The organism is Paraplanobispora takensis (genome assembly GCF_016863195.1).
In the GTDB taxonomy this organism is placed as follows: Bacteria; Actinomycetota; Actinomycetes; order Streptosporangiales; family Streptosporangiaceae; genus Planobispora; species Planobispora takensis.
The window spans coordinates 1-57,331 of record NZ_BOOK01000029.1; the positions used below are offsets into that span (position 1 = coordinate 1).

Annotated in this window: 51 protein-coding genes (1 of these 51 cut by a window edge); 32 read left to right on the forward strand and 19 right to left on the reverse strand. The window is 72.4% G+C overall.

The window, feature by feature from the left end:
• Positions 1–274: 274 nt before the first annotated feature.
• From Pta02_RS18895 to Pta02_RS18910, 4 genes are all read left to right on the forward strand, one after another.
• Positions 275–1,237: an ABC transporter substrate-binding protein gene (locus Pta02_RS18895; RefSeq protein WP_203876186.1), complete on the forward strand. Its 963-nt coding sequence runs from the start codon at positions 275–277 to the stop codon at positions 1,235–1,237.
• 270 nt (positions 1,238–1,507) lie between these two features.
• On the forward strand, positions 1,508–2,473 hold the full coding sequence (locus Pta02_RS18900; protein WP_203876350.1) for a FecCD family ABC transporter permease: 966 nt from the start codon (positions 1,508–1,510) through the stop codon (positions 2,471–2,473).
• A 27-nt stretch (positions 2,474–2,500) separates the two neighbouring features.
• On the forward strand, positions 2,501–3,274 hold the full coding sequence (locus Pta02_RS18905; protein WP_203876187.1) for an ABC transporter ATP-binding protein: 774 nt from the start codon (positions 2,501–2,503) through the stop codon (positions 3,272–3,274).
• Positions 3,271–3,975, forward strand: a complete 705-nt coding sequence (locus tag Pta02_RS18910; protein ID WP_203876188.1) for an adenosylcobinamide amidohydrolase — start codon at positions 3,271–3,273, stop codon at positions 3,973–3,975. The genes Pta02_RS18905 and Pta02_RS18910 overlap by 4 nt, the downstream gene beginning before the upstream one ends.
• Here the strand turns inward: Pta02_RS18910 and Pta02_RS18915 are convergent.
• Complete coding sequence (locus tag Pta02_RS18915) at positions 3,939–4,517, reverse strand: CGNR zinc finger domain-containing protein (RefSeq protein ID WP_203876189.1); 579 nt, start codon at positions 4,515–4,517, stop codon at positions 3,939–3,941. The genes Pta02_RS18910 and Pta02_RS18915 overlap by 37 nt on opposite strands.
• A 45-nt stretch (positions 4,518–4,562) precedes the next feature.
• Between Pta02_RS18915 and Pta02_RS18920 the strand changes: the two genes are divergently transcribed.
• On the forward strand, positions 4,563–5,249 hold the full coding sequence (locus Pta02_RS18920; RefSeq protein WP_203876190.1) for a maleylpyruvate isomerase family mycothiol-dependent enzyme: 687 nt from the start codon (positions 4,563–4,565) through the stop codon (positions 5,247–5,249).
• Positions 5,250–5,318: 69 nt separating this feature from the next.
• On the opposite strand, the gene Pta02_RS18925 is transcribed toward Pta02_RS18920, so the two are convergent.
• Positions 5,319–7,058, reverse strand: coding sequence for a hydantoinase B/oxoprolinase family protein (locus tag Pta02_RS18925; RefSeq protein ID WP_203876191.1), 1,740 nt, complete (start codon positions 7,056–7,058; stop codon positions 5,319–5,321).
• Positions 7,051–9,084: a hydantoinase/oxoprolinase family protein gene (locus Pta02_RS18930; protein WP_203876192.1), complete on the reverse strand. Its 2,034-nt coding sequence runs from the start codon at positions 9,082–9,084 to the stop codon at positions 7,051–7,053. Before Pta02_RS18930 ends, Pta02_RS18925 begins: the two co-directional genes overlap by 8 nt.
• A gap of 180 nt (positions 9,085–9,264) precedes the next feature.
• On the opposite strand from Pta02_RS18930, the gene Pta02_RS18935 reads away from it, so the two are divergent.
• From Pta02_RS18935 to Pta02_RS18955, 5 genes are all read left to right on the forward strand, one after another.
• Positions 9,265–10,968: a zinc ribbon domain-containing protein gene (locus Pta02_RS18935; protein ID WP_239130900.1), complete on the forward strand. Its 1,704-nt coding sequence runs from the start codon at positions 9,265–9,267 to the stop codon at positions 10,966–10,968.
• Positions 10,968–12,677 (forward strand): serine/threonine-protein kinase, encoded by a 1,710-nt coding sequence (locus Pta02_RS18940; RefSeq protein ID WP_203876194.1) that lies wholly within the window; start codon positions 10,968–10,970, stop codon positions 12,675–12,677. The genes Pta02_RS18935 and Pta02_RS18940 overlap by 1 nt, the downstream gene beginning before the upstream one ends.
• A 175-nt stretch (positions 12,678–12,852) precedes the next feature.
• The gene (locus Pta02_RS18945) at positions 12,853–13,974 is read left to right on the forward strand and encodes a sensor histidine kinase (protein WP_203876195.1); all 1,122 of its coding nucleotides are present in this window, start codon (positions 12,853–12,855) and stop codon (positions 13,972–13,974) included.
• Positions 13,971–14,636: a response regulator gene (locus Pta02_RS18950; RefSeq protein ID WP_203876196.1), complete on the forward strand. Its 666-nt coding sequence runs from the start codon at positions 13,971–13,973 to the stop codon at positions 14,634–14,636. Before Pta02_RS18945 ends, Pta02_RS18950 begins: the two co-directional genes overlap by 4 nt.
• 482 nt (positions 14,637–15,118) lie before the next feature.
• Entirely contained in the window at positions 15,119–16,552 is a 1,434-nt protein-coding gene (locus Pta02_RS18955; RefSeq protein ID WP_203876197.1) for a DHA2 family efflux MFS transporter permease subunit, read from the forward strand.
• 33 nt (positions 16,553–16,585) lie between these two features.
• Here Pta02_RS18955 and Pta02_RS18960 read toward each other — a convergent pair whose 3' ends face one another.
• The gene (locus Pta02_RS18960) at positions 16,586–17,275 is read right to left on the reverse strand and encodes a hypothetical protein (protein WP_203876198.1); all 690 of its coding nucleotides are present in this window, start codon (positions 17,273–17,275) and stop codon (positions 16,586–16,588) included.
• Between the two features lie 212 nt (positions 17,276–17,487).
• On the opposite strand from Pta02_RS18960, the gene gdhA reads away from it, so the two are divergent.
• Complete coding sequence (gene gdhA, locus Pta02_RS18965) at positions 17,488–18,831, forward strand: NADP-specific glutamate dehydrogenase (RefSeq protein ID WP_203876199.1); 1,344 nt, start codon at positions 17,488–17,490, stop codon at positions 18,829–18,831.
• 37 nt (positions 18,832–18,868) lie between these two features.
• Here gdhA and Pta02_RS18970 read toward each other — a convergent pair whose 3' ends face one another.
• The 4 genes from Pta02_RS18970 to abc-f form a co-directional block, all read right to left on the reverse strand.
• A complete protein-coding gene (locus Pta02_RS18970; RefSeq protein WP_239130902.1) occupies positions 18,869–19,816 on the reverse strand; it encodes a phosphotransferase in 948 nt (315 codons plus the stop codon).
• Positions 19,817–19,889: 73 nt separating this feature from the next.
• Positions 19,890–20,252, reverse strand: a complete 363-nt coding sequence (locus Pta02_RS18975) for a DUF2267 domain-containing protein (protein WP_203876200.1) — start codon at positions 20,250–20,252, stop codon at positions 19,890–19,892.
• Positions 20,253–20,342: 90 nt separating this feature from the next.
• On the reverse strand, positions 20,343–21,227 hold the full coding sequence (locus Pta02_RS18980) for a Vgb family protein (protein WP_239130912.1): 885 nt from the start codon (positions 21,225–21,227) through the stop codon (positions 20,343–20,345).
• Positions 21,224–22,882 carry a ribosomal protection-like ABC-F family protein gene (abc-f, locus tag Pta02_RS18985; protein WP_373872401.1) on the reverse strand — a complete coding sequence of 553 codons (1,659 nt, stop codon included), beginning with the start codon at positions 22,880–22,882 and terminating at the stop codon, positions 21,224–21,226. Before abc-f ends, Pta02_RS18980 begins: the two co-directional genes overlap by 4 nt.
• A 143-nt stretch (positions 22,883–23,025) precedes the next feature.
• Here abc-f and Pta02_RS18990 point away from each other — a divergent pair, with 143 nt between their 5' ends.
• From Pta02_RS18990 to trpS, 7 genes are all read left to right on the forward strand, one after another.
• A complete protein-coding gene (locus Pta02_RS18990) occupies positions 23,026–23,640 on the forward strand; it encodes a TetR/AcrR family transcriptional regulator (protein ID WP_203876201.1) in 615 nt (204 codons plus the stop codon).
• 84 nt (positions 23,641–23,724) lie between these two features.
• Positions 23,725–24,111, forward strand: coding sequence for a hypothetical protein (locus Pta02_RS18995; protein ID WP_203876202.1), 387 nt, complete (start codon positions 23,725–23,727; stop codon positions 24,109–24,111).
• A gap of 436 nt (positions 24,112–24,547) precedes the next feature.
• Positions 24,548–24,811, forward strand: coding sequence for a hypothetical protein (locus Pta02_RS19000; protein WP_203876203.1), 264 nt, complete (start codon positions 24,548–24,550; stop codon positions 24,809–24,811).
• 344 nt (positions 24,812–25,155) lie between these two features.
• The gene (locus Pta02_RS41290; protein ID WP_239130914.1) at positions 25,156–27,429 is read left to right on the forward strand and encodes a DUF6421 family protein; all 2,274 of its coding nucleotides are present in this window, start codon (positions 25,156–25,158) and stop codon (positions 27,427–27,429) included.
• A complete protein-coding gene (locus Pta02_RS19015; protein ID WP_203876204.1) occupies positions 27,426–28,064 on the forward strand; it encodes an SDR family NAD(P)-dependent oxidoreductase in 639 nt (212 codons plus the stop codon). Before Pta02_RS41290 ends, Pta02_RS19015 begins: the two co-directional genes overlap by 4 nt.
• A 20-nt stretch (positions 28,065–28,084) precedes the next feature.
• Positions 28,085–29,179, forward strand: a complete 1,095-nt coding sequence (locus Pta02_RS19020) for a threonine aldolase family protein (protein ID WP_203876354.1) — start codon at positions 28,085–28,087, stop codon at positions 29,177–29,179.
• Between the two features lie 155 nt (positions 29,180–29,334).
• Positions 29,335–30,348 (forward strand): tryptophan--tRNA ligase, encoded by a 1,014-nt coding sequence (gene trpS / locus Pta02_RS19025; protein ID WP_203876205.1) that lies wholly within the window; start codon positions 29,335–29,337, stop codon positions 30,346–30,348.
• A gap of 61 nt (positions 30,349–30,409) precedes the next feature.
• Here trpS and Pta02_RS19030 read toward each other — a convergent pair whose 3' ends face one another.
• Positions 30,410–30,706 (reverse strand): DUF3467 domain-containing protein, encoded by a 297-nt coding sequence (locus Pta02_RS19030; protein ID WP_203876206.1) that lies wholly within the window; start codon positions 30,704–30,706, stop codon positions 30,410–30,412.
• Positions 30,707–30,778: 72 nt separating this feature from the next.
• Positions 30,779–31,396 carry a DUF305 domain-containing protein gene (locus Pta02_RS19035; protein ID WP_239130918.1) on the reverse strand — a complete coding sequence of 206 codons (618 nt, stop codon included), beginning with the start codon at positions 31,394–31,396 and terminating at the stop codon, positions 30,779–30,781.
• A 166-nt stretch (positions 31,397–31,562) separates the two neighbouring features.
• Here Pta02_RS19035 and Pta02_RS19040 point away from each other — a divergent pair, with 166 nt between their 5' ends.
• Entirely contained in the window at positions 31,563–32,246 is a 684-nt protein-coding gene (locus tag Pta02_RS19040) for a thioredoxin-like domain-containing protein (protein WP_203876208.1), read from the forward strand.
• A 134-nt stretch (positions 32,247–32,380) separates the two neighbouring features.
• Here the strand turns inward: Pta02_RS19040 and ald are convergent, their stop codons facing one another.
• Positions 32,381–33,496 carry an alanine dehydrogenase gene (gene ald / locus Pta02_RS19045; RefSeq protein ID WP_203876209.1) on the reverse strand — a complete coding sequence of 372 codons (1,116 nt, stop codon included), beginning with the start codon at positions 33,494–33,496 and terminating at the stop codon, positions 32,381–32,383.
• Between the two features lie 486 nt (positions 33,497–33,982).
• Between ald and Pta02_RS19050 the strand changes: the two genes are divergently transcribed.
• A complete protein-coding gene (locus Pta02_RS19050) occupies positions 33,983–34,930 on the forward strand; it encodes an excalibur calcium-binding domain-containing protein (protein ID WP_203876210.1) in 948 nt (315 codons plus the stop codon).
• 33 nt (positions 34,931–34,963) lie between these two features.
• On the opposite strand, the gene Pta02_RS19055 is transcribed toward Pta02_RS19050, so the two are convergent.
• Entirely contained in the window at positions 34,964–36,343 is a 1,380-nt protein-coding gene (locus Pta02_RS19055; protein ID WP_239130920.1) for an NCS2 family permease, read from the reverse strand.
• A 35-nt stretch (positions 36,344–36,378) separates the two neighbouring features.
• The gene (locus tag Pta02_RS19060) at positions 36,379–38,598 is read right to left on the reverse strand and encodes a molybdopterin cofactor-binding domain-containing protein (protein WP_203876212.1); all 2,220 of its coding nucleotides are present in this window, start codon (positions 38,596–38,598) and stop codon (positions 36,379–36,381) included.
• 1,432 nt (positions 38,599–40,030) lie between these two features.
• Between Pta02_RS19060 and Pta02_RS19065 the strand changes: the two genes are divergently transcribed.
• The 4 genes from Pta02_RS19065 to Pta02_RS19080 all read left to right on the forward strand — a co-directional run bounded on the left by Pta02_RS19065 (position 40,031) and on the right by Pta02_RS19080 (position 44,649).
• Positions 40,031–41,305: a helix-turn-helix domain-containing protein gene (locus tag Pta02_RS19065; protein WP_239130980.1), complete on the forward strand. Its 1,275-nt coding sequence runs from the start codon at positions 40,031–40,033 to the stop codon at positions 41,303–41,305.
• 65 nt (positions 41,306–41,370) lie between these two features.
• A complete protein-coding gene (locus tag Pta02_RS19070; RefSeq protein ID WP_203876214.1) occupies positions 41,371–41,976 on the forward strand; it encodes a copper resistance CopC family protein in 606 nt (201 codons plus the stop codon).
• The gene (locus Pta02_RS19075; RefSeq protein WP_239130922.1) at positions 41,973–44,051 is read left to right on the forward strand and encodes a bifunctional copper resistance protein CopD/cytochrome c oxidase assembly protein; all 2,079 of its coding nucleotides are present in this window, start codon (positions 41,973–41,975) and stop codon (positions 44,049–44,051) included. The genes Pta02_RS19070 and Pta02_RS19075 overlap by 4 nt, the downstream gene beginning before the upstream one ends.
• 181 nt (positions 44,052–44,232) lie before the next feature.
• Positions 44,233–44,649 (forward strand): sensor histidine kinase, encoded by a 417-nt coding sequence (locus Pta02_RS19080; RefSeq protein WP_203876215.1) that lies wholly within the window; start codon positions 44,233–44,235, stop codon positions 44,647–44,649.
• Here Pta02_RS19080 and map read toward each other — a convergent pair.
• A complete protein-coding gene (map, locus tag Pta02_RS19085) occupies positions 44,646–45,494 on the reverse strand; it encodes a type I methionyl aminopeptidase (RefSeq protein WP_203876216.1) in 849 nt (282 codons plus the stop codon). The genes Pta02_RS19080 and map overlap by 4 nt on opposite strands.
• A gap of 44 nt (positions 45,495–45,538) precedes the next feature.
• On the opposite strand from map, the gene Pta02_RS19090 reads away from it, so the two are divergent.
• Positions 45,539–45,718 (forward strand): hypothetical protein, encoded by a 180-nt coding sequence (locus Pta02_RS19090; RefSeq protein WP_203876217.1) that lies wholly within the window; start codon positions 45,539–45,541, stop codon positions 45,716–45,718.
• A 55-nt stretch (positions 45,719–45,773) separates the two neighbouring features.
• On the opposite strand, the gene Pta02_RS19095 is transcribed toward Pta02_RS19090, so the two are convergent.
• Together Pta02_RS19095 and Pta02_RS19100 are read right to left on the reverse strand one after the other, a co-directional pair.
• On the reverse strand, positions 45,774–46,433 hold the full coding sequence (locus Pta02_RS19095; protein WP_203876218.1) for a cyclase family protein: 660 nt from the start codon (positions 46,431–46,433) through the stop codon (positions 45,774–45,776).
• Positions 46,430–46,699, reverse strand: a complete 270-nt coding sequence (locus Pta02_RS19100; RefSeq protein ID WP_203876219.1) for a CBU_0592 family membrane protein — start codon at positions 46,697–46,699, stop codon at positions 46,430–46,432. The genes Pta02_RS19095 and Pta02_RS19100 overlap by 4 nt, the downstream gene beginning before the upstream one ends.
• A gap of 103 nt (positions 46,700–46,802) precedes the next feature.
• Between Pta02_RS19100 and Pta02_RS19105 the strand changes: the two genes are divergently transcribed.
• Positions 46,803–47,750 (forward strand): LysR family transcriptional regulator, encoded by a 948-nt coding sequence (locus Pta02_RS19105; RefSeq protein ID WP_203876220.1) that lies wholly within the window; start codon positions 46,803–46,805, stop codon positions 47,748–47,750.
• A 114-nt stretch (positions 47,751–47,864) separates the two neighbouring features.
• Here Pta02_RS19105 and Pta02_RS19110 read toward each other — a convergent pair whose 3' ends face one another.
• On the reverse strand, positions 47,865–48,443 hold the full coding sequence (locus tag Pta02_RS19110) for a hypothetical protein (RefSeq protein WP_203876221.1): 579 nt from the start codon (positions 48,441–48,443) through the stop codon (positions 47,865–47,867).
• A gap of 143 nt (positions 48,444–48,586) precedes the next feature.
• On the opposite strand from Pta02_RS19110, the gene npdG reads away from it, so the two are divergent.
• Positions 48,587–49,258 (forward strand): NADPH-dependent F420 reductase, encoded by a 672-nt coding sequence (gene npdG / locus Pta02_RS19115; protein WP_203876222.1) that lies wholly within the window; start codon positions 48,587–48,589, stop codon positions 49,256–49,258.
• 41 nt (positions 49,259–49,299) lie between these two features.
• On the opposite strand, the gene Pta02_RS19120 is transcribed toward npdG, so the two are convergent.
• Entirely contained in the window at positions 49,300–50,733 is a 1,434-nt protein-coding gene (locus Pta02_RS19120) for an aminotransferase-like domain-containing protein (protein ID WP_203876223.1), read from the reverse strand.
• Between the two features lie 62 nt (positions 50,734–50,795).
• Between Pta02_RS19120 and Pta02_RS19125 the strand changes: the two genes are divergently transcribed.
• Together Pta02_RS19125 and Pta02_RS19130 are read left to right on the forward strand one after the other, a co-directional pair.
• A complete protein-coding gene (locus tag Pta02_RS19125) occupies positions 50,796–51,968 on the forward strand; it encodes a trans-sulfuration enzyme family protein (RefSeq protein WP_203876224.1) in 1,173 nt (390 codons plus the stop codon).
• A gap of 99 nt (positions 51,969–52,067) precedes the next feature.
• Positions 52,068–52,988, forward strand: coding sequence for a threonine/serine dehydratase (locus tag Pta02_RS19130; RefSeq protein WP_203876225.1), 921 nt, complete (start codon positions 52,068–52,070; stop codon positions 52,986–52,988).
• Between the two features lie 158 nt (positions 52,989–53,146).
• On the opposite strand, the gene panB is transcribed toward Pta02_RS19130, so the two are convergent.
• Complete coding sequence (gene panB, locus Pta02_RS19135) at positions 53,147–53,992, reverse strand: 3-methyl-2-oxobutanoate hydroxymethyltransferase (RefSeq protein ID WP_203876226.1); 846 nt, start codon at positions 53,990–53,992, stop codon at positions 53,147–53,149.
• A 186-nt stretch (positions 53,993–54,178) separates the two neighbouring features.
• On the opposite strand from panB, the gene Pta02_RS19140 reads away from it, so the two are divergent.
• From Pta02_RS19140 to Pta02_RS19150, 3 genes are all read left to right on the forward strand, one after another.
• Positions 54,179–55,360 carry an MFS transporter gene (locus Pta02_RS19140; protein WP_239130924.1) on the forward strand — a complete coding sequence of 394 codons (1,182 nt, stop codon included), beginning with the start codon at positions 54,179–54,181 and terminating at the stop codon, positions 55,358–55,360.
• A 148-nt stretch (positions 55,361–55,508) separates the two neighbouring features.
• A complete protein-coding gene (locus Pta02_RS19145) occupies positions 55,509–57,071 on the forward strand; it encodes an MFS transporter (RefSeq protein WP_203876228.1) in 1,563 nt (520 codons plus the stop codon).
• Between the two features lie 7 nt (positions 57,072–57,078).
• On the forward strand, positions 57,079–57,331 hold the beginning of the coding sequence (locus Pta02_RS19150) for a TetR/AcrR family transcriptional regulator (RefSeq protein WP_203876229.1). Its footprint extends 383 nt past the window's final position; the window shows 253 of its 636 coding nt (coding positions 1–253); the start codon lies at positions 57,079–57,081; its stop codon lies beyond the right edge, outside the window.

Genomic DNA, 57,331 nt, shown 5'->3' on the forward strand with positions numbered 1-57,331 from the left:
GGGGGACGGGCCCCGCCGTGTCAGCAGCGGGGAGAGCCCCCGCCGTGTCGGTGAGCCCTGCACATCCGGGCCGAGGGGACGATTGATATCGTCTGTCCGAAGCGCGACGCGCAGCGAAGTCCGGTGCGAGCCCGGCGCTGTCCCGCAACTGTCATGGCCCCGGAGGCCGAGCCAGGTCGACTGCCGCCGCGCCGACGTCGTCGACCCTCGTGGAAAAGGGTGATCCGTCCTGATTCCCACGGGTCCTCGGTTCCCGCAGATGAAAGGACCTTCCGTGAGGCCCGTACGTACCGCCTTCGCGGGCGCGCTCCTCGGTGCGCTGGCCCTGGCCGGATGCGGTCAGAGTTCCACCACCGCTCCGCAGGACGCCGCCTCCGCGTCGGTCTCCGCCTCCGCCTCGGCTTCGGCTGCCGAGGGATTCCCCGTCACCGTGGAGGGGGGCAACGGCTCGGTCACCATCGCCAAGAGGCCCGAGCGGATCGTCTCCCTGTCGCCCACCGCCACCGAGACCCTGTTCGCCGTCGACGCCGGAGCCCAGGTCGTCGCGGTCGACGATCAGTCCAACCACCCGGCGGAGGCCCCCAAGACCGACCTGTCCGGCTTCAAGCCGAACGCCGAGGCGATCATCGCGCAGAAGCCCGACCTGGTCGTGCTGGCCAACGACGTCGACGGCATCGTGGCCAAGCTGCAGAAGGTCGACGTCCCGGTGCTGCTGGAGCCCGCGGCCACCAAGCTCGAGGAGGCCTACGACCAGGTCACCGACCTCGGTGCGGCCACCGGCAACAGCGCCAAGGCCCAGGAGGTCGTGGCCGGGATGAAGCAGAAGATCGAGCAGGCCGTGGCCGCCGCGCCCAAGGACAAGAAGCTCACCTACTATCACGAGCTGGACACCACGCCCTACTCGGTGACCTCCACCACCTTCGTCGGCCAGGTCTACGCCCTGTTCGGCCTGACCAACATCGCCGACAAGGCCCCGGACCTGGCCGGCGGCTATCCCAAGCTCTCCGCCGAGTTCGTCGCCCAGGCCGACCCCGACCTCATCTTCCTGGCCGACACCAAGTGCTGCGGCCAGTCCCGCGACGTCATCGCCAAGCGTCCCGGCTGGTCCAAGCTCTCCGCCGTCGGGAACGACCGCGTCATCGCCCTCGACGACGACATCGCCTCCCGCTGGGGGCCCCGCATCGCGGACCTCGCCCAGCAGGTCGGCGACGCCGTCCAGAAGGCCGCGTCCGAATAAGTGACCGATCCATCCGGCCCCCCCGTTCCGCCCGGCGGCGGGACGGGGGACGGCTCCGTCTCCGGGTGCCCTCCCTCCGAGAACGGGGGCGCGGCGCGCACGCCCGGCCCCGCCACCGATGACGGGGGTACGGCGCGCCCGCCCGGCCCGGCCCCCGAGGGCGCCGGTGCGGCGGGGCGGGGCGCGGAGGGTTCCGGCGCCCCGGTACGGCGGACGACCGGGCTGCGGCTGCCGGCCCTGCTCGTGGCGGTGGGCGTGCTGCTGGCGAGCATGGTGGCCGGGGTGCTGGCCGGGGCGGCGGACATCGCGCCCGGGAGAGTGGTCCTGCAACTGCTCGACTGGCTGCCCCTCGTCTCCGCGGACTCCGGGCTCGCCCCCGTCGAGCAGGGGCTGCTGCTGGAGCTGCGGCTGCCCCGGGTCGTGCTCGGGGCGATCGTCGGCGGCCTGCTGGCCATCGCCGGGGCCGCCTACCAGGGGGTGTTCCGCAACCCGCTGGCCGACCCCTACCTGCTCGGCGCCGCCGCCGGGGCCGGGCTCACCACCACCGTCGTCATCGTGCTGCTCAAGGGTGACACCGAGTCCCTTTCCGTCCCCGCCGCCGCCTTCGCCGGGGCCGTGGGCGGCGTCCTGCTCGCCTACGCCCTGGGCAACGTCGCGGGCCGGGGCGGCGGGACCGCCACGCTGGTCCTCGCCGGGGTCGCCGTGACCTCCTTCCTCACCGCGGTGCAGACGTTCGTCCAGCAGCTCGGTGTGGAGGACCTCCAGCGCATCTACGGCTGGATCCTCGGCACCGTCGACGGCGGCTGGAGCCGGATCACGCTGGTGATCCCCTACGCCGTGGTCTCGGTGGCGGCCCTGCTGCTGCACGGGCGGTTGCTCGACGTGCTGTCGGTCGGCGACGACGAGGCCGTCAGCCTCGGCCTCCACGCCGCCCGCGTCCGGCTCGTCGTCCTGCTGGCCGCCTCCCTGGCCACCGCCGCGGCCGTCGCGGTCAGCGGGCTGATCGGCTTCGTCGGCATCGTCGTCCCGCACGTGGTCCGCCGCCTGGCCGGGGGCTCCTACCGCGTCGTGCTCCCGCTGTCGTTGCTGGGCGGGGCGGCCTTCCTGGTCGTCGGCGACGTGCTCGCCCGGACCGTGCTCGCCCCGGCGGAGCTGCCCATCGGGGTGGTCACCGCGTTCGTCGGCGCCCCGTTCTTCGTCGCCGTCCTGCGCGTGACGAAGCGGGTGGAGACATGAGCCGTACGGCAGCCGCGGAGTGACTCCATGAGCGACATCAGAGCGCACGGCCTCTCGGTCGTCCTGGACTCTCGGACCGTGCTGTCCGGCGTCGGCCTGCAGGTGCGCGGCGGCGACTGGCTGGCCGTGATCGGGGCCAACGGCGCGGGCAAGTCCACGCTGCTGAAGGCGGTGGCCGGGGTGCTGCCGTACTCCGGCGAGGTGCTCATCGACGGCACGCCCGTCCGGCGGCTCAAGCCCCGAGAGCGGGCCCGGCTGCTCGCCTACGCCCCCCAGGCCCCGGCGCTGCCGGCCGACATGACCGTGTTCGACTACGCCCTGCTCGGCCGCACGCCGTACATCCCCTATCTGGGCCGCGAGAGCCGCCACGACCGCGAGGTGACGGCGTCGGTGCTGGAGCGGCTGGACCTGGGGCCCTTCGCCTCCCGCAGGCTCGGCCGTCTGTCGGGCGGCGAGCGCCAGCGGGTCGTGCTGGCCAGGGCGCTGGTCCAGCAGGCCCCCGTCCTGCTGCTGGACGAGCCCACCACCGCCCTCGACCTCGGGCACCAGCAGCAGGTCCTGGAACTGGTCGACCGGCTCCGGCTGGCCGACGGGCTGACCGTGGTCACGACCCTGCACGACCTGAGCGTGGCCGGGCAGTACGCCGACTCGATGATGCTGGTCTCCGAGGGCCGGGTGGCCGCCTCCGGCACCCCGGCGGAGGTCCTCACCGGGAAACTGATCGACGAGCACTTCGGCGCCCGCGTCCGGATCGCGACCGGCCCGGACGGCAGGCCCGAGGTCCATCTGGAGCGCCCATGAGCCCGATCCCCCCGACGGAGGCCGGCGGGCCGGGCCGTCTGGCGCTGGGCCACCGCACGGAGGACGGCGTACGGCTGGCCTCGCTGCTGTGGGAGCTCGGCCCCGGCTGGCGGGCGGTCTCCTCGGCGATGCTCGGCGGCGGCATCGGCCCGGCGCAGTGGGTGCTCAACGCGCAGGTGCCCGGCGGCTACGCGCGGATGGACCCGGTGGAGCACCTGCTGGAGATGGCCCCGCCCGGACCCGGGGTCGGCATGCTCACCGCCGCCTCGGTCGGCCGCTTCACCCGCGCGGCCGACGGCGGAGCGCACGCCGTGGCCACCGTCGGCCTGCGCGTGCCCACCTGGGCCGCCGCCCCCGAGGGCGCGCCCGACCCCGAGCTGGCACCCGTGTACTTGCCGGGCACGATCAACATCATCGCCGCCGTCCCGGTCGCGATGAGCGACGCCGCCCTGGTCAACGCCGTGATGACGGTGACCGAGGCCAAGACGCAGGCGCTGATCGAGGAGGGCTTCCCCTGCACCGGCACCGCCTCCGACGCGGTCTGCGTGCTGGCCCGCGCCGACGGGCCCGAGGAGCTCTTCGGCGGTCCCCGCTCCGTCTGGGGCGCCCGCCTGGCCCGCGCCGTCCACCGGGCCGTACGGCGGGGCGCCCGCGACTGGGCGGGTCACGACTCCTCGCGGGCGGCGCGGCGGGCCCGGTAGGCGGCCATCTTGGCGCGTGCGCCGCAGCCGTCCATCGAGCACCAGCGGCGGCGACCGGACCGGCTGGTGTCCAGGAACAGCCGGGTGCACGGGTGCAGGTCGCATTCGCGCACGCGCCCGGCCAGCGGTCCGCCGAGCAGGTCGACGGCGTCGCGGGCGATCCCGGCCAGCAGCGTCTGCGCGGTCGCCTCGCCCGGGACCCGCCGGAGCCGGTTGCCGGGGCCGGCCTCCAGGCGTTCGGCCGGCGCGGGCCGGGCGGCCCAGTCGTTCACGACGGCCAGCGGCTCCGGCGGGATCTCCCGCTCCAGGCGGCAGGCGGTGAACAGCTCGTACATCGCCTCCCTGAGATCGCGGGCCTGACGCAGCTCGGGCCCGCCCGCCGCCGGGGCGGGGGAGCCAGGGGCGGTCAGGCCCGCCTCGGTGAACCATCGGGCCAGGTCGGCGGGGGTCTCCAGCCGCTCGACGGGTCCGCTGCCACGTCTGCCCACGGTGGCGATGAAGTCCAGACAGAGCCGCCCGCTGTGGAACCGGAAGGTGCTCACCCTGTTGAAGTTACCGGATTAGCCGGTAACCTGCTCCTCATGACAATGAACGATCTTGTAACCCGCGTCCTCGACGGGCAGCGCCGCCTGGAGAACCTGATCGCCGACCTCGCCGACGAGGACGTCCGGGCGCCCTCCGCGCTGCCGGACTGGTCGCGCGGCCACGTGATCACCCATCTGGAGCAGAACACCGCCGCCTTCACCCGCCAGGCGGAGTACGCCCGGCGCGGCGAGCTGATCGACGTCTACGACGGCGGGGCCGCCGGGCGCGCCGCCGCCATCGAGCGCGAGGCCGGCCGCGGGGCGCAGGAGCTCCGTACGGCCCTGGCCCGGGCGCACGCCGCCCTCGCGGAGGCCTGGGCGCGGGCCGGTGAGGACGACTGGAAGCGGCCCGTGCGCTACCGCGACACCACTCTCTTCGACACCGTCCACGCCCGCTGGCGCGAGGTCGAGATCCACATGGTCGACCTGGACCTGGGGTACCGGCCGTCGGACTGGTCGCTCGACTTCTGCGACCACGTCGCGGACTTCCTGGGCGCCCGCGTCCCCGAGGGCACGCACCTGACGCTGGTCGCCGACGACGCCGAGCGCCGGTGGAGCGTCGGCGACGGCGACCCGGTCGTCCTGCGCGGGAACGCGGGCGACCTGGCCGCCTGGCTGGCCGGGCGGGCCCCCGCCAAGCCGGTCACCGTCGAGACCGGCTCCCTGCCCGAGCTCGGCCCCTGGCCGTGACGACCCGGGCAGCCGTCACGCGCGGTCCACGGCTGTGATCGCCCGTGTGGTCCGCGGTCCCGGCTGCGATCACCGGGTGACCGTTCCGTCCTCCCGCACGGTGACGCCGTAGTCGCGTGCCGCGCCTTCGGCGGTGACCTTCCCGGCGCGCAGGTCGGCCGCCACCTCCTGCGGGGGGCGGTCGTACGGCGAGCCGATGCCCCCGCCGCCCGTGGTCTCGACCACGAACGCCTCCCCGGCGCGGAACAGCGCGTTGTTGACCTTGGAGTCGAGCCGTTCCAGCGTGCCGTCCGCGCGCCGGCGGTGGAAGCCGCCGAGCCGTCCGGCCAGGCCGCCGGAGCGGCCGGGCGGGGCGTTGCGCAGGCGGTCGCCGCGGGTGGTCACGTGCGCGTCGGCCAGGAAGCGGATCACCGTCCGGGAGCCGAGGCCGCCGCGGTGGCGGCCGGGACCGCCGGAGTCCGGGATGGTCTCCACCGACTCCACGACCAGCGGGCAGCGGGTCTCGACCGGCTCGGCCTGCGGGACCGAGTTGCGCCCGATGCCGAAGTGCACGCCCGTCGCGTCCGGCCCGTCCTTGCCGTGCCGGGCCCCGACCCCGCCGAAGTCGTAGGACAGGTGGATCCAGTACGGCGCGCGCGCCGCCGCGATGGAGAACGGCTGCAGGATGCCGCTGGCGGCGATGGCGCGCTCGGGGGCCGCGTCCGACAGCGCCTGGAAGATCGCCTCCATCGCCGCGTAGATCGGTACGAACCGGCCGCCGCACGGGTAGGGGGATCGGGCGTCGAGCAGCGAGCCGGGCGGGAGCCGTACCTCGATCGCCCGCAGGCAGCCGTCGTTCATCGCGATCGTCGGGTCGAGGAAGCAGCGGACCGCGAAGACCGCGGCGGCCAGCGACTGCGAGGCCGAGGAGTTGATCGCCGCCGGGACCTGCGGGTCCGTCCCGGTGAAGTCCACGATCACCCGTCCCCGCCCGGACGCCGGGATCTGCGGGCCGCGCGTCGTCCCGGGGGTCCCGGCCTCCCGTTCCACGGTGACCGCCACCCGCACCGTGTGGGAGCGCGCGGTGTCGATCCCGTCGTCGTCGATCGGGTAGGAGGAGACGTGGCGGCCCGGCGGCAGCCCGGCCAGGGCCATCCGGGTCCTGGCCTCGGTGTAGTCGAGATAGTCGTCGATTCCCCGGGCGAGCCCGGCGGGGCCGTACTCGGCGATCATCGCCTCGACCCGGGCGGCGGCGACGGCGGTGCCCGCGATGAGGGCGCGCACGTCGCCCATGACCTTGTCCGGGGTCCGGCTGTTGGCCCGCAGGATCGCCTCGATCGCCGGCTCGACGCCGTCGGCGGTGGCCAGGCGGACCGGCGGGAGCTGCAGGCCCTCCAGGAAGATGTCGGTGGCCAGCGGCGCCATGCCGCCCGCCGACAGGCCGCCCAGGTCGGAGACGTGGATCATCGTGGCGGTGAAGTAGACGGGGGAGCCGCCGGCGAAGACCGGCCGGTAGACCAGCAGGTCGTTGGTGTGCACGCCGCCCCGGTAGGCGTCGTTGAGCACGAACACCTCGCCGGGGCGCATGGCGGCGGCGGGGATGTCCTTCAGCAGCTCCGGCAGGGCGACCTTGAGGGCCATGCTGTTCATGAGGGTGGTGGCCATCGACTGGGCGACCAGACGGCCCGCGGCGTCGAGGACGGCGGCCGAGGCGTCCGACCCCTCGACGATGAACGTCGAGTAGGCCGACCGGACGACGACGATGCTGGCCTCCTCCGCGGCCACCACCAGCGCGTTGCGCAGCACCTCGGCGGTCAGCACGTCACTCATGCGATCCCTCCCCGTTCCGCGTCGTGAGGACCACCGCCATGTCGTCGGCGAGCACCGCCCGCCACCCGGGCGGCACCACGATCGTCGACTCCGGGTCCTCCACGATCGCCGGGCCGTCCGTCTCCCGCAGCGACGCCCGGGTGAACACCGGCACCTCCACGTACCCCCCGGCCTCGGCGAAGTACGCCGTCCGCCGCGCCGTACCCGGGGCGCCGATCCCCGCCGGGGCGGCGGGCGGCGGCTCCGTACGGCGGGCGGCGGGGAGGGTGACGCGGACGCGGTAGCCGACGACCTCGACGGGGCCGCGCTGGGCGATGCCGTAGACCTGCTCGTAGCGGGCGGAGAAACGCCCGGCCAGGTCGGCGGGGGAGTCCGACCATGGGACGGTGAGGTCGTGCGCCTGGCCGGCGAAGCGGACGTCGGCCGAGCGCTCGACCCTCACACCGGGGGCGCCGAGCTGTACGCCCAGGTCGGCCGCCGCGGCCTCGGACAGCTCGGCGAAGACCCGTCCGGGGTCGGCGTCCAGGGCCGAGCGCACGCGGTCGACGGACAGGTCCCCGGCCAGCAGGCCGGCGGCCGAGGCGACGCCGCAGCGGGCGGGGACGACGACGGTGGAGATGCCGAAGCGGGAGGCCACCCGGGCGGCGTGCATCGGCCCCGCGCCGCCGAAGGCGACCATCACGAAGCCGCGGGGGTCGATGCCGCGCTGGACGGTCACCACGTGCACGGCCGAGCCCATCGAGGCGTTGGCGATCTCGTGCACGGCGTGCGCGGCCTCGGCCCGGGACACCCCCAGCGGCCCGGCCAGGCGCAGGTCGACGGCTTTGTCCGCCAGGTCCCGGGAGAGCCGGATCGTGCCGCCGGCGAAGGAGGCGGGGTCGAGGTAGCCCAGCACCAGGTCGGCGTCCGTCACGGTCGGATCCTCGCCGCCGAGGCCGTAGCAGGCCGGGCCGGGCGCCGAGCCCGCCGAGCGCGGCCCGACCCGCAGGGCGCCGGCCGCGTCCACCCAGGCGATGCTCCCCCCGCCGGCCCCGACCTCGGCCAGGTCGATGGCCGGGGTCTTGACCGGCACGCCCGTCCCGGCCCGGCGCCCGCCGAAGCTGCCCTTGCCGCCGACGTGGAACTCGTGGGTGATCTCCGGCCTGCCGTCCCTGATCACGCAGGCCTTGGCCGTCGTGCCGCCCATGTCGAAGGAGATCGCGTCGCGGTGGCCGGTCGCGGCGGCGGCCAGCACCCCGGCCGCGGGGCCGGACTCGATCGTCGCCACGGCCCGCCGCGCGGCCAGCTCGACCGGCATCACGCCGCCGCCCGACTCCATCACGTGCACCGGGGCGGTGATCCCGATCCCGGCCAGCCGGGCGGCCAGCCGCCGCAGGTAGCCCTCCATCACCGGGCCCACGTAGGCCGACATGATGGTCGTCGTCGCCCGTTCGTACTCCCGCAGCTCCGGCCAGACCTCCGAGGAGATCACCACCGCCGGGACCGTCTCCCGCAGGATCTCCGCGACCCGCCGCTCGTGGGACGGGTCGGCGTAGGAGTGCAGCAGGCAGACGGCCGCCGAGGTGATGCCCCGCCGTGCGATCTCCGCGCCGACGCGGGCCACCGCCTCCTCGTCCAGCGGCGTCAGCACCGCTCCGGAGGCACCGATCCGCTCGGGCACCTCGAAGCAGTCCTCGGCCGCGACCGGCGGCGGGGGAGGATCGAAGCGCAGGTCGTAGCGGTCCTCCTCGACCCGGGCGTAGCGGCCCAGCGGGATCGCGGAGCGGAACCCGCGGGTCGTGACGTAGGCGACCCGCACGCCCCGGCGCTCCAGCACGGCGTTGGTGGCCAGGGTGGTGGCGTGCACGACCCGGGTCACCAGCGAGGGGTCGGTACGGCCCAGCGCCGCGGTCACGCCGGTGAGGACTCCCTCGGCCGGGTCGTCGTGGGTGCTCAGGCACTTGGCGACCGCGATCTCGCCTCCCGGCCCGCTGAGGACGACGTCCGTGAACGTCCCGCCGACGTCGACTCCGATCGCGTACCCCACGAGCCCTCCTCCTCCGACGGCTCACGGGCGCCCCACGGCCCCGCCCGGCCGATCACGGATCGCAGAGTATTTACCCTAACAAGCGCTTGTCTATTTCGCCTTCTCTTGACTTCAGGCGATAGGTTGCGACCCTTGTCCTATCCCCTCTTGGGAGTGACGATGCGGCGGCTCAGAACAGCTATGGCACTCCTCGGCGGCCTGGCACTCGCGGTCGCCGCGATGCCCGCCGCCCTGGCCCACGAACACCCCAGCGGGATCACCGACCTGGTGACCCCCGCGGTCGTCCGCGTGGAGGCGACGGCCCACGTGGACATCACCCTGCTCGACCACATCGGCGAGCTGGTCCACGTCGAGCGGAGCTACGAGGTCCCGATAGGCGTGGGCACCGGCACCGTCGTCAATCCCGACGGGGCCACGGTCACCCTGACCGGCGTGGTGAAGACGGACAAGGACGTCGAGGTCCACGCGGCCAACAAGATCTTCGCCGAGCACCACAAGGTCAAGATCCCCGACGACTTCGAGCGGCACACCCTCAAGGACGAGACCCTCAACCGGCACCTGCAGGAGTGCTACCCGCCGAAGAAGCCGACCGCGACCTGCATCATCGACGTCACCACCGAGGTCCAGGTCTTCCCCAACATCGTCCCCGCCGACGCCGAGGGCTTCAAGGCGGAGATCATGCACACCGGTGACCGGCCCGAGAGCCCGGCCGTGCTGATGCCGGTCAGCCGGGCCGACGGCGGGGCGGGCATGCCCACGGCGCCGCTGGCGGCCAAGGTGCCCGACAAGGAGGGCTCGCCGGTCGCGGTCGCCGGGTTCACCGGGCGGCCCTCGGCCGGCGTGAAGGAGAAGGTGGACATCGCCCACCTGCAGGCCGGCGGTACGGCCGGCAGCGGCGGGCGCCGGTTCAAGGACCCGGAGGGCAAGGTCGACGAGCCGCCCAAGGTGGGCAAGCTGGTCGACCAGGGACTGCGCGGCGGGCCGGTGATCGAGGACAAGAAGGGCGAGGTCGTCGGGCTGCTCGTGGGCGGCGGCGACGACGGCCGGATGATCGGCATCCGGGAGGTCACCGAGGCGCTGGCGGCGGCCAAGGTCACCGCCCGGCGCGGCCCGATCGACGCCGCGTTCGAGCAGGCGCTGACCCGCTTCCACACCAAGTACTACGGCGACGCCGTGCCCGCCTTCGAGCGCGTCCTGGACCTGTATCCCGGGCACGCGGTGGCCGCCGCGCACCTGAAGACCTCCCAGGCCAAGCGCGGCACAGCCGAGGACGAGGGGACAAAGCGCGCCGCGGCGCAGCCGGACCCCGGCGGGACGGCCCTGCCGCTGTGGCCGTTCCTGGTGGGCGGCGGCGTCCTGGTGGCCCTCGTGATCGTCGGAACGATCCTGTTCCTGCGCCGCCAGCCCGCCTCCGAGCCGGACGGGGACGTGCCCGGGGAGTACGGCGGGAACGGGACCGGGGAGGGCGGCGTGCCCTACCCCGCGGTGCCGGTCACCCCGGCCGGGCAGAGCACGCTCGACGACGGGGCCAGCGCCACCGTGGTGGTCGGGCGTTCCTTCCCCTCCCTGCCCAAGGTCGCCACGGGCCCTGGCCAGCCGCCCGCGCCGGGCCAGTCGCCCGGCCCGGGCCGCCCGTCCGTGCCCGGCCAGCTGTCCGCCCCCGGTCAGCCCGTGCTGGTCGCCCGGGACCCGGGCCCCAAGCCCCACGACACCGGTCCACGGACCCATGACACCGGCCCGCGTGCCCATGACACCGGCCCGCGGTCCCAGGCCGGCGGGGGCGCCGGCGGGGCCGCCGCCCAGAAATACTGCACCGCGTGCGGGATGAGGCTGGGGCCCGCCCACCGGTTCTGCGGCTACTGCGGTCACTCGGTCGAGGCGTGATGACACCGTCGAACGAGAGGGCCCTGATCGGCCAGGAGATCGCCGGTTACCACGTCGAAGACGTCATCGGCAAAGGCGGCATGGCCGTGGTCTACCTCGCGGTGGACTCCCGGCTGGACCGCCGGGTGGCCCTGAAGGTCCTCAACCCGCTGCTGGGCGAGGACGACCGGTTCCGCCAGCGTTTCATCCTGGAGTCGCGGACGGTCGCCAGCATCGACCACCCCAACATCATCCCGATCTACGAGGCGGACGCCGCCTCCGACGGCACCCTCTACATCGCGATGCGCTATGTCGACGGGCCCGACCTGCGCCGCCTGTTCTACGATCGCGGGCCGCTGCCGATCAGCCAGGTCAACCGGATATCGGCGCAGGTGGCCGCGGCGCTGGACACCTCGCACGCCCACGACCTGATCCACCGCGACGTCAAGCCCGCCAACATCCTGATCGCCGGGCACACCGAGGGCGAGCACGTCTACCTCACCGACTTCGGCATCACCAAGCACCGCACCTCGATCTCCGGGCTGACGCAGACCGACCAGTTCATCGGCACCCCCCGCTACATGTCGCCCGAGCAGATCAACAAGGAGGTCATCGACGGCCGCTGCGACCAGTACGGCCTGGCCTGCGTGGTCTACGAGGCGCTGTCCGGACGGCTGCCGTTCCAGCGCGACAACGAGATCGCCCTGCTGTGGGCGCACCTGGCCGAGGCGCCCACACCGCTCAGCACGCTGCGGTCCGAGCTCCCGATGGAGGTCGACGGGGTGATGATGCGGGCGCTGGCCAAGTCGCCCGAGCAGCGCTACGCCACCTGCACGGAGTTCATCGCCGAGCTGCGCGACGCGATCAGCGGCCAGTCCTATCGGCTCCAGCAGCCGCACCCGGGCCGCTCGTCCTATCCGCCGTATCCGTCCTACCCGGGCGAGCAGTCGTACCCGCCCGGGCCGCCGCAGCCGGCCCAGCCCCACCCGTCCGGGGCGCCGTACCCCACCCAGCCCCACCCGCCCGGGCAGGCGGGCCCGGCCGTGCAGACCGGTGAGCGGCAGCAGCTGCACTCCACGCAGGCGACCGGGACCAGGCCGAAGACCGCCGGGCCCCGCAAGAAGGGGGTGCTCATCGGAGCCGGGGTGGCGATCACGCTGATCGTCGCGCTGGTGGCGGTGCTCGCGGTGATCCTGCGGGGCGGTGAGACCGAGTGGGTGCCCTACCGGGGGTCGGCCGCCGTTCCGGTGGCCTTCGAGCATCCCGCCGGCTGGACCGCGGTCCAGCACGCCGACGTGTTCACGGTCGCCTCGCCCCGGGCCGAGCAGTTCCAGGCCCTGTTCAGCACGCCGGTCACCGCCGACTGGGCCGACGTCAACGAGATCATCAAGACCGCCCCGGAGGAGGCCACCGGGATCTACGCCCAGACCCTGGACACCCTCGACCCGCGGGGCGGCGCCCAGCAACTGCAGGAGACGCTGCAGTCGTCGCTGCCCGGCACGGTCAACGTGTTCTCCGAGGTGGTGCAGGTGCGCGTCGGCGGGCAGTCCGCCGTGCGGCTGGAGGGCTCGATCGTCGATCCGCAGCGCGGCGGCCAGCTCGACTTCATCGGCTACGCGGTGGAGCGCCCGGACGAGCCGGCTCTCATGATCTACTTCTGCGCGCCCAGCCGGTGCGACGACAGCCTGGCCAACCGGTTCGTACGGAGTGTGTCCTTTCCGTCCCGGTAAGTAGGTTCACGAGTGGATTCGTGGAGTGCCCGCCGTGCCTCCGGTGGCGGGCGGGCACTTGTGACCGACTTGTAAGCGGCTTGGCTGGGCGTTTTGTCCTATATGCAATGGAGACGTGAGGGTTTAGTCTCCCCGCATGGTGGTTCCCTTCCCTGTCCTTCGGCACCTCCGCACGGTGTCGAAAGTCGATCTTCTGATCGGCGGCGCGATCATCGCGCTCGGGACCCTGGAGGCGTTCACCGTCGCCACCGAGTACGGTGCGGCGCAGACGCCCGAACTGTGGTGGATCGGCCAGGCGCTCGTCACAGGCGTCCTGGTCTGGTTCCGCCGCAAGGCGCCCGTCGCGGTCTTCATCCTCATGATCCTGGCCCAGTACGCCTGGCACCGTCAGGGCTACGAGCACTGCCAGGTCTGGCAGCTGTTCTCCCTTCTGCTGGTCTTCCACACCGTGGGCGCCGAGCTGCCCTTCAGGCCCGGCCTGGCCTGGGCCGTCACCGGGATCCTCGTCTTCGACTCCGGGGCGGTCGACCACCGCCTGCTCCCCTTCGAGGAGGTCATCTTCCTGACCGTGGTCTTCGGCGCCGCCTACCTCACCGGCCTGGCGGTGCACGCCTACGCCGCCCGGGTCCGCCGTCTGGCCGAGCACGCCGTACGCCTGGAACGTGACAGGGAACGCCGGGCCGCCGAGGCCGTCGCCGAGGAGCGGGCCCGCATCGCCCGCGAGCTCCACGACGTCGTCGCGCACAGCGTGAGCATGATGGTCATGCAGGCCGGGGTGCTGCGCCGCCGGGGCGGCGGGGACGAGGACGCGCTGCTCGGCATCGAGCGCTCGGGCCGCGAGGCGGTCGAGGAGCTGCGCGTCATGCTCGGCGCCCTGCGCATGCCGCTCGACGAGGGCATCCCGCAGCCTGGCCTGGCGCAGCTGTCCACCACGGTGACCTCGCTGGTCTCCTCGGGCCTGCGCATCACCCTGGAGGTCGACGGCGAGCCGGTACGGCTCCCGCCCGGCCTCGACCTGTCGGCCTACCGGATCGCCCAGGAGGCGCTCACCAACGCCGTCAAGCACGCGAGCGAGTCCGAGATCTCGATCGGCGTCGCCTACCACGCCGGCTCCGTGGAGCTGGAGGTCCTGGACGGGGGCGGCGGCGCCCCGTCCGAGCTGTCGACCGGCAACGGCCTCATCGGCATGCGCGAGCGCGCCGAGCTGTTCGGCGGGACCTTCGAGGCGGGCCCGCGCCCCGAGGGCGGGTTCCGCGTCCACGCACGCCTTCCGATCTCCCAGGAGGTTCTCGTATGAACACCATCCGCATCGTGATCGCCGACGACCAGGCGATGGTCCGTGCCGGGCTGCGGCTGGTGGTGGAGAGCGAGCCCGGCATGGAGGTGGTGGGGGAGGCCGCGGACGGGGTGGAGGCCCTGGCCGTGGCCCGCCGTACGCGCCCGGACATCGTGCTGATGGACATCTCCATGCCGCGCATGGACGGCCTCACCGCGGCCGGGCAGCTGCTCGACCAGCCGGATCCGCCCAAGGTGATCATGCTGACCACCTTCGACACCGACGAGAACCTCTACGCCGCCCTGCGCGCGGGCACCAGCGGCTTCCTGCTCAAGGTCTCCCCGCCCGAGCAGCTCGTGGAGGCCATCCGCGTCGTGGTCGGCGGCGACGCCCTGCTGGATCCGGCGGTGACCACCCGCGTGATCGCCTCCTTCGCCGGACGTCACGACCCCGCGCCCCCGCCCCAGCTGGCCGACCTGACGCCGCGCGAGCTGGAGGTGCTGCGGTTCCTGGCCCGCGGCCTGACCAACGCCGAGATCGCCGGTGAGCTCTTCGTCGGCGAGGCCACGGTCAAGACCCACGTGGCGCGGGTGCTGATGAAGCTGCATCTGCGGGACCGGGCTCAGGCGGTGGTGTTCGCGTACGAGTCGGGCGTGGTGCGGCCCGGCGCGGCGGTGACGTAGAGAAGGCTCCGCCGGGGGGAACGCCGACGCTGCCGGTCCTCGGGCACGGGGATCGTCCCTCCTCGGTGGGGATGCGGGTGCGGGTGCGGGGCGGGGTGGCCGTGACACCGGCGGGGTGGTGGCGGTACGGCCTTGCCCGCCGGGCGCTTCCTCCATACGGGAAGGTAGTCGCCGGGCCCGCCCCGGGTCGTCCGCCGCGGGGCGGATCCGGCCTCCCCCTTGCGGGGGTAACCCGGCCCGCCCGCCGTACCCTCCACCAGGCACCGCGCTCATCCGTCCGCCGAGCCGCAGCCCGCCGTACCCTCCGCGGCACGCCGAACGCCGCATGCCGTACACCCGTCGTCCGCCGCCCCCGCTCCGGCCCGGGTGCCGTGAGGCTATGGGCGGTGAGTCCGATGACGGATATAACCGTTGTCGACGGATGTACGGCGGCGGTCTCTGTTGCCGGCGGGAGTCCCGCGGGCTCCGGACGGAGGTGCCCGGTGGACAAGCGCGGCGGTGTTCTGCCCACGCTCCTGATCACCGGGGTCTCGGCGTTCATGGCGTCGATGGACAACCTCGTCGTCACCACCGCGCTGCCCACCATCCGCCAGGATCTCCACGCCTCCCTGGAGAGCCTGGAGTGGACGGTCAACGCCTACACGCTGACGTACGCCATCTTCCTGCTCACCGCCGCGATCCTCGGCGACCGGTTCGGCCGGCGCATGATCTTCACCAGCGGGGTCGCCCTGTTCACCGCCGCGTCGGCCGCCGCCGCCATGGCCCCGGCCGCCGGGGTCCTCATCGCGGCCCGCGCCGTCCAGGGCATCGGGGCGGCGATGATCTTCCCGCTCTCGCTGACCCTCCTGGTCCGGGCGGCCGCACCGGAGCGGCGCGGGGCGGTCATCGCGGCGTTCACCGGGATGAGCGGGCTGGCCATCGCCCTCGGCCCGTGGGTCGGCGGCGTGATCGTCGAGATCGGCGACTGGCACTGGGTGTTCTGGATCAACGTCCCGATCGGGCTGGTCCTCGTCCCGCTGGCCGCCCGCCTCCTGAGCGAGAGCCACGGCCCGTACGGCCGCCTCGACGTCCGGGGCACCCTGCTGGTCACGTCCGGTCTGCTGGGGATCGTCTACGGCATGGTGCGCAGCACGAGCCTGGGCTGGGGAAGCCCGCAGGTGATCGCGCCCATCGCGGCCGGAGTGCTGCTGCTGGCCGGATTCGCCGCCTGGGAGCGCAGGGTGGCCAACCCGGTGGTCCCGCCCCGGCTGTTCCGCCGCCGCGGGTTCACCCTCTCCAGCCTGGTCGGGATGCTCGTGCAGTTCGGCATGTTCGGCGCGATCTTCCTGCTGACCCAGTTCCTCCAGCACGTGCTTGGCTTCTCCCCTCTGGACGCCGGGCTGCGCACCCTGCCGTGGACGGTGATGCCCGTCCTCGTCGCCCCGCTCGCCGGCGCCTTCGGCGACCGGATCGGGGTAAAGCGGCTCATGGTGGCCGCCACGGTCCTGCAGGCGAGCGCGCTGGCCTGGTTCGCGGTGGTCGTCTCCCCGGCCGTCCCCTATCCGGCGCTCCTGCCCGCGATGGTGGTCGCCGGGGCCGGCATGGGGCTGTTCTTCGCGGTCGGCCCGCGCCAGGCGCTGGACTTCGTCGCGGTGGAGGAGGAGGGCGTGGCCGCCGGGGTCAACAGCGCCGGCCGGCAGGTCGGCGTGGTCATGGGCGTGGCCGTGCTGGCCGGGCTGTTCGCCGCGGCCGGCGGCGGATACGGGAGCGGGGAGGAGTTCGTGGCCGGTCTGCGGCCCGCGTTGTGGGCCGGGGCGGGCTTCCTGGCCCTGGCCGCCGGCGCGGCCGTGCTGACCCCGTCAAGGCCGCCGGCCACCGTGCACACGCTCCGCGAGGCGGAGGGCGCCCGGCGGCCGGGTCGTCCCGTCGAGGGGTGAAGGCGTCGGAGATGAGGGCGTCGGGATGAGGGTTCAGACGGTGGCCTCGGTCTTCGGGGCGGCGGTGACGGCGGGGTAGTGGGAGATCCACTCCTCGCGGCTCATCCGGAGCATCTTCACGCCGAGCGAGCCCAGTGCGACCACCGGCATGCCCCAGAGCAGCACGGTCACCGGGCCGTACGGCACCGCCATCGAGCCGCCGTAGCCGATCGCCAGGACCAGCGGGACCCACCAGTGGGCGAAGCCGGACCGCCAGACGCCGATCGCCAGGACCGGCATGCCGAAGATGGCGAAGAAGATCCAGGGCATCTGGAAGCCGAAGACGACGCCGGGCAGGTTCACCATCTCGTCCATGATCCGGGTGGCCTCCTCGGGGCTGTAGTGCTTTCCGAGCCACCACTCCACCGGGTCGGCCATGAGCAGGCCTGAGGCGTTGATGTAGCCGAGGACGACGAGCGGGCCCGCGATGTGGCCGAACACCGTCGCGCGCTTGCGCATCACGTGCAGCAGGGCCAGGGCGGCCAGGGCCATCAGCAGATACGCCCAGTGGTAGAGCACCGACTGGACCTGGGCCAGGACGGGGTTGTCGCCGAAGCTGACCGCCTCGCGGTCGTCGCCCCAGGTGCCGGGGTCGAGGACGACGGCGATCGCCTGGAGGAGCGGGGCGAGGATCAGCAGCACGCCGGAGGCGACGCGCCGGAAGTCGGCCGAGTCTTTGAACATGGCGGTTTCCTTGCTTGTGCGGTGGCCTGAGCTGGCCTCATGCCGAGCAAGGTAGTCAGCGGGACCACCTCGGGTCGTCCGCCGCCGGGCTGACCCGGGATCCCTCTGCGGAGGTAAGAGCCGGTCGCCCCGGGGGTGATGGAGGGGCCGTATGTCCGATCTCATAAGGTCTAGACCACGATTGTGAGATCCGACAATCAGGAAGATTTGTGATGCTGCACGAGAAGCTGTCGTCGATCTACGACAACGTCCTCCACCGCAACCCCGGTGAGATCGAGTTCCACCAGGCCGTCCGCGAGGTGCTGGAGAGCATCGGACCCGTCTTGGCCAAGCATCCGGAGTACGCCGATTCCAAGATCATCGAGCGGATCTGCGAGCCCGAGCGGCAGATCATCTTCCGGGTGCCGTGGGAGGACGACCGCGGCGAGGTGCACATCAACCGGGGCTTCCGGGTCGAGTTCAACAGCGCGCTGGGGCCGTACAAGGGAGGTCTGCGCTTCCACCCCTCGGTCTACCTCGGCATCGTCAAGTTCCTCGGCTTCGAGCAGATCTTCAAGAACAGCCTGACCGGCCTGCCGATCGGCGGCGGCAAGGGCGGCTCGGACTTCGACCCCAAGGGCCGCTCCCAGCGTGAGGTCATGCGCTTCTGCCAGAGCTTCATGACCGAGCTCTACCGTCACATCGGCGAGTACACCGACGTCCCCGCCGGTGACATCGGCGTCGGCGGGCGGGAGGTCGGCTATCTGTTCGGCCAGTACAAGCGCATCACCAACCGCTACGAGTCCGGTGTGATCACCGGCAAGGGCCTCAGCTACGGCGGCGCCCAGGTGCGCACCGAGGCCACCGGGTACGGCTGCGCGTTCTTCGTCGACGAGATGCTCAAGGCCCGCGGCACCTCCTTCGACGGCAAGCGCGTCGTGGTCTCCGGCTCCGGCAACGTCGCCCTCTACACGATCGAGAAGATCCAGCAGCTCGGCGGCGTCGTGGTCGCCTGCTCCGACTCCTCGGGCTACGTCGTCGACGACGCGGGCATCGACCTCGATCTGCTCAAGCAGGTCAAGGATGTCGAGCGGCTCCGGGTGGACGCCTACGCCAAGCGCCGCGGCGGCGAGGCGTCCTTCGTGCCGGGACGGAGCGTCTGGGAGGTGCCCTGCGAGGTGGCGATGCCGTCCGCCACCCAGAACGAGATCACCGGCCGCGACGCCGAGACGTTGGTGCGCGGCGGATGCGTCGCGGTGGGCGAGGGCGCCAACATGCCCACCATGCCGGAGGGCATCCGGATCTTCCAGGAGGCGGGCGTCGCCTTCGGGCCCGGCAAGGCCGCCAACGCCGGAGGCGTGGCCACCAGCGCGCTGGAGATGCAGCAGAACGCCAGCCGCGACTCGTGGAGCTTCGAGTTCTCCGAGCGCCGCCTCCAGGAGATCATGCGCGACATCCACGCCCGCTGCCTGGCGACCGCCGACGAGTACGGCATGCCGGGCGACTACGTGGCCGGAGCCAACATCGACGGCTTCAGGCGGGTCGCCGACGCGATGCTCGCCCTCGGCCTGATCTGAGCCGCCCGATCTGAACGGCCCGACCCGGGCGGGCCGTTCAGGGGGAGACGGCCCGCCGGATGCCTGCCAGCGACGAGGCCAGCAGCCGGGCGCGGCCGGTGGACTCCGCGTAGTCGGCCAGCGCCGCGCACAGGAACACCGCGAGCACGCGCGCGGCCGTCTCCCGCCCGGGGCCGACCGGGCGGCCGTAGGCCGACAGCAGCGCGGCGCGGGCCTGTCCGGAGAACCCGGAGTAGGCCAGGGAGAGGTCGACGGCCGGGTCGGCCAGGCACAGGTCGCCCCAGTCGATGACGCCGCTCGCCCGGCCCTCCGGGCCGACCAGCAGGTGCCGCTGGTGCAGGTCACCGTGGACGATCACCGGAGGGCCGGGCGGCGGCTCGGCCGCCTCGCCCTCGGCGAGGAGACGCTCGACGGCCGGGTCCGGCCGCCACAGGCCCCGCCGGTGGAGTACGGCCAGCCGTTCGCGGGCCATCGGCGCCCGCACGCCCGGGTCGCCCCGGCGCATCGGGTCGACGGGCAGCCCCGCGCCCGCCTCGGCGGCGAGATCCGGGTCGTGCAGAGCGCGCAGGAACGCACCGGCCCCGGCGGCGGCCGTCGTCAGCCCGGCGCCGGACAGGCCGGCCTCGGCCAGCTCCCGGCCGGGGACCAGCTCCGCGCCCCAGAAGGGCCACGGATAGGAGTCGCCGGGCCGTCCGACGCGCGCGGGAACCGGCACCGGCAACGGCAGCCTCGGCGCCAGCGCCGGCAGCATCGAGATCTCGCGCTCCACCCCGGGCAGGGCGATGGCGCGGCGCGGGAAACGGAAGATCCACCGTCCGCCGACGAGATGGACGGTGTTGTCCCAGCCGGTGGCCAGCAGTTCGACCGGCGCGCCGCGCAGATCCGGGAACTGCTCTCCCACCAGCGCGGCCGCCTGGTCCTCCCGCACGACCTCCTCGGGCGCCCACTCCCCGGCGGGAGCGCCGCCCGGACCCTCACTCGTCACACCCGTCACGCTATCGCGCCGGGGAGCGGTGATCGTCCGCCCGCCGGAGCCGCCGGGCCGGAGGCGCGGCGGCTCAGAGGATCTGCGCGTACTCCCCGGGCAGATGGGCCAGCACGTCGTCGAACTCGCCGGGCGTGACCGCCAGGCGCAACGCGGAGAAGACCGCGTGGATGTCCTCCCTGACGTCGACGACGTCACCCGTCGAACGCCGGGCCACCCGCTCGACGAACTCCTCCACGCCGAAGTCCTCGGGCGATCCGCCGGTCAGCAGGGGTTCCCTGAAAGCTTCCGGGAGCTCGGAGGCGAGGTCGTCGGCCTCGTCGGGCGTGAGGCGTTCGGCGAGCGTCTCCAGCGTCGCGACGACGAGGATCTCGGCCTCCTCGTGGGAAAGTCCTGTCTCGTCCGAGATGACGCTGAGAAAATCGTGCTCTTTCACGTGCTTCCTCCTTCTCTGTCCTTATCCAATCCGGAGGGTTGCCCGGTCCCCGCCGGGGACAAACGACGCTTGAAGGAATCCTGGACCGGATCAGGAGGCCACGCTGATCCGGGCGATGACGCCGATCTCCAGCGCCGCCCACACCGCCCCGCCGGGCCCGGCCGCGATGCCGTGCGGCTCGGAGCCCGGGGTCGGCAGCGCGTGCTCCTCGACCAGGCCCCCAGCGGTGATCCGGCCGACGCGCCCGGTGCCCCACGCGGTGAACCAGCAGCCGCCGGAGGCGTCGGCGACGACGGCGTGCGGCCGGGCCCGCCGGTCGGGGAGCGGGAACTCCTCGATCTTCCCGTCGGGCGTGATCCGGCCGATCTGGCCCGCGCCGATCTCGGCGAACCACATCGCGCCGTCCGCCCCGGCCGTGATCCCCACCGGGGCCGCCCCGGCGGTCGGCAGCCGATGGACCGCGACCTCGCCGTCCGGGCCGATCCTGCCGACCGCGTTCGCCGCGTTCATCGTGAACCACATCCCGTCCGCCCCGGCGGCGATCGCGGACGGGAACGCCCCGGAGACGGGCAGGGGGAACTCGGTGACCGCGCCGCCGGTGGTGATCCGGCCGATGCGGTCGACGCCGGTCTCGGTGAACCACAGCGCCCCGTCCGGGCCCGCGGCGATCCCGTACGGCCCGGCCTGCGGGGTCGGCAGGCCGAAGGAGGAGACCTCCCCGCCGATGGTGATCCGGCCGATCCGGTGGTCGCGGTACCGGGTGAACCAGAGCGCGCCGTCGGGACCCGCGGTGATGACGGTCGGCCCGCAGTCCGGGCCGACCGGGTGGGAGGCGAGGTCCCCGGCCGGGGTCATCCGGCCGATCGCGCCCTGGTGGACCAGGGTGAACCACAGGGCTCCGTCGGGACCCGCGGTGATCCCGTACGGCCCCGCCTCGGGACCGGACACGCGGAACTCCTCGATCGATACGGTCAACGCCGTGCTCCTTCCGGCAGGTGGCGGACGATGGGGCGGCCGTCGCGCATCGCCAGCCGGGCGCCGGTGAACCGCCGGCGCAGCGCGCGGTCGTGCGAGACGAGGACGACGGCGCCCTCGTAGAGGTCGAGAGCCTGCTCCAGCTCCTCGGCGAGCGCAGGCGACAGGTGGTTGGTCGGCTCGTCCAGCAGCAGGAGGCCGGCCTCCTCGGTGAGCAGCCGCGCCAGGCCGAGCCGCCGCCGCTGGCCGGTCGAGAGCGCGCCGACCGGCACGTCGAGGATCTCCGGCCGGAACAGCCCCAGGGACAGCAGCCGCGCGCGGTGCTCCCCGGGATACCCGGCCCTGCCCGCGGCGAACGCCTCGGCCACCGACCGCGACGGATCGGCGAAGACGACCTCCTGCGGCAGGTAGCCGATCCGGCCGCGCCGCCGTACGGTCCCCTCCTCGGGTTCGAGGTCCCCGGCCATGACCCGCAGCAGAGTGGACTTGCCCGCGCCGTTGGGGCCGTGGACCAGCAGCCGCTGCCCGGGCTCCACGGTGAGGGACCCGACCGCCAGCCGGTCGCCGACCCGCACGCCGTCCAGCTCGACCAGCGGACGGTCCGGTCCGCCCGCCGTACCGCCGCCGAAGCGGCCTGCGAAGCGGAGCGGCTCGGGCGGGCGGGGCACGGGGTCGGCCCGCAGGTGCCGCAGGCGTTCCTGTGCCTGGCGGACCCGGCCGGCGATCGAGCTCTGCACCCGGCCCGCGTTGCGGTCGTAGGCCATCTTGTTGCCGTCCTTCATGGCCCGGCCGTGGGCGACGCGATGCGCGGTGGTCGCGGCGAACGCCTCGACCCGCCCGACCTCCCGGCACCAGTCGGCGTATGACTGCTCCCATCGCCGCCGGGCCGCCGCGCGTCCGGCCAGGAAGGCGGCGTAACCACCGCCGTGCCGGGTCACCCGGCCCTCCTCGACCTCCAGGATCGAGGTGGCCACCCGCTCCAGGAAGAGCCGGTCGTGCGAGACCACGACCACGATGCCCGGATGCGCGCGCAGCCGGTCCTCCAGCCACAGCGCGGCGGCGTCGTCGAGGTGGTCGGTCGGCTCGTCGAGCAGCAGGATCTCGGGGGAGGCCGCCAGCAGGCAGGCCAGTCCGAGCCGGGCCCGCTCGCCGCCGGACAGGCCCTCCAGCGGGCGGTCGCGGTCGAGGCCGCCGAGCCCGAGGCCGTGCAGGGCCTTGTCGAGGCGGGCGTCCGCCTCGTAGCCGCCGCGCGCCTCGTAGGAGCCGAGCAGCTCGCCGTACTCGGCCAGCCGCTCCTGAAGAGCACCGGGTAGGGCGGCGGGCGCGGAGAGGGCCGCTTCCAGCTCCCGCATCCGGGACTCCATCGCACGCAGCCCGGCCAGAGCCGCGTCGACGGCGTCCTGGACGACGGAACCGGGCAGGGGGGCGGAGGACGGGCCGAGATGGCCGGTCCCGCCGTCGGCGACGACGGTGACCTCGCCGTCGTCGGGTGCTTCGAGGCCGGCGGCCAGCCGCAGCAGGGTGGACTTCCCGCTGCCGTTCTCGCCGACGATCCCGGCGCGCTCGCCGGGCCGGACGGTGAGGGAGACGTGGTCGAGGATCAGGCGGTCGCCGTAGGACTTACAGATGCCCCGCAGGGTCAGCTGAGCAGACAGGGGTGATCTCCGGAGTGAGGTGGGGACGGGTCGTCGCGATGCCGGATGGGAAGCCCATGGCTGCTCACTCCTTCTTAAAGCTACTTAGTTGCGTTAAGATGAGTATGGACGATGAGACCCGACTCGCGCAACCGGAAGTGACCATGACTTCTCCCGGCACCTCTCCCGGAGCCGTACGGCCCGGCGGGCGAACCGCCAAAGTCCGCGAGGCCGTACGCGCGGCCACCCTCGCCGAGCTGGCGGACAAGGGCTTCGACGGCCTGACCGTGGAAGGCGTCGCGCTGCGCTCCGGCGTGCACAAGACCACCGTCTACCGGCGCTGGGGGAGCGTCGAGGGGCTGGCGGCCGACGCGCTCGACCTGGCGAGCGGCGAGCCGTGGCCGGTCCCCGACACCGGTGACGCCGCAGGCGACCTGCGGGAGCTGGCCCGTCTGGTGGTCACCGGCTTCGCCGACCCCGAGACCGGCCCGGTCTCGACCGCCTTCATCTCGGCCGCCGTGCGCAACCCGCCCACGGCCGGGGCGCTGCACGCCTTCTTCGCCGCCCGCCACGAGCAGTCCGCCGTCATCGTCGGGCGCGCGGTGGAGCGGGGGGAGATGCCCGCGGGCACCGACGCCGCCGAGGTGATCAGGACCTGCGTGGCGCCGCTGTACTACCGGCTGTTCATCACGGGCGAGCCGGTCGACGAGGCGGTCGCCGACCGCGCGGCCGCCGCGGCCCTGGCCGCCGCCCGCGCCGGGGTGTTCACGGGCGGGTGAGGCCGGGGCCGCGGTCGGTTCCCGCTTTCACCGGAAAGCGTTCTTGCCGGAAAGCGTTCTTACCGGAAGTCGCCGTCCGTCTGGATGCGGGCGCTCGCGAACGCGTCCGCCGTGCCGTTGTTCTTCGCGCGGACCGAGTGGAATCCGGCCCTCCCGGGATGCGCCGCCGGAACCGCGGCCCTCGGTCCGGTGGAAGGCCGAGTAGTCGTCGGTGAGACCGAGCAGGGGACCGAGGTCGCCGAAGCTCTGCGACGGACCCCGGACGGCGAAGCGGACACCGGGGAACTCCGTGATGCCCGGTGCCGCATCGCCGCCGATTCGCAGGCGTGCGGCGAGCGGATGAAGATGTGCTTCAACGGTTATCCGTCTCTGCTTTTCCCGGACCGCGGGATCGATTTCCCGGTATGCGCGGCAGAGCGTTTTCCGGCGACTGCCATGGCTGGAAAAGGGGAGAGGGATATCAGGGTGTAAAGCGGCGGTCCGCGGTGGCGGTCGTGGGTTCCGGCGGCCCCGCAGGCCCACTCCCCGGGGTGGCCGACCGGGTACTGAGGGTGACCGGGGATATGGGGTCGTCCGGATCTTGGGTTATGACCATTACTTGACGTTCTTTACGCGTTTTTGGCAGGAGGCCATAACCCGGAGCCGAGTCCGCTTTCAGCCGGATTTCTTTGCATTTAGTGCAAAATTTCGGCTTGATTGGTGCTCATGTGAGCCAAGTTTCTGTTTTTTCGGTTGAGAGTCGCAGAGAGAGCCCTAATCTGGGGACGGGAGAGATCCGATCCCGGGAAGATGGGCCGTGGCGTCGTTCGCAGAGCGGCCGACCGGCCCTCGGGAAGAGGTCGCGCACGTGCCCGCCCTGCCGCCCCCCACCGGCCGGCGCCGTTTTTCTTCTCGAGGGAGACCGGATATGAGCGATCGCCGCAACCGGTGTGACGTCTGCGGAGGCGTCCGGCCGGCGCGAGACACCGGCGAGTACACCCGTGAGCGGCTGCGGCTGATCGCGGAGGTCGGGTTCTGTGCCTGCCGCGCCACCGCGACCGCGACCGCCGACGACCGTCCGGCCGTCGAGCCGCAGGCCGCCGAGGCCGCCGGGCGGCAGGAGGTCCCCGTCGCGGCGGAGACCGTCCCGATGAACCGGATCCACGTCCGGGCCGGCAGCGCCTCCGGCTGAGCCGGACGCCCTCTCCCCGCCTCCGGCGTCTCCGGCGTCTCCGGCCGAGCCGTATCTCCGGCTGAGCCGTGCTTCTCACCGGGCCGCGTCCCCGTTGAGCCGTGTCTCCGGTTGAACCGTGCTTCTCACCGGGCCGCGTCTCCGGTTGAGCCGTGTCTCCGGTTGAGCCGTGCCTCCCGCCGGGCCGTACGGCCGTGACGCGGGCGCGGAACATGCCGCCGTCGTCGCCCGCCTGACCGCCGGATCGCACCACCTCCTCAGAGACGGCCATAAGGGCTGTCCACAAAACGGGGCAAGCCGTGTATATTTTCCGGCATTGAGCTGATTCTGAGGGAGGATTTATCGTGAGGGCGTTCCCCCGAGTGCTGTTCGACGAGGCGCACAGCGAGTCCTGGACCATCCGGCGGGACACGGCCGAGACGATGAATCCGGGTCACCCCGACGACAACAGCTACGCCCGCGCCGCCGAGCTGCTGCGCCGCCTGGGCCACACCGTCGAGGCGCACACCGAGGGTCCCGTCACCCCGGCCGTGCTGGCCGCCGCCGACGCCTTCGTGATCGCCCACCCGTCGGCCGGCCGCTGGGAGCGCACCACCGGCCTGGGCAGCCCGGTCTTCTCGGCCGAGGAGCTGGACGCCATCGATGACTACGTGACCAACGGAGGCGGTCTCGTCGTCCTGGCCGAGTACGAGCAGGACAAGTACGGCAACAACCTCGCCGAGCTGCTGGCCCGCTTCGGGGCCGGCGTCGAGCACGCCACCGTCCAGGACCCCCGGAACGCGCACAACGGCGTGCCCTCCTGGGTCCTGGGCGTGGCGGGGGAGGGCGGCGAGGAGGACCTGCTGGCCGGGGCCCGCCGGGCGTGCTTCTACCGCACGGGAGTGCTCACCGCCCCCGAGGGCGCGGACGTGCTGTTCTCCACCTCCCCGACCGCCGACCCCGCGGGCCGCCCGCTGGCGGTGGCCGTACGGCACGGTGCGGGACGGGTCGTGGCGCTGGCCGACTCCGACCTGTTCGGCGACGACTCGATCGCCGACTACGACCACGCCGCCCTGTGGGGCAACCTCATCACCTGGGTCTCCCGCATCCCAGCAAAGACCACGTCGGGCGATAAGTCCGACATGTCCGGCGCGACCGCGCCGGACATGTCGAGGAACGGGGTGTCGAGGAACGGGGTGTCGGGGAACGGAGCCTCGGGGAACGGGGTGGCAGCGAACGGTGCGGCGGGTGTCTCCGCGGCTGCGGAGGGTGCCTCCGGAGGGGCCGCCGCCGACCTCCTCCAGGATGAGGGGCGCTCGTTGTTCGGGCGGCTCAAGGACGCGGTCGAGCGGCTCAAGCCGCTGCAGGCCAAGGACGGCTCGATCGAGGGCGACCGGGACGAGGCCGTCGCGCTGATCTCCGAGATCGTCGGGCACGTCACGGCCCTCGCGCCGCGCTTCCCGCACGACGCGGCCTACCTCGCCGCGGTCGTGGCCGACTTCCGCAAGTGGGTCGAGCAGGGGCTGGGCGTGCCGGACTTCCTCGACTCGCTCGACGCCTTCCACCCCGACACCCAGCGGGTCGACGGCCTGGAGCACCTCGTCGTCTTCCCGATGTACACCCAGAACGGCAGCACCTCCCGGCACGTCGAGGCCGTGTGGATCCGGACCGTCTGGCCCGAGTGGCTGGCCGAACTGGAGCGCACCCGCTACGACAACCCGATGTTCGTGCCGATCGCCTTCGAGGACTTCACCTCCGGCTACGACACCAACTCCGCCGTGCTCTTCCCTGAGACCGTCGCGGTCCGCCAGACCCCGGCCCGCTTCACCTGGGGCGGGATCTTCTGCGACCGCGAGGCCGCCCGCTTCCGCAAGGTCAGCCGGGCCGCCGCGGAGACGCTGAAGCTGGCGCTGCCGCCGGACGCCGCCCGCCTGCTGCAGTCGCAGGAGCTGGCCCAGGACACCTTCGTGCTCTGGGACCTGGTGCACGACCGCACCCACAGCCACGGCGACCTGCCGTTCGACCCGTTCATGATCAAGCAGCGGATGCCGTACTGGCTCTACTCCCTGGAGGAGCTGCGCTGCGACCTGACCGCGTTCGGGGAGGCCGTGAAGCTGGAGGCGGAGGGCGTGCCGCACGCCCGCTACGTCCAGTACGCGATCCTGTTCGACCGGCTCTTCCGCTTCCCGATCACCGGTGACCGGGTCCGCAACTACGACGGCCTCGGCGGCCAGCTGCTCTTCGCCTACCTGCACCGCAACGACGTCGTACGGTGGACCGACAACCGCCTCAGCGTCGACTGGGCCCGGCTCGCCGGCTGCGTGGCCGATCTGCGCGGCGAGGTGGAGAAGCTCTACCGCGACGGCATCGACCGCTCCAAGCTCGCCCACTGGCTGGCCGCGCACGAGCTCGTCGCGGCCTACGTCGAGCCGCACCCGGCCTCGGTCTGGGCCAGGGGCGTGGACGCCCTCCCGGTCGAGGACCCGCGGGGGCCCGGGGGTCGTCCCCCGGCGGGCAACAGCCCGAAGGCCGTGGTGGACGCGGTGCTGCCCGACGAGTTCCCGCTGAGCATGTTCTACGAGGCCCTGCGCCGTAAGCTCGGCGAGGTCGTCGACTCCACGAAGGGGATCCGAGCATGATCATTCTTGTTGCCGGCGCGGCCGGTCCCGCGGGCCGGGCGGTCGTCCGGCGCTTCGCGGACAAGGGGCACACCGTCATCGGCCTCGACAAGTCCGGCGCCGACGGAAGCCTTCCCGTCGATCTCCTCGACTTCGACGCGGTGAAGAAGCTCGCCGCCGACGTCGAGGCCGAGCACGGCCGCGTGGACGGCATCGTGCACCTGGTCGGCGGCTGGCGCGGGTCGAAGACCTTCGCCGAGACGAAGCTGGAGGACTGGGCGCTCCTGCACGACCTGCTGGTGCGCACCCTACAGCACCTCACCCTCGCCTTCGAGCCCCTGCTCAAGGCGAGCGAGCGCGGCCGGTTCGCGATCGTCTCCGCCAAGGCCGCCGAGAGGCCCACCCAGGGCAACGCGGCGTACGGCACCGCCAAGGCCGCCGCCGAGGCGTGGACGCTGGCCTTCGCCGACGCCCTGGAGGGCACCGGGGCCACCGCCAACATCCTGGTCGTCAAGGCGCTGGTGCACGAGGCCATGCGCGCGGCCGACCCCGACAAGAAGTTCCCCGGCTTCACCGACGTCGACGACCTCGCGGCGGCGATCGAGGGCCTGTGGGACACCGACGCCAACGGCACCCGAATGGATCTCACGCAGTGACGGAAGCAGTACCCGCAGCCGTGACCGGCGGGACCGGTCTCCCCGCCGGTCCGACCGACGCGGTCCGCAGGCACGACCCGGCGGTCAAGGGCTTCGCCAGCGACAACTACGCCGGAGTCCACCCGGAGATCCTCGCCGCGATCGCGCTCGCCAACGGCGGTCACCAGAGCGCCTACGGCGACGACGTCTACACCGAGGCGCTCCAGGACGTCTTCCGCCGGCACTTCGGCCCGGCCGCCGAGGCCTGGCCGGTCTTCAACGGCACCGGCGCCAACGTGGTCGCGCTGCGCGCGATGACCGCCCACTGGGAGGCCGTGGTCTGCGCCGAGTCGGCGCACATCCACACCGACGAGGGCGGCGCCCCCGAGCGCACGGCCGGGCTCAAGCTGCTGCCCGTGGCCACCCCGGACGGCAAGCTCACCCCCGAGCTGATCGACCGGCAGGCCTGGGGCTTCGGCGACGAGCACCGCGCCCAGCCCAAGGTCGTCTCGATCACGCAGACGACCGAGCTGGGCACGCTGTACACGCCCGAGGAGATCGCGGCGATCTGCGAGCACGCCCACGGCCTGGGCATGCTCGTCCACCTCGACGGCGCCCGGGCCGCCAACGCCGCCGCCGCGCTGGACGTGCCGCTGCGCGCGTTCACCACCGACGCGGGCGTGGACGTGCTGTCCTTCGGCGGCACCAAGGCCGGGCTGATGTTCGGCGAGGCCGTCGTCGTGCTCAACCCCGACACCGTGCGCGGCCTGCGTTACCTGCGCAAGAGCGCGATGCAGCTGGCCTCCAAGATGCGCTTCGTCTCGGTGCAGTTCGAGGCGCTGCTCGCCGGGGACCTGTGGCTGCGCAACGCCCGCAACGCCAACGCGATGGCGCTGCGGCTGGCCGAGGCGGTCCGCGGCATCCCGGGCGTGCAGGTCCCGCGCCCGGTGCAGGCCAACGCGGTCTTCGCGATCCTGCCGCGGGACGTCACCGAGCGGCTGCAGAAGCGCTTGCGCTTCTACACCTGGAACGAGGCCACCGGCGAGGTCCGCTGGATGACCGCGTTCGACACCACCGAGGCCGACGTCGACGCCTTCGCCGCCGCCGTGGCCGAGGAGATACAATCCCCCGCATGAGCCACCGCAGTCCGGGTCTGTGGCGGGCCGCCTCCCGGCGGACCCGCTAGCCAGCCCAGCCTGCGCACAGAAAACGGCCGCCGTTCACCGGCGGCCTTTTTCTTTTCCCCGTGGCCGGCGGTCCGGCGGTCCCTCGGCACCGAAGGGGACACACGATGACACCGACTCTCGCACCGACACCTGCACCGGCGGGCGGGCGGCCGACGACCACACGGGTCTTCTCCGCCTTCCAGGCGACCGGCCGGCTGACGCTCGGCAACTACCTCGGCGCGATCCTGCCCGCCGTACGGCTCCAGGACGAGGCCGACTGCGTCTACGCCGTCGCCGACCTGCACGCCCTGACCGTCAAGCACGACCCCGCGGCGCTGCGCACCCGCACCCGCGAGGTGGCGGCCCTGCTGCTCGCCTGCGGCCTGGACCGCTCCCTGCTCTATCTGCAGTCGCGGGTTCCCGCCCACACCGAGCTGTCCTACCTGCTGGAGAGCACGGCCTACGAGGGTGAGATGCGCAGGATGATCCAGTTCAAGGAGAAGGCGGCGGCCCAGAAGGAGGTACGGCTGTCGCTGCTGACCTATCCCGCGTTGATGGCCGCCGACATCCTGCTGCACCGGGCGGACCTGGTGCCGGTGGGCGACGACCAGCGCCAGCACCTCGAACTGACCCGGGACCTGGCGCTGCGCTTCAACCACCTGTACGGCGAGACCTTCGTCGTGCCCCGGGCGGTGCATCCCCGCTTCGCCGCGCGGGTGATGGACCTGGCCGTGCCCACCGCGAAGATGAGCAAGTCCAGCGCCTCGGACGCCGGGACGATCCATCTGCTCGACCCGCCCGCCGACGTCCGGCGCAAGATCATGAGGGCGGTGACCGACTCCGGGACCGAGGTCCGCCACGACCCGGCGGCCAAACCGGGGATCTCGAACCTGCTGGATCTGCTGGCGGCCTGCTCGGGACGGCCGGCGGAGCCGTCGTCCTACGGCTCCTACGGTGCGCTCAAGAAGGACGTCGCCGAGGCGGTCGCCGAGACGCTGGCGCCGATCAGGGAACGCTTCGGGCTCCTGTGCGCCGACCCCGCGGAGCTGGACCGCCTGCTGGAGACCGCCGCAACCGAGGCGATCGAGCGGACCTCCGGCCTGCTGGCGGCCGCCCGGCAGGCCATCGGCCTGGCCTGAAGGCGCGTCCCGCCGCCCGGGGCCCGCCGCGTGCCGTGCGGCGGGTCCCCGGGCGCGGGGCTCACTTCTGGCCGGTCTCGTTCTCGTACTGGGTGAGCTGTTGTTCCAGAGCCTTCATCAGCTCGAACACCTGGCTCGGCGGGATGCGGATCCGGCTGACGATCCGGGTCGGCACGCTGACGAAGTGCTGACCCGAGGACGGGTCGTTGGCGAGCTGGGGCGGTCTGGTGATCACCGCGAAGTCCAGGACGAACCCATCCTGGGTATGCCATACCGAGGCGAAGTTGGCGTACTGCCCCATCTCAACCTCGGCGGAGATGCTCACCTCCAGGCGGTTCTCCGGCTCGTCGTTCACCACTTGAGTCTCCTCCGGCCAGGCTGGCTCCCCGCTGCCCCGGCCGCAATCCGGCCGCGCTGGGGACCACCGGCGTTATTCACGTATGGAAGGCAGCGGCTGGGCACCCCGCTGCCTGAGCATGTCGGTCATCAGCTTGATCTCACCGCTCTGCCCGTCGACGATGTGCTGGGCCATCGTGGCGACCTCGTCGCGGTCGGACAGTTTCAGCAGGGCCTCTCCCATCATCACACCCCCCTCGTGGTGGCGGATCATGAGCTGGAGGAAGAGGATCTCCTGGTCCTTCCCGGTGGCCTGGCGGAGCCTCGTGAGCTCCTCCTCGGTGGCCATGCCCGGCATCCGGCCCGGCGTCCCGGCGGTCGTCCCGGTCGTGCCGCCGTGGCCGTGACCGGCCATCCACGCCATCGCCGGACGCTCGGACGCCTGGTCGAGTCCCCACTGCTGCAGCCAGCCCATGAAGATGCCGCGCTGGGCGGTCTGCGTGACGATGATGTCGTAGGCGAGCAGCCGGAGCTTGTCGTCGGTGCTGCCGTCCCTGGCGATGAAGGCCATCTCCACCGCCTGTGAATGGTGGACGGCCATGTCACGGGCGAAGCCGGCCTCGGGGGAGGCGTCGCTCGGCTCGGCGGTCCGTCCGATGATCAGCCACACGATCGCGGCCACGGCCAGACAGCCCAGCAACACGCCGAGCACCAAGCGGCTTCTGGGGTTCGGAGACTTCTCAGCAGGGCTTTCCATTACCCGCCAAGCCTACTCATCCCGGGGAACCCCGCGTTATCACGCACTGCGCGTCCCTTATTCTCCACATACGGCGTGAGGGCATAAGGTGACCCGGAGTTGTGTGCCGGGTGGAGGAACGATGTCGAAGGACAAGACGCAGGCGAGGCGGGACCACCTCGCCAAAATGCGCGCCGAGCAGAAGGCCAAGGAGCGCAGGACGGCGCTGCTGATGTGGGGGGCCGGAGGCGCGGTCGTCCTCCTGCTCGTCGGATTGGTCGCCTTCTATCTCGTCAACCAGGCCAAGGTGACCTCGCTGGACGCCGTCACCAGCGCCAAATATCCCGGCAGTCTCCACGTCGAGACCAAGGTGAGCTACAAGGAGACCCCGCCCATGGGCGGGGAGCACAACTCCACCTGGCAGAACTGCCAGGTCTACGACGCTCCGATCAACAACGAGAACGCCGTGCACTCGATGGAGCACGGCGCGGTGTGGATCACCTACCAGCCCGACCTGCCCAAGGACCAGCTGGACATCCTCAAGGAACTGGCCTCGAGCGACTACATGCTCCTGAGCCCGTACCCGGGCCTGCCCTCCAAGGTCGTGGTCAGCTCCTGGAACAAGCAGCTCAAGCTCGACAGCGCCGACGACCCGCGCCTGCCGAAGTTCATCCAGAAGTACAAGAACGGCCCCGAGACGCCCGAGCTCGGCGCCTCCTGTGACAGCCCGCTGACCACCACGACGGCCGAGAACCCCATCCCCGAGGCCGGCGCGACCCCCTCGGCCAGCGCCAGCCCGTCCGCGTCGCCGACCACGACGCCCTGACGCCCTTCCGGGGACCGTCGCGAGGTCTTCCCGCGCCGGGTACGGCCGCCGCCCCGCGGCGCCGTACCCGGTCACCGGCCGGCTCCCGGCAGCGCTCTCAGCAGTGCTCCCGGGAGTGCCTCCGGCGGTGGTTCTCAGGCCAGCACCTGCTCCAGGGGCACCGCCTCCAGCCCGTGCGCCTCGGCCACGGGCTGGTTGGTCAGGTGCCCCTCGTGCGTGTTCAGGCCCAGGGCCAGCGCGGGGTCGCCGCGCAGCGCGTCGCGCCAGCCCGACTCGGCGATGGCCACGGCGTAGGGCAGGGTCACGTTGGTCAGCGCGTAGGTCGAGGTGTGCGGGACCGCGCCCGGCATGTTGGCCACGCAGTAGAAGACCGAGTTGTGGACCTGGTACGTCGGTTCGGCGTGGGTGGTCGGCCGGGAGTCCTCGAAGCAGCCGCCCTGGTCGATGGAGATGTCCACCAGCACCGAGCCCGGCCGCATCCGCGAGACCAGTTCGTTGCCGACCAGCTTGGGGGCCTTGGCGCCGGGCACCAGCACCGCGCCGATGACCAGGTCGGCGGACAGGACCGCGCGCTCGACCTCGTAGGAGTTCGACGCGACCGTCTGGCAGTGCCCCTTGTAGACGACGTCGGCCTGGCGGAGCCGGTCGATGTTGCGGTCGAGCAGCACCACCTCGGCGTGCATGCCCAGCGCGATGACGGCGGCGTTCATCCCGGACACCCCGGCGCCGATCACCACCACGTTGGCCGCGTGCACGCCCGACACGCCGCCCATGAGCACGCCGCGCCCCCCGCCCTGCCGCATCAGGTGGTAGGCGCCCACCTGCGGGGCCAGCCGCCCGGCCACCTCCGACATCGGGGCCAGCAGCGGCAGGAACCCGTTCGGGGTCTGCACGGTCTCGTAGGCGACGCCCGTGACGCCGGAGTCGAGCATGGCCCGGGTGCACGTCTCGGAGGCGGCCAGGTGCAGGTAGGTGAACAGGACCTGCCCCTTTCGCATCCGGTGGTACTCCTCGGGGATCGGCTCCTTGACCTTCAGGACCAGGTCGCCCTCCGCCCACACGTCGTCGGCCGAGGCGAGGATGGTCGCCCCCGCGCCCTCGAAGTCGGAATCGGGGATCGACGACCCGGCGCCGGCGTCCTTCTCGACGAACACGCGGTGACCGTGCCGGACGAATTCGTGGACTCCCGCGGGAGTCAGGGCCACGCGGTACTCGTGGTTCTTCACCTCGCGGGGAACTGCGATCTTCACAACCCCTCCAAGATTCGCGCCTGTCTCCTCTTCACTCTGCGTTCCCGGGAAAAGGGCCACCATGCACAACATGCAAGCAATCGATCGCTTCTGGTGACACTCTGTTAGCCTTCGCGGCGGTCCGTGTTGTCCGCGGGTTCTGTCGGAACGGCCTTGACCGGTTGATTACACGGTCCTTGCATAGATCGGTAGGCTCGCGGCCAGCAGATGTGAGGAACGCTGGATATGACGATGGAGACGCACGCGGGCGGGCCGCCCGGACCCCGGGAGCCTGCGCCCGGCCCTTCCGGCCCCGCGCTGCCCCCGCAGAGGACGGGGCGGCAGCCGTACGGCCCACCGGGACCCCATGCCCCGCAGGGACCCCACGGCCGGGGGCCTCAGGGACCCCAGGGACCTCAGGGACCCGCAGGGCCCGGCGGCCCGCAGGGGGCCGGGCCCGAGGGGCCGGCGAGCCCCCGCGACCCCGGGGCGGGGCCGTCCGGCGGCATGCCGCAGGAGCCCCGCGCGAGCCGGGCCACCACCGTGACGCTGATCGTCGCGCTGGTCCTCGTGGTGCTGATCACCGGCGTGCTCGGCACCATCGCCGTGCTCATGACCAGGAACCCCGACACGCCGCTGGGAGCCCCGCCGCCGCGCAAGCTGGCGACCCCCATCCACTTCGTCCCGGTCACCTCGGCCCAGCCGGGCCCCTGCACGTCCCCGGAGGGCTATCCCGACGACGCGGGGCAGTTCTGCTACATCGTCGCCGCCGGGGTCGAGATCACCGCGGTGCGGAAGATCGAGTCGATACGGGAGAGCAACGGCACCTACTCCGTCAGGATCGCCTTCGCGCCCGCGTTCCGCGACAAGATCAACAGTGTGACCGAGGAGGCGGCCCGGCAGCAGCTCGCGATCGTCGTGGGCGGCAAGGTCGTGGCGGCCCCCCGGGTGGGCGAGGTGATCACCGAGGACACCCTGCGGATCTCCGGCTCCCTCACCCGCGAACAGGCCGAGGCCATGGTCGTCCGGCTGGGCGGGCCCGTGGCGACCTCCGGGGCGACTCCCGGGGCGAGCCCCGGCACGCCCACCCCCTCCACCGGGCTCCAGCAGCCGCTCCAGCCCTCCACGGAGACGGCGGCCCCCTCCGGGAACCCGGCGCCCGCGACCACCGCTCCGGCCGTCGCGCCGACGGCGACCGCCAGGGCCGAGGTCACCGCTCCGGCCGGCGGGCCGACGGCGACTCCCACCGGCACCGCCACCGTCACGCCGAGCCCCAGGGACACGGCCACCGGGCGCCGGACGGGCGGGGGGGACAACGACCCCCGCTACCCCAACTGCAAGGAGGCGGCCAAGGACGGCTACGGGCCGTACTACAAGGAGACCCACGCGGAGTACTACTGGTACGTCGACAAGGACCGCGACGACGTCGCCTGCGACCTCGACGACATGCGGTGACCCGCCGGAGGACGGCGCCGGGCGGTCCGGCGCTCAGCCCTCCAGGAGGGCCTCGATCCCTCCGACGCAGAAGAAGACCACGAACAGGGCCGCGACCGCGTACAGGAGCGGGTGCACCTCGCGCCACCGGCCCGTTCCCGCCTTGATCACGACATAGGCGATGATCCCGCTGCCCAGCCCGGTGGTGATGCTGTAGGTGAACGGCATCAGCACGATGGTCAGGAAGGCCGGGATCGCCACGCTCAGGTCGTCCCAGGGCACGTTCTTGGCCTGGGTCATCATCAGCGCCCCCACCAGCACCAGAGCGGGCGCCGCCGCGGCGGCGGGGACGACCGTCGCCAGCGGGGTGAACAGCAGCGTCACCGCGAACAGGCCGCCGGTGACGAGGGCGGCCAGGCCGGTCCTGGCCCCCTCGCCGACGCCGGCCGCCGACTCGACGAAGACCGTGCCGGCCGAGGCGCTGGAGAGCCCGCCGATCGCCCCGGACACGCCGTCCACCGTCAGGACGGCCCCCAGCCGGGGGACCCGTCCCCGCTCGTCGACCAGCCCGGCCTCGTCGCTGACCCCGATGACGGTCCCCATCGCGTCGAAGAACCCCGACAGCACCAGGGTGAACAGCACGACCGTGGCGGTCACCGCCCCCGCGCGGGCGAACCCGCCGAACAGGTCCACCTGGCCGATGAGCCCGAAGTCCGGCGCGGCCACCGGGGAGTCGGGCAGGCGCGGGGCCACCACCCCCCAGGAGGCCGGGTCGACCTTCGCGACGGAGTCGACCACGACCGCCAGCGCCGCCGTGACCGCGATGCCGATCAGGATGGCGGCCGGGGTCCTGCGCACGTACAGCACGATCATCAGCAGCAGCCCGAAGCAGAACAGCGCCACCGGCCAGCCCGACAGGTGCCCTGTCGCGCCCAGCTGCACCGGCGTCCCGGTGCCCGCCGCGACGAACCCCGCGTCCACCAGCCCGATCAGCGCGATGAAGGTGCCGATCCCCACGCTGATGGCGTGCTTGAGCGGGAGCGGGATGGCGTTCATGATCAGTTGCCGGAGCCCGGAGACCGCCAGCAGCACGATCACCAGGCCCTCCAGCACGACCAGGCCCATGGCCTGGGCCCAGGTCATGTACGGCGCGGCCTGGTAGGCGACCACCGCGTTGAGCCCCAGCCCCGCCGCGAGACCGAACGGCGCGTTGCCGACCAGGCCCATGAGGATCGTGCTGACCGCCGCGGCGAAGACGGTCGCCGTGGTCAGCTGCGGGATCGACAGCTTCGCCCCGGTGACGTCGGCCGCCCCGCCCAGGATGATCGGGTTGAGCAGGATGATGTAGGCCATCGCCATGAACGTGGTCAGGCCGCCCCTGACCTCCCTGCCGACCGTCGTGCCCCGTGCCGACAGCTCGAAGAACCGATCCACCCGTCCCCCTCTCACCGTGGGGGACTTCTCGCTTCCTACCCGCTCAGCGCGATGTCATGGGGCCGGATCGGCACCCGGGGCAGTTCCAGCCCGGTGGCGGCCCGTACGGCGGCCGCCACCGCGGGGGTGGACGACAGCGTGGGGGGCTCGCCCGCGCCGCGCAGGCCGTACGGCGCGTGCGGGTCGGGGTTCTCCAGGATCGACACCTTCATCGGCGGCATGTCCAGGACCGTCGGGATCAGATAGTCGGTGAACGACGGGTTGCGCACCACGCCGCCGGAGACCTGGACCTCCTCCATCAGGGCCAGCCCCAGCCCCTGCGCCGTGCCGCCGTGGATCTGCCCCTCCAGGGCGATCGGGTTGAGGATCTTCCCGACGTCCTGCACCGCCGCCAGCTCCACCACCTTGACCAGGCCCAGCTCCACGTCGACGTCCACCACCGCGCGGTGCACGCACAGCGCGAGCTGGGTGTGGGAGTCGCCCTGCCCGGTCACCGGGTCCATCGGGAAGGTCGGGCGGTGGCGGTAGACCCGGGTCTCCTCGATCGGGCCGGTGCGCTCCAGGACCCCGGCCACCGTCGAGCCGTCGGCCCGCAGCTTGTCCAGCCGTTCCCGTACGGCCTCGCACGCGGCCCTGACCGCGCCGCCGGTGACGTAGGACTGCCGGGAGGCCGAGGAGGAGCCCGCCGAGCCGACCGCCGTGTCGGCCGTGGCGACCGTCACCCGGTCGATGCCCAGCTCGGTGCGGGCGATCTGCTCCTGGATCGTCACCAGTCCCTGCCCGACCTCGGCCGCCGCGGTGTGCACCAGCACGTGCGGCTCGCCGCCGAGCAGCTCCACCCGGACCCGGGCGGTGGAGTAGTCGTCGAAGCCCTCGGAGAAGCAGATGTTCTTGATGCCGACGCCGTAGCCGACGCCGCGCCGTACGCCCTCGCCGTGGGTGGTCTGCGAGACGCCGCCGGGCATGTCCAGCAGGTCCTCCCCGCTCGCGGGCGGCAGCGGCATCGCGGCGAGCTCGCGCAGCATGCCGGCCAGCGGGGCGGGGGAGTCGATCACCTGTCCGGTGGCCAGCCGCGAGCCCTGGGAGACGGCGTTGCGGACCCTGATCTCGACCGGGTCCAGCCCGCACGCCTCGGCCAGCCTGTCCATCTGCGACTCGTAGGCGAAGCAGGCCTGCACCGCGCCGAAGCCGCGCATCGCCCCGCAGGGCGGGTTGTTGCTGTAGACGCCGTAGGCGTCGATGTGGACGTTGCCCACCTCGTACGGCCCCACCCCGAGGGAGGCGGCGTTGCCGACCACGGCCGGGGAGGAGGAGCAGTAGGCGCCGCCGTCCAGCAGGATCTCCGCCTTGACGTAGAGCAGCTTCCCGTCGCGGGTCGCGCCGTGCTCGTAGCGCATCCGGGCCGGGTGCCGGTGCACGTGCCCGAAGAACGACTCCTCCCGGCCGTAGACGATCTTCACGGGCCGGCCGGTGCGCAGCGCCAGCATGCAGGCGTGGACCTGCATGGACAGGTCCTCACGGGCACCGAACGCGCCGCCCACCCCGGCCAGGGTCACCCGTACCTTCTCTGCGGGGAGCCCGAGGCACGGCGCGATCTGGTCGCGGTCCACGTGCAGCCACTGGGTGGCGACGAACAGGTCCACCCCGCCGTCCTCGGCCGGTACGGCCAGGCCCGACTCGGGCCCCAGGAAGGCCTGGTCCTGCATGCCGACCTCGTACTCCCCGGTGACCACGACCGGGGCCTCGAAGTCCGCGGCGCCGAGGCCGACCCGGACCGGCTGGTGGCGCAGCACGTTGCCGGAGTCGTGGACCCGCGGGCAGTCCGGGTCGAAGGCGGCCCGCCACGGGTCGGTCACGGCCTCGCGGATCTCGTAGTCCACCACGATCGCCTGCGCCGCCCGCCGCGCCCGCTCGGGATGGTCGGCGGCCACCAGCGCCACCGGCTCGCCCTGGTAGCGGACCCGGTCGACGGCGAGCACCGGCTGGTCCCTGCGCTCCAGCCCGTAGAACTTCTCACCCGGCACGTCCTCGTGGGTGAGCACGGCGAACACCCCCGGCATCGCCAGCGCGGGCCCGATGTCGATCGACCGGATCCACGCCGACGGATGCGGGCTGCGCAGGGTCGACCCCCAGATCATGTCGGCGAGGTACAGGTCGGAGGAGTAGGCGAACTCGCCCGTCACCTTCAGCGTCCCGTCGGTGCGCAGCACGCTCTCGCCGACGCCCCGCCCCCGCCGTGTCTCGGTCTCGCTCATTTCAGCAGTACATCAAGCGGGTCCGGGGGCCGCCACGGCGGACACCGCGAAACGGGCGGCCCGGTATTGGCGAGTGTTGTGGTCGCGGACCGGATCCCGGCAGGGTTCCCGAGTCAGAAGGCTGCGGCCTCGCGAGGCTGCCGAGTGCCCGCTGTTCCCCGTGCAGGCTGGCGTAGAGCCGCCCGCCGGGGAAGGACCCGGCGATCGCGTGGGCGGCCCGGACGGCCAGGGCCGGCTTGCCCGATCCGGGCGTTCTGAATGGCCTCACCGTGCCACAGGTCGAGAGCACGCTCGAAGTGGTGGCACGCGGCCTCTCCGTCGTCAGGGGTGCCGTCCCACAGGGCCTTCGTCAGGTCGTCGGCGGAGACCGGTGCACCGGCTCTCAGCAGCAGTGCCGCCGGGAGCTGACGGTGCTTGAGGCGCGGCAGCGGAACGGCGTCACCATCGGCACGGCGCATCACCAGGTTGCTCGGGATCGTAAATCTCACGTGGCGGCCTCGAACGGCGGTAACCCGCAGAGTATCTGGAATGTCCCGAAAAATAGCCTTATGAGGCTAACTGTGAAAGGTTTCCCAATCAAGCCGCGATCTCAATAGATGATGCGGCGCCATAATGTATCGGCGGTGTATTTATTTGACCGGCCCGTGCTTTCAATAAATGGCGTAGCCGACGGATGGTCGCTTACGGTGTCGCCGCGACCACCCTGCGCATGGACGCCGGATTTCGATCGGGCGGGTGTGCTCGCTCTGCCCGGGGTGGCCTCCCGCCTGTTCGGCGACCTGTGGGGCGGGATGTTCCGGGAGCGGCTGATCTTCCGGTGTTTCCATGGAGGGAGATTGCTACCGATGGGTTAACTTGTCGCGTCGCCGTCGGTCGTCCGGGTCGTCATCCGGTAATCCCATTGACCGCCTGTCCGGACTTCTCTTGTGCCGGACGGTGAAGTTTGGTTTTCTTGCAGTACGCGATTGCGTTGAAGGAATGCTCAAGCCAGGTGGTCGCGGCACGGGGACCCGTTCGCGGGACGGCTGCCGCAGGCCGGGTTACGGGGTGAACGATGACGAGGGGCGGGCTCTGGGGGCGACTTCGCATGCGGAGTGCCGTCCGGGAAGCGGCGGGGAGCGGCTACGGGATCTCTGTGCGCATGGCTAGGTCCGAAAAGAGTGGGTTCCGCAAGGGGCGCGGAACCCACTGGGAGTGAGAGAGGATCCCGTCGTGTCAGCCAGGGTAGACCCAGCCGATGGACTGGATTACAACTTTCTCCTGAGCAGGCGAATCGGCGGTTGCAGCCGTAGCATTGCCCATGACGGCCACCGAGGCCGTGAACAGGACAGCAAAGGCAGACAAGGCAAGACGTCGAGGCACGGGGAGACTCCTGTCGTAGGCGCTGCTCAACTGACATCTTTCAAGGGGTAACGTGGCTGGTCAAGACTTGGTGGGACAGCGTATCAAGGCTGTTCGTCGTCAGCGCGGACTCTCTCAAGCCCAGCTTGCGCACCCCGAACTCTCCGATAGTTACGTCTCTCTGATAGAGAGCGGGAAGCGCACTCCGACCCCCGCCGTCCTGGAGTTGCTCGCCGCGAAGCTGGACTGCTCGCTCACATATCTGATCAACGGCGTGACAGCCGAGCAGATGGAGGAGATCGAGCTCGGCCTGAGATATGCCGAGCTGGCCCGGCAGAACGGCGAGGTGGTCGAGGCCCGGGCACGCTACGCCGAGTTGCTCGACGGCGGAGGCCTCGCGGGCCTGCCCCAGCTGCGGCAGGACGCGGAGTACGGCCTCGCGCTGGCGACGGAGGCCTGTGGCGACCTGGACGAGGCGATCGCCCTGCTGAACAGGATCCGGAGCGCCGACCCCGCGGAGATATCGCCGGAGCGGCACGTCAACGTCGTGATCGCCCTGTCCCGTTGCTACCGGGAGCGCGGCGATCTGACGCAGGCCGTGGAGGTCGCCGAGCGGATCCTGGGCGGTGCCGTCCGTCCCGCGTGGAGCGACAAGCTGATCGAGCTCGGCACGACCCTGTTCGCCGCCCACATGGAGCGCGGCGACCTGCTCCGCGCCCAGCAGCTCGGAAACGAGCTGCTCGCGGCAGCCGAACTGGTGGGCACACCGCGGGCGATCGTCCTCGCGCAGTGGGCGGCCGCGATCGTCGCCATCGAGACCGGCAGGGGAGACGAGGCCGTCGCCCTGATGGACAAGTCGCTCGCCATCCACTCGGAGAACGCCGACGTCCGCAGCCTCGCCCGGTTCCGTTGCGACTACGCCAGGGTCCGGCTCATCGCACGCCCGCTGGACGCGAAGCTCTGCCGCGACATGCTGGTGCGGGTGGAGGCGGAGTTCCAGGACAGTGCGATCACCGTGCTCGACAAGCTGCGCTGCGCGCTGAACCTGGCCCGGGCCGAGCTGCTGCTCGGGGCCCCCGAGCAGGCGGAGCTCCAGATCCGGGCCGTCTGCGAGATGCTGGACGGCATCCCGAACGAGCTGCAGACGGAAGCCCGTCTGGTGGCGGGCCAGACCTTCGCCGAGGTCGGCAGGCCGGAGGAGGCCGTCCGCGAGCTGGCGGCGGCCGCCGGCCTCCTGGAGCCGCTGCCGACCACCAGGCACATCGCTCAGTCCTGGCTGACCGCTGCGCAGATCCTGGAGCGCATCAACGAGAGCGACCGCAGTGTCGAGGCCTATCAGAAGGCGCTGGACTGCGTGGGACTGTAGATCTTCGCCCATTCCGGAGATGGGGCGCGGGACCGGCCCGGTGCGTCGGTAGCCTTGGGGTTGCCATGAAGACTTCCCCTTTCGCCGCCGTGCTCGCCCTGCTGACCACCCTCGTGCTCGGCACGGTCCTCGCCCCGCCGGCCCTCGCCCATGACACGCTCAAAAGCAGCAACCCCGCCAAGGGGGCGAAGGTCGAGAGCCTGCGGGAGGTGAAGCTGACCTTCACCGCCACGGTGCGCTTCCCCAAGGTGGTCGTACGGACCGGGGACGCGACCTACCAGGACGGCAAGGCCGCCGTCGACGGTCCCGTGGTGACCCAGCGGGTCAAGGACGACCTCCCCCCGGGCGAATACGTCATCGCCTACCGCGTGGTCTCCTCCGACGGGCACCCCATCGAGGGAGAGATCCCGTTCACCCTGGAGGGGACCCCGGAGCCGAGCGCCACCCCCGAGGCGTCCGCGACGGACACGGGCCCGGCCAGTGCGAGTGCGGCCCCTTCGCCGTCGGAGACGGCCTCCGCGCTGCCGGAGAGCTCGCCGGTCGCGGCGGAACCGGCCCCGGACGAGGGGGGTTCCGGCGGCATCCCCGGCTGGGCCTGGCTCGTGGTCGGCGGCCTGACCGGCGTCGGCATCGGGCTGTTCTTCAGCATGCGCAACAAGAAGCAGCCATGAGCGGCACCCCGCGACGGGATGGGACGGGACAGGCGATGAAGGCCGCGCAGGACGGAAACGGCCGGACGACCGAGGCCGCGGGAAACGGCCGGACGGTACGGCTGGCGCTCGCGGGCGCGGGCGCGGCCGTGGTCGCGCTGGTGGCCGCGATGATCGCGGGCGGGGCGGCGTTCCCGCGGATCATCCCCGGCCTGTCCGACGAGGGCGCGCTCACCCGCTGGGGGCTGCCGCTGGCCAAGCTGACGATGGACGCCATGGGCGTGCTCACCGCGGGCACCCTCCTGGCCGCCGCGGTCTTCCTCCCCAGTGACAAGGGCCTGCTCGGCAAACCCGCCCAGGTCTACGTCCGGGCCGCCTCCTGGTTCGCGCTCGCCTGGGCGGCCGCCGCGGTGGCGGCGATGGTCTTCAGCCTGTCCGAGGTGCTCGGCATGCCGGTCACCCAGGTGCTGGGCGGCGACGAGCTCACCAGCTTCGCCAGCCAGGTCTCCCAGGGCATCGCGCTCACCCTGGTCGTGCTGTTCGCGGTGGCCGTCGCGCTGTTCGCCCGCGGCGCGATCACCGTGGGGGCGGCGGGCGGCCTGCTCGTGCTCGCCCTGGCGACCATGCTCCCGCCCGCGCTCACCGGCCACTCGGCCTCCTCGCCCAACCACGACCTGGCCACCACCAGCGTCGCGGTGCACCTGGTCGTCCTCGCGCTGTGGGTGGGCGGGCTCGCCGTACTCTGCGCCCACGCGCTGCGCGGCCAGCCGCACCTGGAGGTCGCCGCCGCCCGCTTCTCCTCGATGGCGCTGTGGTGCTTCGTCGGCGTCGGCCTGTCGGGCCTGTTCAGCGTGGTGGCCAGGCTCACCTCCGTCGCCGAGCTGTTCACCTCCGCCTACGGCCTGCTGCTGGTGGCCAAGACCGCGGCGTTCGCGGTGCTCGGCGTCGCCGGCTGGTGGCACCGCAGGCGGACCCTGCCCCGGCTCGCCTCCGGGGGCTCCGGCCCGTTCATCAGGTTCGCCTCCGTCGAGGTGCTGATCATGTTCGCGGCCGTGGGGCTGGCCGTCGCGCTGTCGCGCACCGCGCCGCCCCCGGCGATCCTGCCGGTGGACCGGGCCTTCGAGGTGCTCGGCTACACGATGCCGCCGGAGATCTCCCTGGCCAACCTGGCCTCGCTGTGGTGGTTCGACCTGTTCTCCGGCACGTTGATCGCCCTGCTCGCCGGTTTCTACCTCGCCGGGGTCGTGCGGCTGGTCAGGCGCGGCGACTCCTGGCCGTGGGGCCGTACCCTCGCGTGGTTCACCGGCGTGCTGATCCTGCTCATCGCCACCCAGAGCGGCGTCGCCCGCTACGCCAAGGTGCTGTTCAGCGCGCACATGGCCGAGCACATGACGCTGTCCATGCTGGTCCCGATCTTCCTGGTGCTCGGCGCCCCGGTCACCCTCGCCCTGCGCGCCCTCAAGCCCGCCGTACGGCGCGGCGACCGCGGGCCGCGCGAGTGGCTGACCACGATCCTGCACAGCAGGTTCGTGCGGTTCGTCGGCCATCCGGCCATCGCCACCGCGATCTTCATCGTCTCGACCTACGCGCTGTACTTCACGCCGCTGTTCGCCTCGGCGATGGAGGAGCACCTGGGCCACATCGCGATGACGGTGCACTTCCTGCTCAGCGGGTGCCTGTTCTTCTGGGTGATCGTCGGGGTGGACCCGGCGCCCCACCGGCTGCCGCACGTGGCGCGGTTGATCCTGCTGTTCGTGACCATGCCCTTCCACGCGTTCTTCGGCATCGCGCTGATGAACATGGGCACCCCGCTCGCCGCCGACTGGTACGACCAGCTCGGCCGCACCTGGGGCGCCTCCGCGATCGCCGACCAGCGGACCGGCGGCGCCATCGCCTGGGGCTTCGGGGAGATCCCGACGCTGATCGTGCTGATCGCGCTGGCCTTCCAGTGGTGGCGGGCCGACGATCGCAAGGCCCGCCGCGCCGACCGGCGCGCCGACGCCGTCGCGGCGCGCACCGGAGGCAGCGGGGACGCCGAGCTCGACGCGTACAATGATTACCTGGCAGAACTCAACAAAAGGCATCGCGCGGAGTAGCCGGACCGCTACTGACCTCTATCCTTCGTCTGGTGCTCCGCCCACCTCCGGGTAACCTTTCAGCAGGAGTTTGGGCATCGCCGCAGCGGGTGCAGCGCCTGCTCGTCACGCACCACGCTCGTCTCACGTGTCCGGTCGGGGGGACCGGTGACCGGCCACGTGCCATCAGGAAGGTTGAGGAGTGTCCGAAGAACTCCGCATGCGCGAGGGGCGCAGCCTGGCCCAAGCCCTAGAGGAACATCTCTCCGACTGGTCGAGCCGCACCGGGATCACCGTGGAGATCTGGGCGCTGCCCGCCCACGACGCCCCTCCCCGCATCGCCCGCGCCGTCCTGGCCACACTGGGGGAGGCGCTGTCCAACGTCGAGCGGCACAGCCGGTCCCCGATCGTCTCGGTGGCCGTCACCCTCGGCGGGAACGGCCTGCGCATGACGGTGAGCGACCACGGCGCCGGTTTCGCCGGGTCGGCCGCAGGCCGGGGCATCACCGCGATGCGGACCCACCTCAAGGAGATCGGGGGCACGCTGTCGGTCAGCGGGGTCGCGGGCGAGGGCACCACCGTCACCGCCGCGGTGCCCCGCAACCGGGAGACGTCCTAGGGAAGCGTCAGGATCTCGTGACCGGTCTCGGTAACCAGCACGGTGTGCTCGAACTGGGCGGTCCGCTTGCGGTCCTTGGTCACCGCGGTCCAGCCGTCGGGCCAGATGTCGTAGTCGATCGTGCCGAGCGTCAGCATGGGCTCGATGGTGAACGTCATGCCCGGCTCGAGGGTGACCGCCAGCGACGGATCGTCGTAGTGCGGGACGATCAGGCCGGAGTGGAAGGTCGTGCCGATGCCGTGGCCGGTGAAGTCACGGACCACGCCGTAGCCGAAGCGCTTGGCGTAGGCCTCGATGATGCGGCCCACCACGTTGAGCTGACGGCCCGGGGCGACGGCCTTGATGGCCCGGTCGGTGGCCTCGCGGGTGCGCTCGACCAGCAGGCGTGACTCCTCGTCCACCTCGCCCACCAGGAAGGTGGCGTCGGTGTCGCCGTGCACGCCGCCGATGAAGGCGGTGATGTCGACGTTGACGATGTCGCCGTCGCGCAGCACGGTGTCGTCGGGGATGCCGTGGCAGATCACCTCGTTGATCGAGGTGCACAGGGACTTGGGATAGCCCCGGTAGCCCAGGGTGCTGGGGTAGGCGCCGTGCTCGACGAGGAACTCGTGGCCGATCCGGTCGAGCTCGTCGGTGGTGACGCCCGGCGCCACGTGCTTGCCGACCTCCTGCAGGGCCTGGGCGGCGATCCTGCCCGCGACCCGCATCCGCTCGATGATCTCGGGAGACTTGACGTCGGACTCGCCGGTCTTCGGGACTTTCTTCCCGACATACTCCGGCCGCTGGATGTGGGCGGGGACCTTGCGCGTGGGCGAGATCCGCCCGGGCTGGAGCACTGTCGTCATGGTTGCCAAGTCTAGTTGGGGTTCACACCGGGCAGGATGGTCCCATGGGTGATCAGTGGTGGTTCTGCCTGAAGCACATGGCGGCCGAGCCCGACAAGGGCTGCCCCAACAAGGACCGGATGGGTCCCTACGAGACCCGTGAGGCCGCGGCCGACGCGTTGAAGACCGCGTCCGACCGCAACAGGAAGTGGGCCGAGCAGGACAAGGAGTGGAACAACGGCTGACCCGGTGCGGGCCCCCGCGGGCTTCCCCGGCCCGCGAGGGCCCGACCCCGGTCGCCTAGCCGTCGGCGATCGCGTAGGCCCGCACCGGGAAGGTCCCCATTCCCACCACCATGGGCGGGACGGCGTGGAACCGGAATCCGGCGTCGGGCAGCGCGGCCAGGCCGGTCATGTGCTCCACGATCGGGATGCCCGCCCCCAGCAGCACCGTGTGCGCCGGGCGCGGCCCGCGCGGCGGGGTGTCGTCGATGTTCAGCGAGTCGATCCCGACCAGCGCCGCCCCCTGCTCCGCGAGCCACCGCGCGGCCTCGGGTTCGAGATAGGGATGGTCGCGCAGATAGGCCTCGGTGCCGAAGTGCCGGTCCCAGCCGGTGTGGATCAGTACGGCCCTGCCGCGCACGTCGAGGTCCTTCAGCAGGCCGAGGCCGGCCGAGCGCAGGCCCTCGGCCCGCACGACCAGGCCGGGCAGGTCGGCGATCTTCTCCAGGGGCACCCCGGACAGGTCGGGGCCGTCGGGATAGCGGTGGTAAGGGGTGTCGAGGTAGGTGCCGGTGTTGGCGACCAGCTCGATGCTGCCGATGTGGAACTCGGTGCCCGGTTCGTAGACCTCGCGAGAGGCCTCCCGGCTCAGGTGCACGCCCAGCCGGGGTCCGGGCACGCCCGGATAGGTGACCATGCCCTCGGTGATCCGGTGGCTCAGCTCGATCATTCGCGTCACGGGACGTTCACCGCATTCTTCCTGGACCGGGCCGCGACCAGCTTGGCGACGGAGACCGCGCCGATCACACCCCAGACGACGTTGAGAATCGCCGACGGCCAGGCGGCGTGATAGGCCGTGTTGATCATCAGTGCGACGGAGCCGGAGAGGTTGACCAGCTGGTACGGCATGCCGTCGCCGGGCATCCGGGAGGCCGAGACCATGGCGTAGCCGTACAGCAGGGCGGCGGCCCCGGCCCAGCCGAGCACGTTGACGAGGAGGGACATCCGGTCACGCCCCGCCGGAGGAGATGTTCACGCAGCCATGATTTCGAGAGGGAGCACTGAAGGGCAAGTTAAGTCTTCTTACCTTCAACGTAAGCTGAGCTGTATGGACATCGATCCCCGGCGGCTGCGGGTGCTGCACGAGGTGGCCCGCCGCGGCGGTGTGATGCGCGCGGCCGAGGCGCTGCACCTGACCCCCTCGGCGGTCTCCCAGCAGCTCGCCCTGCTGGAGCGGGAGGTGGGGCTGGCGCTGGTCGACCGGTCGCAGCGCCGCATCGCCCTGACCCCGGCCGGCCGGATGCTCGCCGGATACGCCGAGCGGATCGAGGAGGAGCTCGCCGAGGCCCGCCGGGAGCTGACCCGCTTCACCGAGCGCCTGTCCGGGCCGGTGTCCGTCGCGGCCTTCCCCACCGTCATCCGCCATCTGCTGGTGCCCGCCCTGGAGGTCCTGGCCGAACGCCATCCGCGGCTGACCCCCCGGATCGTCGAGCTGTACGGCCCGCGCGCGCTGGAGGAGCTGCGGCTCGGCGGGATCGACCTGGCCATCACCGAGCACGACGCGGACGACCCCGGCCCGGCGCCGCCCTCCCTGGCCGTCCACCGGATCTACCTGGACCGCTATCGGATCGTCGCGCCGCCGGGCTGGGCGCGGGCGCCGGGGATCCCGGACGACGCCGCGGAGCTGGGAGAGGTCCCCTGGATAGCGGGACCGCCGGGCCAGGCGTGCGCCCGCGCGCTGGACCGGATGGCCGCCCTGCACGGCTTCACCCCGCGCCGGGTCCACGTCATCGAGGAGTTCCCGCCCGTCCTGGCGCTGGTCGCGGCGGGCCACGGCGTGGCGATCGTGCCCTCGTTGGCGCTGCTGGAGGTCCCGGCCGGGGAGGTCGTGGTCACCGGGATCCCGGAGGTCGGCGCGCGCAGGCTCGACGCGGTGATCCGCGTCAGCCGTACCGGGTCGGGAGAGCCCGATCCGGTGCAGGCCGCCGTCATCTCCGCACTCCGCGAGGCCGCCGACGGCCTGGCCGCCCGCCTGGGAGAGCACCGCCGCGCGTGAGGGCGACCCTCCTCGCGTCCCGCTCGGACCCGGACCCGCCGGTGGCGCGGGCTCGCGCGGAGGGCCGGTCGGGTGGGGACGTGCGGGTGGGGCGGCGGCGGTCCGGGTCGGGGGTCAGTCGGGGAGGCGGGGGCCGCTGAGGCGGTCGAGGAGGCGGGCGAGGCGGTCGCGGAAGCCGGGGCGGCGGGGGACCTCGCCGGCGGCCATGCTCACCAGGTGCTGGGCGCCGTCGAAGGAGAGCGGGGCGCGGTCGGGGACGGCCAGGGCGTCGTGGGCCAGTCCCTCCAGTTCGGGGTCGCCGCCGTCCAGGGCCAGGATCGTCGCCCCGACGCGGCGGGCGTCGCTCACCCGCTCCAGCAGAGTCTCGGGCGCCTGTTCCTGCGCCACCACGAACAGCGTCTCGCCGCGCTCCGCCCGCTCGATCCGCTCCAGGCCGACGCGCAGATGATCGGGGGCGTCCGGGGCCGGGGCCCAGCGCACCAGGGTGGGCGCCAGCTGCGGCAGGCCCGACAGGCGCGCCTCGTCGCCGAGGTGCGCGGTCAGGTGCCAGGGTTCCTCGGCGGGGGTGCCGACCACCAGCAGGCCGCCCGGGGAGCGCGTCGTGCGCAGGGCGAGCCCCAGCTCGCGGGTGCGCTCCACCCAGGTGGTCGACTCCAGGACCTCGCGTAAGAATGCCACCGACCCAGCGTCCATGCCGTCAATCGTGCCCCAGGCACCCTGAGACTGTCTGCGGAACCCAGACCTGGCATTATCTGGGCGTGGAGAGCGTGCGGCGGGCCTGAGGACCTCCGGAGAGGGCCCCGGCCCGGACGGCCGACAACGATGAGGAGCGACGAGTGAGCACTGACCTTCCGGACGTGAGCGGCGTCTCGATCGGCATCCTGGGCGGCACCGGCGACCAGGGCAAGGGTCTGGCCAGGCGGTTCGCCCTGGCGGGGCACACCGTTCTGATCGGATCGCGCACCGAGGAGCGGGCGCGGGAGGCGGCGGAGAGCATCGCCGGAGCCGGGTCGGTGCGTGGCGCCGCCAACGCGGCCGTGGCCGCCGAGGCGGACGTGGTGATCGTGGCGGTGCCGTGGGACGGGCACAGGGCCACCCTGGAGTCGCTGCGGGCCGAGCTGGCCGGGAAGATCGTCATCGACTGCGTCAACCCGCTGGGCTTCGACAAGCAGGGCGCCTACGCGCTGCCCGTCGAGGAGGGCAGCGCCGCCCAGCAGGCCGCGGCGGTCCTGCCGGACAGCCGGGTGGTCGGGGCCTTCCACCACGTCTCGGCCGTCCTGCTGCTGGACCCCGAGGTGGAGGAGGTCGACCTGGACGTGCTCGTCCTGGGCGACGACCGCGAGGCCACCGACACCGTCCAGGCGCTGGCCAGCCGGATCGCCGGGGTCCGCGGCGTGTACGGCGGCCGCCTGCGCAACGCCCACCAGGTCGAGGCCCTCACCGCCAACCTGATCTCCATCAACCGCCGTTACAAGGCCCACGCCGGCTTCCGCGTCACCGACGTCTGAGCGCCGCGGGCCCGCACGGGACCGGCGGCGGTCGCCGATCCTCACAGCACCAGCGGCTGCAGGGCCCGGGACCGGCCGCTGCCGTCGTACTCGTGCCAGGCGGCGGCCAGCAGCCCGACGGCCGCGCTCAGCTCGGGCTCGGGGAACAGGAACGGCAGCCGCAGGAAGTCGCCGTGCCCGCCGGAGGGGTCGAACGACCGCCCCGGCGGGATCGCGACCCGGTGGCGCAGCGCCACCTGGGCGAAGGCGTCGGCGTCGCCGTGCGGCAGCCGTACCCAGACGGTCTGGCCGCCGAGTGCGGGCTCGACCCGCCAGGCGGGCAGCGCGCGGGCCAGCTCGGCCAGCAGGTGGTCGTGGCGCCGCCGCAGCACCGCGGTGCGCTCGCGGCGCAGCTCGCCGATCCGGGCCAGCAGCCGGGCGGCGGCCAGCTGGGACAGCACGTCGCCGCCCAGATCGTGGATGGCCCGCAGGCGGGCGAGGCGGGAGATCGCCGGTGGGGCCGCGCGGATCCAGCCGACCCGCAGGCCACCCCAGACGATCTTGCTCAGCGAGCCGACGGTGATGAGCTGCTCGCCCGGGTGGAAGGCGCACAGCGGGGCGGGCGGCTCACCGGAGAAGCACAGCTCGGCCGGGACCTCGTCGTCGATGACGGGGACGTCGTGCTCTGCGGCGAGTGCGGCCAGGTGGCGCCGGACCAGCGCGGGCATCACCGAACCGGTCGGGTTGTGCCCGGTCGGGATCAGATAGCCGAGGGCGGGGCGCTCGGCCAGCGCCGCGCCGAACTCCGCCGCGTCCGAGGCGGTGCGGAACCGGGCGGCGGCCTCCCGGAAGGGCTCCAGCGCGCCGGGGTAGGTGGGCGCCTCGGTCAGCACGGTGTCGCCCGGGGACAGGAACACGCTCGCCAGCAGCGTCAGCGCCTGCTGCGCGCCGTTGGTGACCAGGATCTCACCGGGGGAGGTGGGCACCCCGCGCGCCCGGTAGTAGGCGGCCAGCGCCTCGCGCAGCACCGGGTGCCCGGCCGGGTGATAGCCGATGTCGTGCCTGATCTCCGCGAGATCGGCGGTGGCCTCGGTGTAGGCCTCGACCAGGGCGGGCGGCGGCTCGTCGGGGGCGACGCAGGACAGCAGGACGACGTCGTCCGGCAGGTCCAGCAGGTGCAGGAGCAGGGGGTTGGCCGCCGTGCCGGCCGGCGTGCGGGTGGCGGGCAGCGCGGCGGCGGCGACCCGGGTGCCGCTGCCCTGCCTGCGCACCACCTTGCCCTCCTGCTGGAGCTGGTCGTAGGCCGCGACCACGGTGCCCCGGCCGACCGCGAGCCTGCGGGCCAGGACCCGCTCGGGCGGCAGCGGGCTGCCGGGGGAGAGTTCGCCGTCGTCGATCAGGGCGCGGATCCGCATGGCGAGCAGCAGGTACAGCGGGCCCCTTCCGGAGGACCAGCGGCCGAGCCGTACCGTCAGCTCGTCTAAATTGGTTCGCATGATGAGCCAATCCTGCCCGATTGGCTCTGACCGGCACCACGTTGAACGGACACCCTTGTCACATGACTGATCTTCGACCCGAGACCCGGACCGTCCACCTTCCCCAGCCGCCGCTGAACGGCAGCCGCCCGATCGCGACGCCGCTCTACCAGACCTCCGGCTTCGTGTTCGATGACCCGGCCGTCTTCGCCGACGGCATGAAGCGTCCCGACGGGGCGTTCGTCTACGGCCGTCTGTCCAACCCCACGGTCCGCGCGCTGGAGGAGGCCGTGGCGGGTCTGGAGGGCGGCGTCGCCGCCGTGGCCACCGCCTCCGGCATGGGGGCGATCAACTCCGTCCTCCTTGCGCTGCTGCGGCCCGGCGACCACCTGATCTCCCAGAACGCCATCTACGGCGGCACCGCCTCGGTGATCGGCGACCTGGTGGAGCGGTTCGGGATCGAGGTCACCTACGTGCCCGAGGACGACCCGCAGGCGCTGCGCGAGGCGATCCGGCCGTCCACGAAGCTGGTCTATCTGGAGACGATCGCCAACCCGGTGACGCAGGTGGCCGACCTGCCCGGGATGTGCGGCGTGGCCCGCGAGGCCGGGCTGATCTCGGTGGTGGACAACACCTTCGCCTCGCCGATCCTGTGCCGCCCGCTGGAGCACGGCGCCGACGTCGTGGTCCACTCCACGACCAAGTACCTGAGCGGCCACGCCGACGTGCTCGGCGGCATCGCGGTCTTCGCCGACGACGAGCTGTACCGCAAGGTCTGGAAGTTCTCCACCAACCTGGGGGCGACCGCCGACCCGTTCGCCTCCTGGCTGACCCTGCGCGGCATCCAGACTCTGCCGCTGCGCATGGAGCGCCACTGCGCCAACGCCCACGAGCTGGCCCTGCGGCTCGACGCCCACCCGGCGGTCTCGGTCGTGCACTGGCCGGGCCTGCCCTCCCACCGCTCGTACGCGCTGGCGGGCAAGCTGCTGCCGGGCTTCGGCGGGGTCTTCTCCTTCGACCTGGTCGGCGGGCGCGAGGCGGGGGAGAAGTTCATGAGCTCGGTACGGCTGGCGCTGCTGGCCCCCTCGCTCGGCGGTGTCGAGACGCTCGTCATGCAGCCGTCGACCACCTCGCACAAGTCGCTGAACGCCGAGGAGCTCGCCCGGCACGGGATCGAGGAGGGGACCGTCCGGGTCGCGGTCGGCATCGAGCACGTGGAGGACCTGTGGGCGGACTTCGCCCAGGCGCTCTCGTGACACCCCTCTGACATCGCTCTCCCGGCGCCCGGCGGCCGATCGTTAGAGTGGGAACTTCGTGTCTTTCCGAGTGTCTTTCCGAGCCGAGAGGAGTCACGGGTGAGCGTGTCGATCGGGGACGTGGAGCGGGCGGCGGAGCGGATCGCGGGACGTGCCCGCCGGACGCCGGTGCTGGAGCTCTCCCCGGGGCTCTTCCTGAAGCTGGAGGCGATGCAGCACTCCGGGTCGTTCAAGGTCAGGGGCGGGTTCAACCGCGCGCTGGCCGCGCGGGAGGCCGGTGAGCTGCCCGAGGCCGGGCTGATCGCGGCCAGCGGCGGCAACCACGGCCTGGCGGTGGCCTACGTCGCGCGGGCGCTCGGCGTGCGGGCGGAGATCTTCGTGCCCACGGTGGCCAGCCCGGTGAAGGTCGCCGGGCTGCGGGCGCTGGGGGCCGAGGTGAACCAGGTCGGATCGATCTACGCCGAGGCGTACGAGGCCTCGGCCAAGCGGGCCGCGGAGACGGGGGCCCTGGAGGTCCACGCCTACGACCAGTCCGACGTGGTCGCCGGACAGGGGACGGTGGGCCTGGAGACGCTGGAGCAGACCGGGGGAGTGGACACGGTCCTGGTCGCGGTGGGCGGCGGCGGGCTGATCGCCGGGATCACGGCGGCCGTGGCGGGCCGGGCCCGGGTGGTCGCCGTGGAACCGGAGCTGATCCCCACCCTGAACCGGGCGCTGGCGGCCGGAGGACCGGTCCTGGTCGAGGTGAGCGGGGTGGGCGCCGACGCGCTCGGGGCCAGCCGGATCGGCCGGATCGCCTACGAGGTCACCGCCGCCGCCGGGGTCGAGAGCGTCCTCGTCCCCGACGAGGCGATCATCGAGGCCCGCCGGGAGCTGTGGCGCTCCTGCCACGTCGCGGCCGAGCACGCCGGAGCCGCCGCCTTCGCCGCCCTGCGCTGCGGCGCCTACACCCCGGCACCCGGGGAGCGCGTGGCCGTCATCGTCTGCGGCTCCAACACCGACCCCGCCACCCTGGCCTGATCCGCCTCGTCGTACGGCGGCGCCGGGAACGTCCGTGCACCGTACCGCCGCCGGTGGGGATGAGGCCGGTGGGCGGGTGTGGCGTGTGCCCACCGTACGGCGCCGGTGAAGGCGGGCGATGTCAGGGTGCCCGCCGTACCGGCGCCGGAGCGGGTGGGTCAGTGGTAGGTGTGCTCGGGGGTGGGGAAGGCGCCCGCGGTCACCTCGTCGGCGAAGGCGCGGACGGCCTGGTCCATCTCCTCGGCCAGGTTGAAGTACTTCTTGACGAACTTGGCCGGGCGCTCGGTGAGGCCCATGAGGTCCTGCCAGACGAGGACCTGGGCATCGGTGGACGGACCGGCGCCGATGCCGATCGTCGGGATCGACAGGGAGGTCGTGACCCGCTCGGCCAGTTCGGCCGGCACGCACTCCAGGACGACCGAGAAGGCGCCGGCGGCCTCGAGGTCCTTGGCGTCGGCCATCAGCTCGTCACCGGACTGGCCGCGGCCCTGGACCCGGTAGCCGCCGAAGACGTTGACCGACTGGGGGGTCAGGCCGAGGTGGGCCATGACCGGGATGCCGGCCGAGACCAGCGCCTCGACCTGGGGGAGCACCCGGCGCCCGCCCTCCAGCTTGACCGCGTGGGCGCCCGCCTCCTTCATGAACCGCACGGCCGTCTCCAGCGCCTGCTGGGGGGAGGCCTGGTAGGAGCCGAACGGCAGGTCGGCCACCACCATCGCGCGCGAGGAGCCCCGGACCACGGCCGCGGTCAGCGGCATGAGGTCGTCGACCGAGACCGGAAGCGTGGAGTCGTAGCCGTAGACCACCATGGCGGCCGAGTCGCCGACGAGCAGCACCGGGATGCCGGCCTCGTCGAAGATCCGGGCGGTCATCGCGTCGTAGGCGGTGACCATCGGCCACCTCTCACCGCGCTCCTTGGCGGCGGCGACGTCGCGGACGGTGACCCTTCGCCCCGCCTGGCCGCCGTAGAGCGCGGTCGGCCGGCTGGTTACGGAAGAGGACATGAGAACCCTCCAGAGTCTCGAGGCGCCCCTGTGGCGTCCCCGGACGTTTCTGATGATGGCATGCGTTCGTCTGGTTAAACACCCCCGGGCGCCCCGGTAATCCGGTGGCGGGAGTGTCGGAGGCGTACGCCACAATACGGGGGGAGGTAAGCAATAAAGATGGCTATCGAACCTTACCGTCGCCTGTTGGCCCTTCCGGGTGTCCGGACGCTGCTGATCGTCGGACTGATCGCACGGATCCCGTCCACCGCAGTCGGCCTCACGCTGACGTTGCACATCAGGGGTCTGGGCATGGGCTGGTTCGAGGCGGGCGCGGTCGGCACCGCGACCACGGTGGGCATGGCCGTCGGCTCGCCGCTGGCCGGGAGGTTCGTCGACCGGTACGGCCTCCGGCCGGTGCTGTCGGTGACCGGCGCCGCGCAACTGGCCTTCTGGGTCTCCGCCTGGGCGCTGCCGTACCCCGTGCTGGTCGTCGCCTCGGTGGTCGCGGGTCTGCTGGCGCTGCCGGTGTTCAGCGTGATCCGGCAGTGCCTGGCCGCCATGGTCCCGGTGGAGCAGCGCAGGACCGGTTTCTCCCTCGACTCGGTGCTGGTCGAGCTGTCCTACATGTCCGGGCCCGCGTTCGCCGCGGCCGGTACGGCGATGCTCGGCAGCACGTGGACGATGTGCCTCGTCGCGGCCGGTCTGACCGGTTCCGCCGTGACGCTGATCCTGCTGAACCCGCCCACCCGCTCCGCCGAGGAGAAGGAGGAGGCGGTGGAGAAGGTCCCGCGGGGCCGGTGGCTGACCCCCGGGCTGGTCGCCCTGCTCGGCACGACCTCGGCGGCGACCTTCATCCTCACCGCCAGCGAGCTCTCCCTGGTGGCGGAGGTGGAGCGCGCCGGTGACACGGCCTGGATCGGCCTGGCGATCGGGGTGTGGTGCTTCTACTCGCTGGTCGGCGGTTTCGTGTACGGCGGGCTGCCGCGCGGGTTCTCCCCGCTGGTCCTGATCGGAGGCATGGGCCTGCTCACCGTCCCGGTCGGGCTGGTCGGCGGCCACTGGTGGTGGCTGGTGCTGGCCCTGGTGCCGGCCGGCGTGCTGTGCGCCCCCGGACTCTCCTCCACGGTGGAGGCGGTGAGCCGCTGGGTTCCCGCCGGGGCCAGGGGTGAGGCCATGGGCCTGCACGGTACGGCCCTGCTGATCGGTGGCGCGGTCGCGTCGCCGGTCGCCGGAGCGATCATCGACAGTGCCGGCCCCGGCTGGGCGTTCGCCGTCGCCGGGCTGGTCGGCGTGGTCATGGTGCTGATCGCGCTGCCGTTCTGGCGCAAGGCCGAGCAGCGGGGGCGGGCCGTACAGGAAGACGCCAAGGGCTTCCAGACCGTCTGATCCCCTCCAGGCCGTCTCGCCTCCCCGGTGCGGGGTAGGAGGGTCCGGGTGAACAATCGGTTAATACGAAACGGGCCCGTTGCGTATCGGAAGATATAGCGATACGCTCGCGTTGCGAAACTTTGCCGTATCGAAAAACGGGGTCTTCATGGAACCGCAGCTCGGCCATCCACGGCGGTGGCAGATCCTGGGAGTGCTGGTCTTCAGCCTCCTGGTGGTCGTCCTGGACAACACCATCCTCAACGTCGCGCTGAAGACGATCGCCGACCCGCAGGAGGGCCTGGGCGCGACCCAGAGCCAGCTCGAGTGGGCGATCAACTCCTACACGCTGGTCTTCGCCGGGTTGCTGTTCACCTTCGGAGTGATCGGCGACCGGACCGGCCGCAAGCGGATGCTGATGATCGGCATGATCCTGTTCGGCCTGGCCTCGCTGGCCAGCGCCTACGCCCAGGACCCGGCGCAGCTGATCGCCGCCCGGGCGTTCATGGGGATCGGCGGCGCCGCCATCATGCCGGCCACGCTGGCGATCATCTCCAACGTCTTCCCGCCGCAGGAGCGCGGCAAGGCGATCGGCATCTGGGCGGCCGGCGTGGGCCTGGCCGTGGCCATCGGCCCCATCACCGGCGGCCTGCTCCTGGAGCACTTCTGGTGGGGCTCGGTCTTCCTGGTCAACGTGCCGATCGTGCTGGTGAGCATGGTGCTCATCGGAACGGTCGTCCCCGAGTCGCGCGACCCCAGGCCGTCCAAGCTCGACCCGGTGGGCGTGCTGCTGTCCATCGTGGGTCTCGTCGCCCTCACCTACGGCATCATCCGCGGCGGTGAGCTGGCCACGGTCGCCAGCGCCGAGGTGCTCCTGCCGACGATCGCGGGCCTGGCGGTGCTGGGCGCCTTCGTCTGGTGGGAGCGCCGCATCGACCACCCGGCCTTCGACGTCACCTACTTCCGCGACGCCCGGTTCTCCACCGCGATCGGCATGATCGGCATCGTGTTCTTCGCGATGATGGGCGCGATGTTCTTCCTGGTCTTCTACCTGCAGATCGTGCGGGACTTCAGCCCGCTGCAGGCCGGGGCCCTGATGATCCCGTTCGCGGTGGCCCAGCTCATCTTCGCCCCGCTCAGCCAGCAGATGGCCGGGCGCTTCGGCGGCAGGCTGACCGCCACCGTGAGCATGGTGATCGTGGCCGGCGCGCTGGCCTCCTACGCGCTGCTGAGCACCGACACCCCGATCGTGGTGATCGAGGTCATCTTCTTCATCCAGGGCGCCGCGATGGCCAACATCATGCCGCCCGCCACCACCGCGATCATGGAGTCGCTGCCCCGGGAGAAGGCCGGGGTCGGCTCGGCCATGAGCAACACCGTCCGCCAGGTGGCCGGCGCGCTCGGCGTGGCGCTGCTCGGCTCGGTGCTCTCGGCGGCCTACCGCGACGGGGTCTCCCCGGCGCTGGCCGCCCTGCCGGAGAACCTGCGGCACGCGGCGGGCGAGTCCCTGCCCGCCACGATGGCCGTGGCCGGGAGCCTCGGCGAGCGCGGCGCCGCGCTGGTGACGCCCGCGGTGCGGGCCTTCATGGACGGTGTGCACATCACCGCCCTGGTCGCGGCCGGGATCGCCCTGCTGGGGGCCCTGATGGTGGCCCGGTGGCTGCCCGGCAAGGGTGCCCAGGCCCCCGCGGCGCCGGACCGGGATCAGGACAAGGAACCGGCGGTAGTGTAGGTCCGCTATGACGAGCACGGACGAGACGACGGGCACGGACGGGACTCGGGCGGGCCGCCCGGCGGGCCGCCCCCGCAGCGCCAAGGCGGAGAAGGCGATCATCGAGGCGACCCTCGACCTGATCGGTGAGAGCACCAGTCTCGCCGAGCTGTCGATCGAGGCCATCGCCGCCCGCGCGGGGGTGGGCAAGACCACGATCTACCGGCGCTGGTCCAGCAAGGAGGATCTGGTCGTCGACGCCCTCGCCGTGCTGAAGTCGC

Bases quoted from the DNA above. Each gene is read 5' to 3' on its own strand.
- Pta02_RS19090 (WP_203876217.1), top strand. From the start codon at position 45,539: ATGGGTGATCAGTGGTGGTTCTGCCTGAAGCACATGGCGGCCGAGCCC.
- map (WP_203876216.1), bottom strand. From the start codon at position 45,494: ATGACGACAGTGCTCCAGCCCGGGCGGATCTCGCCCACGCGCAAGGTC.
- panB (WP_203876226.1), bottom strand. From the start codon at position 53,992: ATGTCCTCTTCCGTAACCAGCCGGCCGACCGCGCTCTACGGCGGCCAG.
- Pta02_RS18900 (WP_203876350.1), top strand. From the start codon at position 1,508: ATGGTGGCCGGGGTGCTGGCCGGGGCGGCGGACATCGCGCCCGGGAGA.
- Pta02_RS19120 (WP_203876223.1), bottom strand. From the start codon at position 50,733: ATGCGAACCAATTTAGACGAGCTGACGGTACGGCTCGGCCGCTGGTCC.
- Pta02_RS19000 (WP_203876203.1), top strand. From the start codon at position 24,548: ATGAGCGATCGCCGCAACCGGTGTGACGTCTGCGGAGGCGTCCGGCCG.
- Pta02_RS19060 (WP_203876212.1), bottom strand. From the start codon at position 38,598: ATGAGCGAGACCGAGACACGGCGGGGGCGGGGCGTCGGCGAGAGCGTG.
- Pta02_RS19050 (WP_203876210.1), top strand. From the start codon at position 33,983: ATGCCGCAGGAGCCCCGCGCGAGCCGGGCCACCACCGTGACGCTGATC.
- Pta02_RS19075 (WP_239130922.1), top strand. From the start codon at position 41,973: ATGAGCGGCACCCCGCGACGGGATGGGACGGGACAGGCGATGAAGGCC.
- Pta02_RS19015 (WP_203876204.1), top strand. From the start codon at position 27,426: ATGATCATTCTTGTTGCCGGCGCGGCCGGTCCCGCGGGCCGGGCGGTC.
- Pta02_RS19105 (WP_203876220.1), top strand. From the start codon at position 46,803: ATGGACATCGATCCCCGGCGGCTGCGGGTGCTGCACGAGGTGGCCCGC.
- Pta02_RS19100 (WP_203876219.1), bottom strand. From the start codon at position 46,699: ATGTCCCTCCTCGTCAACGTGCTCGGCTGGGCCGGGGCCGCCGCCCTG.
- Pta02_RS19110 (WP_203876221.1), bottom strand. From the start codon at position 48,443: ATGGACGCTGGGTCGGTGGCATTCTTACGCGAGGTCCTGGAGTCGACC.
- gdhA (WP_203876199.1), top strand. From the start codon at position 17,488: ATGCTGCACGAGAAGCTGTCGTCGATCTACGACAACGTCCTCCACCGC.
- Pta02_RS18995 (WP_203876202.1), top strand. From the start codon at position 23,725: ATGCGGGCGCTCGCGAACGCGTCCGCCGTGCCGTTGTTCTTCGCGCGG.
- Pta02_RS18910 (WP_203876188.1), top strand. From the start codon at position 3,271: ATGAGCCCGATCCCCCCGACGGAGGCCGGCGGGCCGGGCCGTCTGGCG.
- Pta02_RS18990 (WP_203876201.1), top strand. From the start codon at position 23,026: ATGACTTCTCCCGGCACCTCTCCCGGAGCCGTACGGCCCGGCGGGCGA.
- trpS (WP_203876205.1), top strand. From the start codon at position 29,335: ATGACACCGACTCTCGCACCGACACCTGCACCGGCGGGCGGGCGGCCG.
- Pta02_RS18905 (WP_203876187.1), top strand. From the start codon at position 2,501: ATGAGCGACATCAGAGCGCACGGCCTCTCGGTCGTCCTGGACTCTCGG.
- Pta02_RS19040 (WP_203876208.1), top strand. From the start codon at position 31,563: ATGTCGAAGGACAAGACGCAGGCGAGGCGGGACCACCTCGCCAAAATG.
- Pta02_RS18940 (WP_203876194.1), top strand. From the start codon at position 10,968: ATGACACCGTCGAACGAGAGGGCCCTGATCGGCCAGGAGATCGCCGGT.
- Pta02_RS18920 (WP_203876190.1), top strand. From the start codon at position 4,563: ATGAACGATCTTGTAACCCGCGTCCTCGACGGGCAGCGCCGCCTGGAG.
- Pta02_RS18925 (WP_203876191.1), bottom strand. From the start codon at position 7,058: ATGAGTGACGTGCTGACCGCCGAGGTGCTGCGCAACGCGCTGGTGGTG.
- Pta02_RS19145 (WP_203876228.1), top strand. From the start codon at position 55,509: ATGGAACCGCAGCTCGGCCATCCACGGCGGTGGCAGATCCTGGGAGTG.
- Pta02_RS18935 (WP_239130900.1), top strand. From the start codon at position 9,265: ATGGCACTCCTCGGCGGCCTGGCACTCGCGGTCGCCGCGATGCCCGCC.
- Pta02_RS18960 (WP_203876198.1), bottom strand. From the start codon at position 17,275: ATGTTCAAAGACTCGGCCGACTTCCGGCGCGTCGCCTCCGGCGTGCTG.
- Pta02_RS19125 (WP_203876224.1), top strand. From the start codon at position 50,796: ATGACTGATCTTCGACCCGAGACCCGGACCGTCCACCTTCCCCAGCCG.
- Pta02_RS18950 (WP_203876196.1), top strand. From the start codon at position 13,971: ATGAACACCATCCGCATCGTGATCGCCGACGACCAGGCGATGGTCCGT.
- Pta02_RS19070 (WP_203876214.1), top strand. From the start codon at position 41,371: ATGAAGACTTCCCCTTTCGCCGCCGTGCTCGCCCTGCTGACCACCCTC.